Source organism: Agrobacterium sp. GW821-FHT14E08 (assembly GCF_058803865.1).
Genome location: NZ_JBXAPJ010000002.1, coordinates 621,904 through 676,163, shown reverse-complemented (window position 1 = coordinate 676,163; position 54,260 = coordinate 621,904). Strand labels below are relative to the sequence as shown.

Here is a 54,260-nt window from a genome sequence, read left to right as displayed (position 1 = left end):
GGACGTCCTTTATGCCCGCGCAAAGGCCAAGATGTGGGAGAAGGTCGAGCGGCTGCGGGAGTTGCCGGGGCTGCGCATATCCGATTTCGGCACTCGCCGCCGCCACAGCTTCCTGTGGCAGCGCTGGTGTGTCGAGGCGCTGAAGGAAGGCATCGGACCCGCCTTCACCGGCACCAGCAATGTTCTTCTCGCCATGGATTCCGATCTCGAAGCCGTTGGCACCAATGCGCATGAATTGCCCATGGTGGTTGCGGCGCTGGCGCAGACCGACGAGGAACTGGCCGCCGCTCCCTATCAGGTTCTGAAGGACTGGAACCGTCTTTACGGCGGCAACCTGCTGATCGTCTTGCCGGACGCCTTCGGCACGGCGGCGTTTCTGCGCAATGCACCGGAATGGGTAGCGGACTGGACGGGTTTCCGTCCCGACAGCGCGCCGCCGATCGAAGGCGGGGAAAAAATCATCGACTGGTGGCAGAAGATGGGCCGCGACCCACGCAAGAAGATGCTGATCTTCTCGGACGGGCTGGATGTCGACGCCATCATCGACACCTACAGGCATTTCGAAGGCCGGGTGCGCATGAGCTTTGGTTGGGGCACCAACCTCACGAATGATTTTGCCGGCTGCGCGCCCAAGACCATCGCCAGCCTCAAGCCGATCTCCATCGTCTGCAAGGTCAGCGACGCCAATGGCCGGCCGGCGGTGAAGCTTTCGGACAACCCGCAAAAGGCGACGGGCGAGCCGGCCGAAGTGGAACGTTATCTGAAGTTCTTCGGCGAAGAAGATCACAAGGAGCAGAAGGTCCTGGTGTGATTGAAACCGGGCGCTCCGCTTCACGAAGCGCCCGCAACTGTTCAGATCAATAGTGGAACAGGCTCACTTCGCAAACTGGTGGGCGATGTAGTGGAAGAGCGCTCTGATACCCTGCGCTTCGCCACCGATCGACGAGTGATGCCGCTCGCTGAGCGACCAGCCGTAAATATCGAAATGCGCCCAGCGTTTTGTATTGGTGACGAACCGCTTGAGAAACAGCGCGGCGGTGATCGATCCCGCCATGCCGCCTGAGGGCGCATTGGTAATATCGGCCGCGCGTGAGCGGATATCCTTGTCGTAGCCCATGTAGAGCGGCATGCGCCACAGGGGATCGTCGGTATCGATGCTGGCTTCGGCGATATCATGGGCCAGATCACTGTCATCGGTATAGAATGGCGGCAGATCCGGGCCGAGAGCGACGCGGGCGGCACCTGTCAGCGTTGCCATGTCGATCATCAGGTCCGGTGCATCCTCGTCGGCATAGGCCAGCGCATCCGCCAGAACGAGACGGCCTTCCGCATCCGTATTGTCGATCTGTACCGTCAGACCCTTGCGGCTTTTGTAGATATCGCCAGGACGGAAGGCATTGGAGGAGATGGAGTTTTCAACGGCGGGCACGAGGACGCGCAGATCGATCGGCAGCTTCGCATCCATGATCATCAGCGCGAGGCCAAGAACATTGGCAGCACCGCCCATGTCCTTCTTCATCAGGGCCATGGAAGCGGCAGGCTTGATATCCAGACCGCCGGTATCGAAGCAGACGCCCTTGCCGACGAGGGTCAGGCGCGGATTGCCCTTCTTGCCCCAGTTCATCTCAAGAAGGCGCGGCGCACTTTCGCTGGCGCGGCCAACGGCGTGAATCAGCGGGAAATTTTCCTTCAGCAGATCGTCACCGGTGGTAACGCTTACCTTCGCCTTGTAATGGGCGGCAAGCGCACGGAAAGCGATTTCAAGTTCGTCCGGTCCCATGTCGTTGGCCGGAACATTGATGAGATCGCGGGCAAGGAAGACGCCCGCCAGAATGCGCTTGATTTCGCCGTCTTCGGCATCCTGCGGAATGAGAAGTTTGGCCCCGCTGGTCTTCGTGGTCCTGTATTTGTCGAAGCGGTAGCTGCCAAGGCCGAAGCCGAGAGCCAGACGATTGGCCGTCAATGGCGCAGTCTCGATATGCCATTCACCTTCCGGCAGTTCGCGGGCGAGTTTGCCGGTGATGAAGGGGATTTCGGACGGATTGCCGCCAAGCCCGAGAAGGACGCCACCCAGCGAACCATCGGAGGAGGGAACGAGCAATACGGCGCCTGCCTCTGCCTTGAAGCCCGCTTTTTTCGCCCAGTCCAGAGCGACAGGATCGATGGCACCCTGTTCGATATGGGCTGGCGTGACGGCGAAAACCGGCAGGGTGCTGCCGGCTTTTGAGCTGAAAGGGGTCGGGCGTTCGATGAACTGATAGGGCGCCATGGTCTGCTTTCGTAACTGTCGAGAATCGGTGCGATTAACGCTCTGTTAGGGTTAACAGATTATTGCTTTAGCGAAAGTTGCGTCATGTGAGTCTGTCGTATGTCGGGCGCAAGATCGATAATTCTCGGGCGGGGGCGCTGCCATGACTGCTTTTTCTTTGGGTGAGACAGGCCGAACAGGGTTGCTGCGGAGTGTATGTATCGCAGCGCTTGTTTTAACCGTCTCCGGATGCGCAAGCACCAACAAGCCGGACCGCATGTCGACCGGCTCCATTCCCGCGGCCACACGCTCCTATGATCAGATGAACATGGACCAGCTGCGGCAGGCGGAAGAGAGCGCCGGCAAAGCCTATGAGCGCAGCCCCAAGGACAAATCCATCGGCATGAATTATGCCAATATGCTGATGATGACCGGCAAGAACACGCAGGCCCTTGCCGTGATGCAGCAGATTGCCATCGCCAACCCCGCCGACCGCGAGGTGCTTGCCGCCTATGGCAAGGCGCAGGCCGCTTCCGGTCAGCTCGAACAGGCCCTTTCGACCATCCAGAGAGCCCAGACGCCTGACCGTCCCGACTGGCGGCTCTATTCCGCCGAGGGCGCCGTGCTCGATCAGCTTGGTCGCTCCAACGAAGCGCGTGCCAGATACCGGCAGGCGCTCGACCTGAAGCCGAACGATCCGAGCGTGCTTTCAAACCTCGGCATGTCCTATGTTTTGTCGAGTGATCCCCGCACGGCCGAAACATATCTGCAATCCGCCATCGCACAGCCGGGTGCGGATAGCCGCGTCCGCCAGAACCTCGCGCTCGTCGTCGGTCTTCAGGGGCGTTTTGCCGAGGCCGAGCGCATTGCGGTTCAGGAACTTTCGCCGCAGCAGGCGCAGGCAAATCTGGGCTATCTGCGTGCGATGCTATCGCAGCAGAATTCCTGGCAGCAACTGGCGAAAAAAGACAATAAGCCAGCCGGTTGATCCGCTCTTATGTGCCTCAATCCGTGTGTTGGCAGACAACAGATCGCCGCTCAATTTATTGGGCGGCCTTTGTTTTTCAGAATGTGTCGAGAACCCGTATGATCGCCGGGCCGAGAATGACGGCGATAAGCACCGGCAGGAAAAATATGATCATCGGCACGGTCAATTTCGGCGGCAGAGCCGCGGCTTTCTTTTCGGCTTCGTTCATACGCTCGTCGCGGCCTTCCTGCGCCAGAACGCGCAGTGCCTGAGCCAGCGGCGTGCCGTATCGTTCCGCCTGGATAAGCGCCTGCACTACGCTTTTGACACCGTCCAGCTGTGTGCGCATGCCAAAATTTTCAAGTGCAATTCGCCTGTCCTGCAGGAAGGAAAGCTCGGCTGTCGTCAGCATCATTTCTTCCGCCAGTTCGGGAGATTGCTCGCCCATCTCTTCCGCGACACGGCGCATCGCGGCCTCCATCGATACACCGGATTCGATACAGATAAGCATCAAATCCAGCGCATCGGGCCAAGCGCGCCGGATCGAACCCTGCCGCTTTGACATTGCGTTGGAAACGTAGATATTCGGCGCGTAAAAACCGATGTAACCGAAGAGAAGAACAGCCATCAGCCTGACGACGAAAGCCTTGTCGGCAAGGTTTCCGAGAACGAAAACCCAGATGAAGGCTACGACAAGAAAAGCGAATGGCAGCAAGAACCGCGCGGCAAGAAAGGTGTTGAGTGCATTCTGTGAACGAAAACCTGCTGCACGCAGCTTGTTCATCGTATTCTTGTCGGCAAGCGCTTCCTGAAGGTTGAATTTTTCGACGATGCGGCGTGCGGACTGGTTGTTGTTGCCACGCAGGGAGGTCTTGCCGTCTCTGGTGCTGGTCGCGAGACGCTCGCGCTCGCGGCTGCGGATGAAATCGCGCTCTGACGATACGGCCTTCATGCGTTTGGCAAAGTCTTTCCGCTCGAAGAACGGCATGATGAGCGTGTAGAGGGTCGCAAAAACAGCAAGCGTCACCAAAATGGCGATGATCGTTTGCGGATTTGTCAGGCTTGCAAAAAGGTTTTCTGTCACCGCGCGCCCTCAAATATCGAAATTGATCATTTGGCGCATGATGAATATCCCGATAAGCATCCATATGCCGGATGCGCCGAGGATGATGTGCCCCCGCAGGTCGGAGAATAGAATCGACAGATAGTCGGGCGACGTGAAATGCACCAATAACATGACGATGAAAGGCAGCGCGCCGATGATGACTGCCGACGCTTTTGCCTCCATCGAAAGGGCATTTACCTTGGCGCGCATCTTCTTGCGGTCGCGCAAAACTTTGGAAAGGTTCGACAATGCTTCCGAAAGATTGCCGCCTGCCTGTGCCTGAATGTTGATGACGGTGCCAAAGAAGCTGACCTCGAAGAGCGGCATGGTCAGCATCATGCGCTCGATGGCCTGCGGAATGCTGATACCGACCTGCTGCGCATCGACCACGCGCTGGAACTCTGCTTTCACCGGTTCCTGACCATCTGATGCGATCAGTCGCACGGCGTCGTTCAGTGGCAGGCCGGATTTGATCGACCGGCACATGACATCCAGTGCATTCGGAAACTCCTCAAGGAACTTTTTCTGCCGGCGCTTGAGTAGAAACGCCAATACCCACCGCGGCAACCCAAGTGCCACGACCGCTCCCAAAAGCAGGGCGATGAGCAATGACAACCCGTAAAGAATGGACATAAGGCAAGCGAAGATCGCCGCGCCCAGGCTCAATAAATGGAATTGCCGGACCGAAATCTGCAGACCGGCCTGAACAAGCCTGTCGCGCAAGCTGACATTCTTTGCCTTTTTTGCTTTTTCATCCTGCTTTTTTTCCATGTCGCGCAGGCTGTCCTGCATGGACTTGCGACGCTTGCTGAGTTCTTGAACCCGGTCACGCGCGGCTTTGATACTCGTATGATCGGTTTCGGCCGCCTTTACCCTTTTGACGCGGTTTGTGGTTTTCTTCTCGACCTCTATCTGCTGGAAAAGGAAGGCGTAAGCCAGCGCTCCCGCCGAAATGGCGACAAGTACGGCCAGCAATACGATTGTGGGGTCCATGGCGTTCGCCTTCCCTTAGGATGTCTTTTCCATTTCATCGAGCGCGGCCGCCAGACGTTTTTCCTCACCGTAGTAACGCGCGCGATCCCAGAAATGGGGCTTGCTGATACCCGTGGATACGTGCTTGCCAATCAGCTTGCCGTTAGCGTCTTCGCCTTCGATTTCGTATCGCATCAGGTCCTGGGTCACGATGACGTCGCCTTCCATGCCGATCACTTCGGTGATCTGCGTTATCCGCCGTGAACCGTCGCGCAGGCGCGCGGCCTGAACGACGATGTCGATCGAGCCTGAAATGATTTCGCGGACGGTTTTCGCCGGCAAAGTGAAGCCGCCCATGGCGATCATCGATTCGATACGGCTGAGGCATTCGCGCGGCGTATTGGCGTGGAGCGTTCCCATCGAGCCGTCGTGACCGGTATTCATGGCCTGCAGAAGGTCGAATACTTCTGGTCCACGCACTTCGCCCACGATGATGCGTTCAGGACGCATACGAAGGCAGTTCTTGACCAGATCACGCATGGTGATCTCGCCTTCGCCTTCGATATTCGGCGGACGTGTTTCGAGCCTCACCACATGTGGCTGCTGAAGTTGCAGTTCGGCGGTGTCCTCGCAGGTGATGACACGTTCATCCCTGTCGATGAAGCTTGTCAGGCAGTTGAGAAGCGTGGTCTTGCCGGAGCCTGTGCCACCCGAGATGACGACATTGCAGCGGACGCGACCGATAATTTTGAGCAATGTCGCGCCTTCGGGTGTGATCGCCCCGAAGCGCACGAGCTGATCAAGTGTCAGCTTGTCCCTCTTGAATTTTCGGATGGTGAGCGCCGGACCGTCAATGGCGAGCGGCGGCGCGATGACGTTGACACGAGAGCCGTCCGGCAGGCGGGCGTCGCAGATCGGGCTCGATTCATCCACGCGCCGGCCAACCTGACTGACGATGCGCTGGCAGATGGAGAGCAGCTGACTGTTGTCACGAAAGCGAATGTCGGATTCGATGGTCTTGCCGCCAACTTCGATGAAAGTCTGGCCGGAACCATTGACCATGATATCGGCAATATCGTCGCGTGCGAGAAGCGGCTCCAGCGGTCCGTATCCAAGAACGTCGTTACAGATGTCTTCGAGCAGTTCTTCCTGCTCGGCGATGGACATCGCGAAACTCTTGATCGTGATGATGTCATTGACAATATCACGGATTTCCTCGCGCGCGCTCTCCGCATCGAGCTTGGCGAGCTGCGAAAGGTCGATCGTGTCGATGAGTGCGGAAAACACCTGGCTTTTGGTGTTGTAATAATCTTCCGTACGGGCACGTTTTTTCTGCGGCGACTGTGCGGCCGCCTGTGCCTGTCGTGTTGCTGGCGATTGGCCGGGCTCCAGAGTATCTATCGCCAGTGGCCGCGGTTCGGATACAGTAGACACCTGCTGCGCGACGGCAGGTGCAACAAAATCCGGCTTTGTGGTTCTGGCTGGGCCTTCAGGCCCCCGTTTTCCGAACATCGGCGTTTCCGTCTATAGGCGCGAAGAGAAGACCTATTTGCGCTTGAGAATATTCTTGAGTTTGTCCAGGCCGCCGCGCCTGCTTTTGCGCAGGACGGCACGGCCGGTAATGGTATGGGCGATCTGCGAGAAAGTTTCCGCGATCTGGGATTTCTCATCCATCTCGCTGATCATGCGCCCGCTATTGGCGGCATTTCCGAACAGCTGGGTATCGAACGGAATGATTGCGATCGGCTCGATTTCCAACGGATCGAGAAAATCCGCTGGAGAGATTTCCGGACGCTTCGGCATGCCGACCTGATTGAGAATGAGGTGGGGCAACTTGTCGTTAGGCCTCAGTTTTATCAGCGCGTCGAACAGGTTCTTCGTGTTGCGCAGATTTGCGAGGTCCGGAACGGCCGTGATCACGACCTCGTCGGCTTCCGCCAGCACTGCCCGCGTCCAGTCGCACCATTGGTGGGGAAGATCGAGAACCGCGACCGGCGCACTGCGCTGCAGAACCTCCAGGATCGGCAGAAAAGCCTGACGATCGAGATCATAGGTCCTGTCGAGGAGAGACGGTGCCGCCAGCAGTGACAGATGGTCGGAACATTTCGTCAGAAGACGGTCGAGAAACACCTCGTCCAGCCGTTCCGGCGAAAACACCGCTTCCGCCATGCCCTGGGCGGGATCCTGGTCGAAATCGATATTGGCCGTGCCATAGGCAAGATCCATGTCTGCCAGAATGGTCTCGGTGGAAAACAGGGTGGAGATTCCAAAAGCGCAATTGTGTGCGATCGTCGACGAGCCCACCCCGCCTTTGGCGCCGATGAAGGCGATGTTACGACCGAGCGGTTCGGCCTCCGGATCTACGAAGATCGTCGCAATCGAGGCCAATAGATCGGCCATGTTGATTGGGGCGACAAGATATTCTGAAATGCCGTTACGGATGAGATCGCGATAAAGCGTGATGTCGTTGTGCCGGCCGACGATGATGACACGGGTGGAGGGGTCGCAAACCTCGGCCAGAGGGGCTAGATCGTCCAGAAGAGAAGCCGGTGGACCTGCCGTTTCGAGAACGATCAGATTGGGAGTGGGCGAGGCCGAAAACATCGTCGCCGCCGCATTGATGTCACCTTTGGTCACCCGCAGGGTAACCTTGCTCATACGCCTGTCGCCGGACAACGCGTCCATGACACCCTGCATGCTGTCGCTGACGCAGAAAGCGTGAATGGATATACGCGGCAGCGGCCGCAGGCGATCCATATCCGCAGCCCGGACCGACTGCTGTGGCTCTGCTCCATCGCTTGATTTTATATCGTACTCTACCGCGCTCATCGTCTTTCCTGCCGTGACCATTGTTGGAATAGCATCAGTTCGACGCCGTATTCTTGCCTTGCCGATAATTGTCGATGACCACCGCACGACGCTCCGCATCGATCGGGCTCATGCCACGCGGACCAACGAGGTCCATGGGATTGGCCACCTGTGCCGCAAGATTGCTCTGGGAGGCGCACCCGAAATTGTACCAGTTCTTGTTGGCGAAAGTTTTATCCGAGAGGTCTTCGGGCCACTGGCCGCATTGCCCGGTCATGGCGGTGACCGCCACATAGCTCAAACGAATGGGGGCAGCGTCGCCGTTCGGAGATGCGGCGTAACGTGTCTCCACGATCTTGCCAGAGGACACGCCGGCGCCTGAAAGCGTCGAGCGGATTTGTTTCGCCATCCTTGAGGCTGCCGCCGAATTGGCTGATCCCGACGGTGTCTGGATATTGATGACGCCCGTCGACATCGACGCATAATTCTGCGCGAAACCGCGGACATTGTCCGCCATTGCCGTGGTCAGCCGGCTGTCGCCCGCCGAAACCGGAATATCCAGAGAATGTTCGGCTTCCGACAGGGTGATCGGATGGCGTGTACGGTAGTCGTCGGGGATGGCATTGGTCGTCAAGGGATCGCGTGCGCAGCCTTGCAACAACCCCGCAGCGAGCGCGATGATGGCGACGAGACCGGCGCGTCTACCGGACAGGTTAAGGGAAAAAGAGGAAGAGGTTTCCTGCATGATGTTTCCTGCCACCACCGGGCTTGTTCTGAAGAGGGGATTTAGCGCGCGTGCCGTCATTTGTAGATGAACCCCACTGAACCCTGATAAGGGGCCGCCTGAACCTGATCTTTCCGGCCATAGACCTTGTTGACACGGTTCATGAAATACATGGCGGCGTCATTTTCCGGGTTGAAGTTGTCGTCCGGCCGGGCGATCTGGTTGCGCGCGACAGGTCGCACCAGATAGGGCGTCGCGATGATGACCAGTTCCGTCTCGTTACGGAGAAAATCCTTGCTGCGGAAAAGCGTGCCGAAAATCGGGATTTTCGATATGCCCGGAAGTCCCGACATGGCCTGACGGATATTGTCCTGAACCAGACCGGCAATGACGATTGAGCCACCTGATGGAAGCTCGACCGTTGTGGAGGTCTCGCGCTTGCGAATAGACATGTAGGTGGTGCCCGGGATGTTACGGCCCGCATTTCCGGTCACAACATTGCCTTCATAGGTTGGTTCGGAAACATTGGTCTCGATTTTAAGGCTGATCCGCCCGGGCGACAGCACGACCGGCCTGAAGTTCAACGTGATGCCATAGTCAACCGTATCGGTCGTGCGCGTTATGGTCTGCTGGTTTGTGTCTTTGTCGATGGAGACTTCCTGGTCCGCGGGCAGACGGAAATCTCCCCCCACGTAGAATTTTGCCTGTTCGCCGGAGATGGCGGTGAGGCTGGGTTCGGCAAGGGTGCGCACGACGCCCGCCTGCTCCATGGCGTTGAGATAGCTAGCAAAGTTGAGCGAGCCGGAACCGATCGAACCACTGGCTATTCGCGAGGCAGTGCTAATTGCATTTCCAAGATTGGACGGATTTGAGAACTCGAAGCCGTTATTGCTTGTCGAGCTACTGATGGAGCCGTTGAAGCCGAGCTGCTTCAACACCTGCCGGCTGACTTCGGCGACGGTCACCTTCAGTGTCACCTGATCTTCGCCTTCGATCGTCAGCATATTGACGATTTGCGATACTTGACGGTTTTCAGCAAAAATCGCCGCATCTCCGCCGTTGTCACCACCGGTCAGCGATATATTGCGTGTGGTGGCTTCGCCGCCTTTCAGAAAGGCTTCGGCAAGCTGTACGGCGCGCGCTGAATCCTGTGGTGTGCGCACGCTACCGGTCAGAACGATGTTATCCGAAACGATTTCAACCTTGATGTCGGATTCGGGAATAAAGCGACGAATATTGGCTTCCAGCCCGACAATATCTCGCTCCACCTCGAGGTCGAGGCTGACAATTTCGCGACCACCCTCACCGAAAATGAAAATATTGGTCTGTCCTACGGCTTTGCCGAAGAGATAAATCCGTCTGGACGTGCGAGTGACGGCATCAGCGAGGCTCGGATCGGCAACAAGAATGTCATGGGCATCCTCCGGCAGGTCAATGACCAGCGCCTTGTTGAGGCCGAGTTTCAGGCGTTTACGAATTCCTGTGCCGCTTTCGGTGATCCGTACGATGCTGGCGCTTTGCGCCGCAGCCTCGCCGAGACGCAGGAATTCAGGCGAATGCCTTCCCGGAATGCCTGAAAAAGCCACGCAGAACGCAAGCCCGCCCACCACTGATGAACGCAGGTGTCTTTTTAAGTGTCTCGCCATGAACCCCCCGGTCATTGTGATGCTCCCTGATTGCCCTTGACGATCGAGCCGGATTTGATCACCTGAATTTCCGGCTGGCCGGAGCCGCCGTTGAGGAGATAGTCCGCTGAAAGCGTATCGTTTTCCTGTGCATCTGCGATCGAACGCAGAGCAAGCGTGAGGCGATCAGCCATCTGCTGCGCCACAGTGATGATCTTCGCCTGCTCAGGCGTCAGTTCCAGGGTTGCAGTCGCACCCACGACGGCGGAAATACCGTCTTCGCCCTCTTTAATCTGTTGGTCGATTGCCAGAACGCGGACATTGTTCAAGACGTTCTCGGTCAGGAAGTTGCCGTTATCGCCCTTGCGGACCATGATGACATCGACGCGGTCATTCGGCAGCACGAAGCCGCCCGCGCCGGTCGAGACGGAAATTTCCGTGGCCACGGCGCGTTTACCGGCCGGCAAAAGCGAAGACATAATGCGGGTGCTGGAGTCGACGACCTTTTCCGGACGCACCGGTTCGCCCTCGAACAGAGGTAGCCGCACGACGGCGCCCGTGAGTTCCGTGATCGCGTTCGGGCTTTTGGTTTCGGTTATGAAGCTATCAACGACATTACCCTGCGGCCAGGGCGTCCAGCGCATAGAACTGTCATTCAGGCGGCTACCGACGGGAAGATTGACCGAGGAAACGAGAACGTTGACCGTCGGCTCCTTCTGGATGATCGTTTCCGCTTTTTCAATGACCTCCTTGGTGCCGGAAATCTGCATGGCGACAAGACCTGCAAGGCCGGCAGCGACAAGGGCAACGGAGAGAATGACGATACGCGACGGTTTCATGCCCGATCCTTGAGGGAATCAAATTTTCTCCCCTCAGGATGGCGTGCGATTGGTATAATTATGGTTAATATTATGCTTGGATTTGTAGTTAACAGGCCTTTAACCTGGCTTCGCTCAAGAAAGACTGGCGATGGCTGCTTTTACAAGTGGTGCTTCACCATAGGTCAAAAGCCCAGCTATAGCGATGCCGATACCATAGGGGATTTTTTTTGCTACCAGGAGAGAATCCGGGAAAGGAATACCCACCGCCATTATTTCCTGCGATCGCGATCGCAAGAGCAGGATGCCCAGTGTTAACACACCGCCAATAAAAGTTACCGCTAGCAGAAACTCAGCGAGTGCGGCGTTGAAGCCGAACCACACAGCCGCAGCCGTGAGTAGCTTTGCGTCTCCACCGCCCATGACGTTGGCGGCAAACAGCGCAAAACAGGCGAAGAGGACAGCGGCGCCCGCCACGAGGCTCATTGCGAAAGTTTGCCAGTCCATGCCCGATAACGGTGCGACCACGATAAAAGACAATAGAAGTACAAGCGATATTCTATTGGGTATGGTCATGCTGAAGAGATCGTTCAGCGCGGCAAAGGCGAGGCACAGAGGCAATATCAGGAAAATTGCGGCTACGATCATGTGGTTAATTCCGTCAGGGATTTAGCATTTACGGTAGTGGCAAATGTTGGAACAACCATAGTGACAAACGGCTAAGGTGGCCGCTCGGTTCAGGAGCGGCCACCAGATTAAGCTAAATAGCTCTTACTTTGCCGCTTCGGTCGCAGCAGTCGTCATCTTCGTTCCGATGCTGGTGAAGAGCGCATTCAGACGGGTGCCAACGGTTGTGGCGCCGCCAATGATGGCAACGGAAAGCAGGGCGGCGATCAGGCCATATTCAATTGCCGTGGCGCCAGATTCGTCCTTGAGGAAACGAGCAAAAATCTTGGTCATGAGTATCTCCTAACTCTTGTTTGGTTCAGCACGCCGACAACTGTTTTCCGTTGTTCGGTTGGGTTCAAACTACAGCCGAGCAATTTCCAAGCGCTTAAAAAAAACGATTAATCCAAAGTAAACGTCGGGATGAGTTTCTTTTGGTAAATAAAGATAAAAAGTATTTCTTGTATTTTTATATTTCCTGAGAAACAAATATATGCCGCGACAAGTTGTTTTCCATTTCGGGAAAAGCGCTCTCTCAATGATACATATGTGTTCAGTTTTGACGCGAGATGGACGGGGTCGAAAATGACTTCAATTACACATGGTTACCGCCCGTATCGCACATTTTCGTCATTTAACGCTTCATTCACTAAAACCCCGCATCCTATGTGGCATCAGAGTGCGGGTAGTGAGCAGGGGCCAAACGAGTGTCATCCGGAAAACTGGCGAAAATTGTGGTCGGCGTGTCCGTCATTCTGGCAGGGGCGCTGCAACCCGTTTTTGCCCAGGAGGACATATTGCGTGTGTCGATGAATCACGCCCGTGTCCTTCGCCTCGATCGTCCCGTGAGCAAGGTTATCGTCGGCAACTCGAAGGTCGCCGATGCAACCGTTGCCGACGCCACCACGATCGTTCTTACCGGCCGTAGTTTCGGCACGACAAATCTCGTTCTTCTCGATGCGGAAGGCAATCCGATCGTGGATGAACGCATTCTCGTTTCCATCGATGAGGGCAACACGGTTCGCGTATTTCGCCAGACCGAGCGGACAGTGCTTTCCTGTACGCCCAATTGTGAGCAGCACTCGCAAAACAGTGGCGACAAAGACGCCCAGCCGTAACGGGTCTCGAACTGCCTCTAAAAGCTGAACTGGTCGCAGTCCCCAATCAGGGGATGGCAGGCATCGTGTCAAAAATAGCGGAGGTCTGGCGCTCGCTATGTGCAGCATTTTTTGCAGGGAAAATTGGTGCTGATCGTCAGCAAAACGAAAAACCGCAACATGTTCTCCGGCGTTTCGCAGGAGGACTATATGTTGCAGTTTTTTCGTTTAAGTATTTGATCTGGCTAAGATCAAAAATGGAATGGTGCCCAGAAGAGGACTCGAACCTCCACACCCTTTCGAGTACCAGCACCTGAAGCTGGCGCGTCTACCAATTCCGCCATCTGGGCGACGGAGAGCGATGTACGAGGGCAGCCGCCCGGTGTCAACAGACTTTTTGAACTTTTATGACGATCATTGATTTTAAAGGGAAAAAACTTGGTTGCGGGCTGTTGAAACATTTTGCCGCGTCAATTGTCGAGCCCTTCATGCTTCGTCCGGTCGACGTGACCGAGGTCGCGCTCCGGGTCGATGACATCGCGGATTCTCTGTTTGAGTTCTTTTGCGCCGGGAAAACCACCATCGCGTTTGCGCTCCCATATGGTTTCGCCGTCGACAGCGATCTCGAACTGGCCACCCGTTGAAGGAATAAGGCTGACTTCGCCGACATCGGAAGCGAAGGTCTGTAAAATTTCCTGGGCCATCCAGCCTGCACGAAGCAGCCAGTTGCATTGTGTGCAGTAGCGAATGCTGATTCGGGGTTTGGTCTCGGTCATCATCATGTCTCCTTCAACGCCCGGTCACGATAATGTCAACTATAATACTCATGTTTTTACCGGGCGCACGCTTGTTCTTATCATGCTGCTTTGCAAACAGATAAGCCATCGAAGGCTGAAACGTGGAGATCCTATGGCCCAGTTCGATAATAATCGTGAGCGTCTTTTCGTTCCGGCGGTCGCACCGCTCTATAACTCGACACATGACCTGGTGGAGACCATCCTGCGTGTCACGGCCGGGCTTCTGCTTGTCACCCATGGCTTCGGCAAGATCGTCAATCCTTTCGGGGCGGTCGGTATGGTGGAGAGCCTTGGTTTTTATCCCGGCATATTCTGGTCGCCGCTCTTGGCCGCCACGGAATTTTTCGGTGGCATTCTGGTGGCTATCGGTCTGTTCACGCGGCCGGCGTCATTTGCAGCCATGATCGTCCTTTTGGTAACTGTCTATTTCCACGGCATCGTAAAGGCGGAAGGCCTGGGCGGTGCGGAAAAGTCGATTCTCTGGGCGGCGATCTTCCTGTTCTTTGCCGTTCGCGGTGGTAACCGGCATTCCGCCGATGCGAGACTGTCACGGGAGTTCTGAGGCGGATCAGGCCGGGCTTATTGTCCCGTTGACGATATAGCGCCACTTGAAAAACCGGTTTTCTCATGGTGAAGGTGGGTTCACTCGGTTATTTGCGCCGATTGAACCCACTTTTGTCGAAAGAGGCCCCATGCGCGTTGCAATTATCGAAAACATGGCGGGCACGCCGCATGGCCAACTCGGTGTCGCTCTGCAAGAGGTAAAGGCAGATGTGCATGTCATCCACGCCTATGCGGGTGAGCCTCTTCCTGCCGGTGCGCATGATCATGATGCACTTATCGTTCTGGGCGGCGAGCAGAACGCCCTTGATGATACACTTTACCCCTATCTTCCGGAACTTGCGCTTCTGATGAAAGCCTTTGGCGATGCGAACAAGGCCGTGATGGGCGTCTGCCTTGGCAGCCAGTTGCTGGCGCGCGCCTATGGGGGAGAGAATATTCTGGCCGGGCCGCCCGAATTCGGCTGGGAAGACGTATCGCTCACGGAGGAGGGCATGTCCGATCCTCTATTGGCAGGGCTCAAAAAGACATTCTCCATTTTCCAGTGGCATTGCGATACATTCACCCTTCCGCCCGAGGCGACACGGCTTGCCACCAATGATGCGACGCGAAATCAGGCCTTTCGTATCGGCCGGGCCGCCTATGGCACGCAATTTCATTTCGAGGCATCGACCTCCGTGGTCGATGGATGGTGCCAGTCATTCCCGGCTTCCATCGAGAAAATGGCGCCCGGCTGGCTTGAAAATTACCGTGACCATCGGGGCCAGCGCGCAGAGGTGGCCGACGCGGCCGGTCTGGAAATTGCCCGTGCCTGGGTGGGCCTCATCTGACGGAGCAATTATCGGTTGCGAAAAGAACGGAGGCCGCTCAGAATTGCCGCCGTCCATCATCATTCGCAAACGGGGCGTAACGTCATGTATAAATTCGAAATCTATCAGGACAAGGCCGGGGAATATCGCTTTCGCTTCAAGGCATCCAACGGGGAAACGATGTTTTCATCCGAAGGATACAAGGCGAAGGCATCAGCCATTCACGCAATTGAGTCGATCAAGAAAAATTCTCCCGGCGCCAATACCGTCGATCTGACGACCATGACCGCCTGAACAGACCCGTTTCGTGAGACCTCGCTGCTTTCGGCCTGCCAGAATTGACGGGCGCATTGGCAGGTGCCGGCGTAAAGATAAGATTCAGTCTTTTTTGATAATCTTCCGTTAGCAATTGTATTTCGAGGTCTCCGGGCGGCGTCAGAGTGCCCCCGATTGTTTTGCGTACGGGTTCTCATGCGTTCATCGGCTGTGCCAGCACTTCTCTTCGGTTGCCTTCTGCTTGGTGGCTGTACGTCCAGTTCCGGGCCGGAAAGCCTGATGGCCGGTTTGCCCTCGAAGGAAACGACGAGTTCGGTCACTCCGTCCGCGCCGGTGCCGCAGGCGAGCGTCGGCACCCAGGCCATCGCCGCCCAGCCAAGGCAGGAGGTCCTAGCATGGGGTGGACCGGTGCCTGAAGAGCCAAGAGCCTTTTCCGCTGTCACACCCAAAGCACCCCTGTCGCAGAGTGCACCTGAAATCCGTTTGCCTGCCCCGTCTCAGGCCGGAATGGTGCGGCCGGCGGAGCGCCCCACGATCAACCAGATGGAGCGCCCGGTACAATTGGCCATGGCTGCAGCCCCGGCGGCCGGCGCTGGCGCCCAGATTCGCTCGCGCATCTTCCGCTCCAGCTTCAGCGATGCAAAACCCATCAATTTCGGCAGGGTCCAGCCGCGCCATTTCCAGGTCCATGGGGTGGATGTATCCCGCTGGCAGGCCAATATAAATTGGCCGCAACTGCGCACGCGCGGCGCCAATTTCGCATTCATCAAGGCGACGGATGGCGGCGATCATCTCGATCCGATGTTCCGCACCAACTGGCAGCGTTCAAAGGAAGCCGGCATCCGCCGTGGCGCCTATCACTTCTTCTATTGGTGCCGTTCTGCCAGCGAGCAGGCGGACTGGTTCATTCGCAATGTTCCGCGCGATCCCGATGCGCTGCCGCCTGTCATCGACGTGGAATATAACGGCGAATCGAGCTGCAAGATGCGCCATTCCCGCGAACGCGTTCTGGAAAAGATGCGCGTATTCATGGACAAGCTGGAGCGCCACTACGGGCAGCGGCCGATCATCTACACGGCCCCTGATTTCTATAAGGACAATCTGACCGGCGAGTTCCAGGATTATCCCTTCTGGCTTCGTGCCGTGGCGCAGCACCCGTCCGTTGTTTATCCGGGCCGCAAGTGGCTGTTCTGGCAATATTCCGGCTCCGGCCTGTCGCACGGCGTCGATGGCCGCATCGACCTCAACGTCTTCAACGGCAGCGAGGATGCCTGGCATCGCTGGGTGGACCGTCGCTCGAGCTGAGGACGACGGACGTCAGCGTGCGAATTTTCTGGCGCCTGCAACGCACAGCACCACCACAATCGTGATGCCGACCATTGCCGGGCTGACCTCCTCGTGCAGCAGGGTTGCCGCAAGCACCAGCCCGAAGAACGGCTGCAGCAATTGCAATTGGCCCACGGCGGCGATGCCGCCCAGCGCCAGCCCGCGATACCAGAAGATAAAGCCGATCAGCATGCTGAACAGCGAGACATAGGCAAGGCCGCCCCAGGCCTGCGGATCGATGCCGGCAAGGGTTTCCGGCCCTGTGAAAAAGCTGAGTGGCAGCATTACGGGCAGGGATAGAACCAGCGCCCAGGAGATAACCTGCCAGCCACCCAGTTTGCGGGAAAGGGCTGCACCTTCGGCGTAACCAAGCCCGCAGACGATAATTGCGCCCAGCATCAGAAGATCGCCGGCAAGAGAGCCCCCAATCCCGGCGGCAAGCGAATTCCACAATGAATAACCCGCCACGAGGGCGCTGCCCAAGCAGGAGAACAACCAGAAGACAGGGCGAGGTCGCTCGCCGCCGCGCAGCACGGCAAAAATCGCGGTTGCGAGCGGCAACAATCCGACGAAGACGATGGAGTGCGCCGATGTCACATGCCGCAGCGCCAATGCAGTCAAAAGCGGAAAACCCACCACCACGCCGAAGGACACGATGAAAAGCGATGTCAGATCATCGCGCACCGGGCGTTTTTGCTTGAACAGAAGAAGCAAAGCGAGCGCCAGAAGTCCGGCAATAGAGGCGCGGGCGACGGTCAGGAACACCGGGTCAAAACCCGTTACCGCGACGCGTGTGGCGGGCAGGGAGCCGCTGAATATCACCACCCCGATAAGGCCGCTCAGCCAGCCGCTTGTCGTCTTGTCCATGATTATCTCCTGTATCTCTTGCCTTCTTGATCCGGAACGGCTGGTGACAACAGCGACAATCATGTACAATTTCAAGAAACTGTTATGGTGGTCCAGGCGGTACGGCTGGAGGGAATTGTGGACGGGCAGGTTGTTGCGGGCACGCGCATAGAAAAGGTGATGGCAAGTGTGCGGCAACGCATCGCCTCGCGCAGCCTCGTCCCGGGGGGCAGATTGCCGTCTGTCAGGGCGCTGGCAAAGGCCATGCAGCTCTCCACCTCCACCGTTGTCGAGGCCTATGACCGACTTGTGGCGGATGGCACCATAAGCTCTCGCCCGGGCTCCGGTTTTTTTGTGGCAGGTCCGCTTGCGCCCCTGTCTCTGGCCGATATCGAACCGCAGCTGGACAGGGCCGTGGATCCGCTATGGGTGTCGCGGCAGGCGCTGGACGAGGGGGCGGCTCTTGCCAAGCCCGGTTGCGGCTGGCTTCCCGCATCATGGATGCCGCAAGAGGCGCTGAGGCGGGCGATGAGAGGGCTTGCCCGGGCAGATGCCGTGTTGCTGACGGACTATGCGAGCCCGATGGGGCTGTTACCCCTGCGCCAGCTTTTATCGCGCAGGCTTGCCGAACATGGCGTGCAGGCGGGCGTCAGCCAGATCATGCTCACCGATTCCGGCACGCAGGCGATCGATCTTCTGTGCCGTTTCCTGCTGCAGCCGGGAGATACGGTGATTGTCGACGATCCCTGTTATTTCAATTTCCACGCCCTTTTGCGGGCGCATCGGGTGAAGATCGTCGGGGTGCCCTATACACCGACGGGGCCGGATTTGCCGCTTTTCGAGCAGGCGCTGAAAGAACACGCGCCGCGTCTTTATATTACCAATTCGGCTATCCATAATCCGACAGGCGCCAGACTTTCCGCGGTTTCCGCCCATCGCCTGCTGATGCTGGCCGAACAGGCGGGGTTGACCATCATTGAAGACGATATTTTTGCCGATTTCGAAACGCAGGCGGCACCAAGGCTCGCCGCTTTCGATGGTCTGAACCGTGTGGTTCAGATCGGCAGTTTTTCGAAAACGCTGTCCGCATCCGTCCGGTGCGGTTTCATCGCGGCGCCTGTGGCATGGGTGGACGCCTTGACCGATCTCAAGATTGCCACCGCTTTTGGTGGGGCGCATTTTTCGGCGGCGCTGGTCCTGTCGCTTTTGATGGATGGCAGTTATCGCAAGCATGTCGAGGCTCTCAGGCGGCGTCTTGCCGCGGCGGTGCCGGAGGTATCGGCGCGTTTGAAGTCGATTGGATGCGTGCCCTGGATCGAGCCGCAGGCGGGCATGTTTTTGTGGTGCCGCCTGCCGGAAGGCGTCGATGCCGCCGATGTGGCGCGCCGGGCGCTTGCGCAGCAGGTGGTGCTGGCCCCCGGTAATGTTTTCAGCTCCTCGCAGAACGCATCCGGTTTCATGCGTTTCAACGTGTCGCAAATGGCCGATCCGCAGATTCTGGCAACATTGGCGCAAGCTCTTCGATAAGGGCGAACAGTGCCGTTTCCAGGCATGTTGCCACAAATCGGAACAAAATCCCGTGAACGCCGTTTTCTCCTCAGAATGAAGAGGAGGAATACCATGACATTCGATCCCAACAACCCGCGCCCGGACCGTGATCTTCGTCCGGAAGTGAATATCAGCAATGACCCGCGTGTCCGCACGTCTCCGTCCTGGATGCCGTGGTTGGCGATTATCGTTGTTGTTCTGGTCGGCGTCTTCGCCTGGTCGCAGATGAGTGGCCCAACAACGGATCCGGCAACGACATCCTCAACCACGCCGCCCGCAGTAACGGATCAGGCGCCGGCCCCCATGACCCCGACGACCCCGGCAACGCCGCCTGCCAACAACACGGCACCGGCCAGCCCGAACACCGGCGGTACGCAGACCCAGCCGTAACGGCTTTAATGATCTGATAAAACCGCCTGCCTATCGGCAGGCGGTTTTCGTTGCGATAAGGCTCAAAGCTGCTCCATGGCGGAGGGGTGATTGGAAAGCCTGGACCAGCGGGCGATCGATTCTTCGGCGAGCGCTGAAAGCGCAATACTTCCAAACCGGGAGAGAAGAATTGTCTCCGCCTCCCTCATGGCATCGACAAGCGCTGCATTGACGGCCTGCTCAATGACACAGTTCGGATTGTCGCCGGCCAGACCGATTGAGAAGAGTTCGGGAGTGCCAAGTGCCCGATAGATATCGAGCAGCGTGATTTCGCTGAGCGGCCGCGCCAGCACCCAGCCGCCGCCATGACCCTTTTCCGAGGACACGTAACCGTGCTCGCGCAGGCCCGCCATGGTTCTGCGCACCACCACCGGATTGGTCTGAAGCATGGCGGCGATGCTCTCGGAGGTCGCGGCGCCCTCATGTTTTTCCATATGGATCAGAATATGCAGCACCCGTGAAAGACGCGTGTCGTGTCTCATTGCTGAAGCCCGCCTGTTTTGCACGACGCTACCAGTTTTAGAATGACGTAACAATATAAGTTGCATGACTATTGACTCCAAAAATCACGTAACAATATAAGTATCGTGAAATCGAGCGAGCGCTTCCGGCTCGGCTTTGAAACGATAGGTGCATCATGAAATACGACGTCATCATCATTGGCGGCAGCTATGCCGGCCTCTCCGCCGCCTTGCAGCTTGGCCGCGCCAGAAAAAACATCCTGGTGGTGGATGCAGGCGAGCGAAGAAACCGCTTCGCCAGCCATTCCCACGGGTTTCTCGGACAGGATGGCAAGGCTCCGGGAGAAATCATCGCCGAGGCGCGCCATCAGATCGAGCGCTATCCGACGATAGATTGGTTACAGGGCAGGGTGACGAATGCCGCAGGGGTCTTTGACGATTTCGTCGTTGAGATCGATGGCGACCGTCGCGAGAGGGCGGCCCGCCTCATCCTTGCCATGGGCGTTACCGACAAATTGCCTGATATAGTTGGGCTGAAAGAGCGCTGGGGCAGCACTGTCTTCCACTGCCCCTATTGCCATGGGTACGAAGTGAACCAGGGAAAGATCGGTGTCATCGCGGCCTCGCCGCTCGCCATCCACCATGCGCTGATGCTGCCGGATTGGGGTGAGACGACCTTTTTTACCAATGGTGCCTTCGCACCTGATGCGGAACAGAATGCACTGTTGTCGGCGCGCCGGGTGCGAGTGGAAAAGGACCGCATCAAGGAAATCGCAGGACATGCCGATGTCGTTCTCGCGGACGGACGCAGCATCGCATTGGCCGGCCTTTTCACTCAACCGAGCTTGAAAATTCCCGCCGGCTGGATCGAAAAGCTCGGCTGCACGGTGGAAGAAGGCCCGATGGGCTCGAGCATCGTGACGGACGCTATGAAACAGACCACGGCCCGCGGCGTCTTCGCCTGCGGCGATGTGGCAAGGCCCGCCGGCTCGGTCGCCCTTTCTGTGGGTGATGGCGCCATGGCGGGCACTGCGGCTCACAGGTCGATCATGTTCCCGGAGTGATCAGTGAGAAACAAGGCTCAGCCAGCGCCCCGGAGGAATGCCGTAAGCATTTTTGAAGTGGCGGGTAAAATGCGCCTGATCCGCAAAGCCGCAGGCAAATGCCGTCTCCGCAAGACCCGCACCCGCCCGCATCATGTCCTTGCATTTTTGCAGCCGCCGCATGATGAGATAGCGGTGCGGGCTCGTGCCTAACAGGCAACGGAAGTGCCGAAAGAGGGTAAAGCGATCAAGCCCGCTTATTTGCTCCAGCTCTTCCGAACCCACTGCGGTGGCGCTGTTTTCAAGCAGATAGTCCCGGCAACGAAAAACGGCGATCCGGTCAGGCCGCTTGATGGTTGTCGCGCCTCCGTTTGAATGTTTCCAGAGCAAATCCGCCAGTCTCGATTGCCAGTCAATCAATAGCAGATTGTCCGGCTCCCCTTCGAGATTGGCGAGAGCCTCTGTCAGGCATTGCCGGAACTCATCGTCCTCGATGACCGGATTTTTTGCAAAGGGCAGTGAGCGCAAGCCGGTCGTCGCCTCGGTCGTTTTTTCCGGCGGAAGGTAGAGCATGCGGTAGCGCAGACCTTCATCGGTGCCCGCGCCGCCATCGTGAATTTCATCCGGATGAAGCACGATTACCTTTCCGGGCGTGCTGAAATGCGATGTGCCGCGATAGGAAAAAGTCTGGACGCCGGCAAGCGTGACACCCAGCGCATAGGTGTCATGGCGATGTGGCGCATAGGCATTACCATGAAAACGCGCTTCGATACGCTCGATGCCTTCGCTGGAAGGTGCCTGCACGATCCCCTCGAATCTGCACGAACGTTCAAGATCACTGACGCCCTGGGGCTTTATGATCGCTTCTCTCTCAAAACCACAGCCAGATTGAGTTCGCATGTTTGATACCAAGATCGCCATCATCCTTCGCGATGACCTTGCCGTGTGGCAAAAACTGAACGTCACCGCATTCCTTATGTCCGGTATTGTCGCCCAGACCGGAGAGATCATCGGAGAACCATACCGCGACGGGGCGGGCAACGTCTATAATCCCCTGTCCGTCCAGCCGGTTGTCGTCATGGCCGCGGATCAGGAGGCGCTGCGTAAAATCCATCAGCGATCCCTCGAACGCGATATTACGACGTCGCTCTATATCGAGGAAATGTTCTCCACCGGGCACGATGTCGCCAACCGCCAGGTATTCTTAGAGTTTTCTCCTGACAACGCCAGGGTGGTCGGCATGGCGCTGAGGGCGGATAAGAAGATCGTCGACAAGATCACCAAGGGCGCGAAGTTACACGCTTGAGAATCGTGTCGCCAAACAAAAAGGGAGGCCGAAAGCCTCCCTTGTAAAAAACAATGCGATGGAGCCGCTTATTCGTCGTTCATCTTCAGAGCGGCAATGAAGGCTTCCTGCGGAATTTCCACCTTGCCGAACTGGCGCATGCGCTTCTTGCCTTCCTTCTGCTTGTCCAGAAGCTTGCGTTTGCGCGTCGCGTCGCCGCCATAGCACTTCGCCGTCACGTCCTTGCGCAGCGCGCGTACGGTTTCGCGGGCGATGACCTTGCCGCCGATGGCCGCCTGGATCGGGATCTGGAACATGTGCGGCGGAATGAGTTCCTTCAGCTTTTCGCACATGCCGCGTCCGCGCCGGTCAGCCGCCGAGCGGTGCACCAGCATGGACAGCGCATCCACCGGATCGCCGTTGACGAGGATCGACATCTTGACGAGATCGCCTTCGCGATAGTCGATGATGTTGTAGTCGAACGAGGCGTAACCCTTGGAAATGGATTTCAGCCGGTCGTAGAAATCGAACACCACTTCGTTGAGCGGCAGCTCATAGGTGATCATCGCGCGGTTGCCGACATAGGTCAGCTCCGTCTGCAGGCCGCGCCGGTCCTGACAGAGTTTCAGGATGCCGCCGAGATATTCGTCTGGCGTCAGGATCGTCGCCTTGATCCATGGCTCGCGGATTTCCTTGATCTTCACAACGTCAGGCATGTCGGCCGGGTTGTGAAGTTCCTTCTCCGTGCCATCCGTCAGTGTCATTTCATAGACAACCGAAGGCGCCGTGGCGACGAGATCGAGATTGAACTCGCGCTCAAGGCGTTCCTGAATGATTTCGAGATGCAGCAGGCCGAGGAAGCCGCAGCGGAAACCGAAGCCGAGGGCGGCGGAGGATTCCATTTCGAAGGAGAAGGAGGCGTCGTTGAGGCGAAGTTTGCCCACCGCCGCGCGCAAATCTTCGAAGTCGGCGGCGTCGACCGGGAACAGGCCGCAGAACACCACGGGCTGCGCCGGCTTGAAGCCGGGCAGGGCCTGCGCCGTCGGGCGCTTGTCGTCGGTGATGGTATCGCCAACACGCGTATCAGCGACTTCCTTGATCGAGGCGGTGATGAAACCGATCTCGCCGGGGCCGAGGCTGTCGACATTGACCATCTTCGGGGTCAGCACGCCAACGCGCTCGATGCCGTATTTCGCGCCGGAGCCCATCATGCGGATCTGCTGGCCCTTGCTCAGCACACCGTCGATGACGCGCACGAGAACCATGACGCCGAGATAGGTGTCATACCAGCTGTCGACCAGCAGGGCTTTCAGCGGCCCGCTTTCGCCAACCTCGCTTGTCGGTGGCGGCAGGCGGTTGACGATGGCTTCCAGAACGTCGGGAATGCCAAGACCGGTCTTGGCCGAAATCATCACGGCGTCGGAAGCATCGATGCCGATCACTTCTTCGATCTGTTCCTTGATGCGGTCGGGCTCGGCCGCCGGCAGGTCGATCTTGTTGAGCACGGTGACCAGCTCGTGATCATTGTCGATCGCCTGATAGACGTTGGCGAGCGTCTGGGCTTCCACGCCCTGCGATGCGTCCACCACCAGCAGCGAACCTTCGCAGGCCGAAAGCGAGCGGGACACTTCATAAGCAAAGTCGACGTGGCCGGGGGTGTCGATGAGGTTCAGCACATAGGTCTCGCCGTTATTCGCCTTGTAGTGCAGGCGCACGGTCTGGGCCTTGATGGTGATGCCGCGCTCGCGCTCGATATCCATCGAATCGAGAACCTGTTCCGACATGTCGCGTTCGGCAAGGCCGCCCGTCGACTGGATCAACCGGTCGGCCAGCGTCGATTTGCCATGATCGATGTGGGCAACGATCGAGAAGTTGCGGATATGGTCCAGGGGCGTGCGGGTCGAATTTGTGCTCATGTCCCGCGCTATAGCAGGGGCTTGTCACACCGCAAAGCGGGAATTTGGTTAAAAGCCCTTTAAAATGGGCTTTTCAGATCGCAAATTGCTCCGGCCAGTCGCGGCGGGTGGCCACCTGTCCCTCGGTTCGGAGCCTTGCGACAGCGGCAAGATCGATATCGGCAATCAGAAGCGTGCTCTGTGTCACCGCATCGCTTTCGCTTTCCGCGACGATACCGGATGCGGGCATGCCGTAGTCGGACGGCACGTAAAGGGCGGCGCGGCCACGATTCTCATCGACGGCGGGAGACCATGGGGCTTCCCCCGCCGTGGGGGCGGAAAGAACGGCATATTGATTTTCCAGCGCCCGTGCCTGCGCGCCGATCCGCACCCTGTAAGCGCCCGCCAGCGTGTCGGTGCAGCTGGGGGCGAGAACGAGTTCGACGCCGAGTTCCGCCAGCCTGCGGCCCAGCATCGGAAACTCGTTGTCGTAACAGATGAGGATGCCGAGCCTGCCGATTGGCGTCTCGAAGGCTTTCAGGCCCTCGATGCCGGCATGAATGTTCCATTGCTCCCGCTCGAAACGGGTCATGATCTGCTTGTCCTGATAACCGATCAGCCCATCCGGGCCGAACAGCCATGCGCGGTTGCGGAACTTGCCGTCGGGGTCCTTCACCGGCGCGCTGCCCGGCTGGAAGAGGATTTGATGTTGCCGCGCCAGCTCCTCGCAAAGCTCCACCCAGGAGGGGATCAGTCGTTGAAGTTCTTCTATGGAACGATGCAGATCGGCTCGGATATCGGGCGGCAATTGTCCTGTCAGCGTCATCGCCGAATATTCCGGCAAAAGCAGCAGCTCGGCACCCTTTTCTTTCGCTTCTCGGACAATGGCGGAAAGATGTGCGGCGTAAGCCTCCCATGTCTCGATCAGTTCGATGGCATATTGGCTGGCGGCAACTCGGGTCATCTGTTTCCGTCTCCTGCAGCGATGTTCTTCATCCAGAAGGACAGGGGTTTCGGGCTCTCGGCGCTCTCGTCGAGGTCCTGCCATGTGAAGCTGGTGCGCAGTTCAGGGTGATGGCGATAGCCGCGCTTTTCCCAGAAGGCGTTCAGCGGAACGTAGTCCGCCGGCCGGCGTGGATGGTCTGCGGGCCGCTCCACCGCGCAGAAAGTGCACCGCTCGAAGCCGAGCCGTCTTGCATGCGCCTCTCGCTCCTCAAAGAAGCGCACGCCGACGCCAAGGCCGCGATAGCCGGGCAGCAGCACGCTTTCACCGAAGTAGAATATCCGGTCCGGATCGTAACCCGCTTTGACGAAGGGCGTCTTTACCTCTTCGGTCTCTGCCGCCATCGGCATGCCAGTCGACATGCCGACCACTTTGCCGTGATCGAGCGCCAGCACGAAAACCGCGCCGTCCGTATCGGCATAGGTCGCGAGATAGTTGCGCTCATAGTCCAGCGAGCCATCATAGAGATAGGGAAAGGCGCGAAATACTTCGATCCGCAGCCGCGCCAGGTCATCGAAATAGGGGGCGGCGTCGATGCCGGAAAGAGACTTGATTTCGACGGTCATGGGCATTTTCACTTTCGGTTGCACTGGTTATACCGTCATGGAAAACCCGCGCAAGCATTGAACGGAGAAGACGATGACCGCCACAGAGACCATCCGCGCTTACTACGATGCCTTCAACCGTCAGGACATGGATGCCTTTCTGGCGCTTCTTCACGATGAGGTGGTGCACGACATCAATCAGGGCGAGCGCCAGACCGGCAAGGCCGCCTTCGCCTCCTTCATGGACCACATGAACCGCTGCTATAAGGAAAATCTCACCGACATGGTCATCATGGCGAGCGACGACGGCAAGCGTGCTTCCGCGGAATTCATCGTGAACGGCGAATATCTCGCAACCGATGAAGGTTTGCCCGAAGCCGATGGCCAGAAATACGTCCTGCCAGCCGGTGCCTTCTTTGATCTCAAGGACGGGAAAGTTAGTCGAGTAACGAACTATTATAATCTGAACGACTGGATTGCCCAGGTTGGCGCCTGAGACACGCATTTTGCTGCCAAGTAACGGGCGGCAAACATGATGGAGTCAATTTCCACTATCATGGATATTGACTCCATCATATGAGAGTGCAATTCTCATATGATGGAAAACGAAGATCATATTCTTGAACGCTCTATCGGGGAGCGGATCAAAACATTGCGGGCTGAAAACGGCCTGACGCTGGACCGGCTTGCGTCCGAATCCGGCGTCAGTCGCGCCATGATCTCCCGGATCGAGCGTGGCGAGGCGAGCCCCACGGCCTCGCTGCTGGCCCGTATCTGCGCAGCCCTTGGCTTGTCGCTCTCCGGTTTCTTCGCCGAAAACGAAGAGGCTGTTTCCCCGCTCATGAAAAAGCGTGATCAGCAGCTCTGGAAAGATCCGGAGACCGGTTATGTCCGCCGCGCCATTTCCCCGCCGCGTGTGGGATCCGACGTCGACATCGTTGAAGTCGAATTTCCGCCCGGTGCGCGCGTGGGTTTCCCTCCGCATGCGGCAAGTCGGGGAATGACGCAATATGTCTGGCTTTTCGAAGGTGTGCTGGAAATGACGAGTGGCGGAGACGTTCACCGGCTGGAACCCGGCGATTGCCTTTTCATGCCGGTTGGCGAGGGGCATGTTTTCCACAATCCTACCGAAAAACCCGCCCGTTATGCCGTCGTGCTGGATCAAAGACAGCGCTGATTTTCCCGACAGGAGTTATCATGACCACCATCCGTGTATTGAACGGACAAGAGACCATCGATGTCTTGCCCGAACTCTGTGAGGTTCTGGCTGCCTGCGTGAACGGTGGCGCATCCGTCGGCTTCATGTTGCCCTTTTCCCCGCAGGATGCGCAGCCTTTCTGGCAGGCCGTTGCAGAGGCGGCAGGCGAGGGCAGCACCATTCATGTGGTGGCGGAAGTGGATGGCAGGGTGGTGGGCACCGTGCAGGTCGGCCTTGCCTCCAAACCCAACCAGCCGCATCGCGGCGATCTGATGAAGCTCCTCGTGCACCCGTCCGCGAGAGGCCTCGGGCTTGCCCGCAAACTCATGCAAAAGGTGGAAGAGGAGGCGGCAAAACGTGGTCGTACCCTTTTGGTGCTGGATACGGCCACGGGCAGCGATGCCGAGGCGATTTATCCTCGCCTCGGCTGGGAGCGGGTCGGCGTCATCCCCGATTACGCCCTGTTTCCGGATGGACGCTTTTGCGGCACGACCCTGTTTTACAAGCGGATCCGCTAGGCCTCTCAGTCTGCCGCCTTACTGACCCGGCTTCAGTGTACGGTTGAAGGCGGCAGCGATCATCGTCTCCAATTGCGCGTGAATATCCGCACGGTCCCGTGGTCCGGCCGGTTCGCAGATCGGATCGCGCTCGCCGACGGATTTGAGAAAGGCGTCGGCATCCGGTTTGCACAGCGGCAGGAAGCTGAAATGATTGGCCTCGTCCACCTGCTGATATGTTGCGCCGGGCACTTCGTCCGCGAGTTTATCCGCAAGCACGGCGGGCGGAATTTTGCCCTTGCTGCCGAGATTGATGAAGGTCAGCGGAATATCGATCTGCTTCAGGCTGTCAGGCTGAAAGGCGAGGGCCAGACCGGGATCGACCAGCACTGCGGAACGGATGCGGGGATCGCGGTTCTGCTGCTCGAAACGGGCCTTGTCGAGGGTTCTGAGATCGAGCTTCGGCACGTCGACCGCGTCGCCATTGAGATAACCCCGGCCACCGGCGAACCATTGGCAATCCATCATCGTGGAATAGTCTTCGCAATAGCGCGCATAGGCATCGAGATCGGCGCGCGCGCCCGAAATCTCCATCGCCGCACTGCCGCCGAGCGAAAAGCCGAGCACGCCGATCCTCTGCGTGTCGATCGCACTCGACCATTTGCCCTTTGCCGTTAGAACAGTGATAATCGTGGAGAGATCGTCCGTTCGCTCCCAGATTTTCGGCGTGTCGGCGGGTGTGGAATCGCCGCTGGTCGTGCCGGGGTGGTTGGCTCCCGCCACAATGAAACCTTCGCTCGCAAGTCTTGCGGCTATCCACGCCATGCCGGACACTCGTGAACCCGAGCCGTGGGACAGAAGCACAAGCGGCAGGCGCCCCGGTTTCACGGCGCCATCCTTGACCATTGGCGTGCCCTGAAAAATCCGGTCATCGCCGGAAAGCGTCTGCGTGCCCTTTTCGTCGGATGGGTACCAGATTGTGACGGCAAGGTCCTTGCCGCGTGCTGGCGAATGGATGGTGGTTTCGCTGACGCCGACAGCCTCGCCTGCAAGAACAGGCTGGGTGACGAGAGCGGAAAACAGGATGGTCGTGATGGTGGTGACAGGGCGCATGAAAACCTCGTGCGGTTGGAAAGAACGGGGTTCAATCTGCGCCGCCACATATTTTTTGCGTCCTTGATCGTGTTAAAGGTCGTCCCGAAACGCGATCTGGTCCATGAATTGGCGATATAAGCCGTTGTTCCGGGGATATTCATTCGTGCTGTTCATTCCGCTGCCTTTCGTCGTGGCGCTTCTGCTGGTTGTCATGTTCATCGTTTTCTTTCGAGGTGGAGACGATGTGCGAACCAATCGGGCCTTTCTGACGCTGATCGCGCTTTGTGCACTGCAATCCGTCCTTGTCGGCCTGCGCTGGGGGTATGGCGTCAGCGAAACGCGTTATGTTTTGCCGGTCCTCGCCGCCTGCCTGCCGCCGCTCGTCTACATCGCTTTTCGCGGGCTGATGAGAGTGGCGGCTGAGAGCAGGATAGCGATGCTTGCCAACCTCGTCCTGTCGCCTTTGCTCGTCGTCATCATGGAATTCACCTTGCCGATGGCGATTGATCTTGCGCTGATCGTCATCTTTGTCGGCCACGCCATTGCCCTGCTTCTTCTTGGCAGAAAGGGCCCGGATGGGCTGGACGAGGCGCAATTTGCCAGCGTCACCTCGGCGCACCGGGCGCTTATTATCGCTGCCATCGCTCTTTGTGTTTCTGCCCTGTTCGATCTTCTGGTGTTTTTCGATTTCGAATGGGCGCATGGGCAGAATGTTGCAGCGCTGGTCAGCAATGCCAATCTTTTCGGCCTGCTGCTGATTGGCCTCATGGCCGCGCTGGCCGGCAGGAGCAAGGCGCCGCAAACAGCCATAGAACCTGTCGCGGAATTGTCAGCGTCGGCGGAGCCATCGGAACAGGATTGGGATATCGTTGCAAGGGTTGATAGGCTGATGGAGACACAGGCGCTTTACCGTGATGAGAACCTCAACCTGTCGCGGCTTGCAAGACGCCTCGGCCTGCCGAGCCGGCAGATATCCGGCGCGATCAACCGCTCACTCGGCGTCAATGTCTCGCAATATGTCAACCAGTTGCGCATCCGCGAAGCCTGCCGGCTTTTGGAGGAGACGGAGCAATCGGTGACGACGATCATGCTGTCCTCCGGCTTCCAGACCAAGTCCAACTTCAACCGCGAATTTCGCCGCGTCACCGGCATGAGCCCGGTCGACTGGCGGGAGCGTGAAGTGTGGAAGCTGGTCTCGTCAAACAAAACAGCCACCCGGCAGATGCCGGATGACCGTTTGAAGATCGTCGGGAAATGATGGGGATCAGAGCGTGCCGTTGCGCTGCTGGATCATCATGTAGGTGTCATAGGTATATTCGGCGATCTGCGCCCAGAGATAGGCGTCCTTCTTGAAGGCCTGCTGGCTCTCGTAGATCTTCTTGAAGTTTTCGTTCTTGGCAGAAATCTCCGCATAGGTGTCCTGCGCCGCCTTATGGCAGACATCGAGGATTTCCTGGCTGAAGGGGCGCAGGATGGCGCCCTGCGCCACGAGTTCCTTCAGCGCCTTCGGATTGCGCGCATCGTAACGCTCCAGCATGCTGGCGCTGCCGGCGGCGCAGGCGTCTTTCAGGATGCGCTTGTAGTTCTCCGGCAACTCATTGAACTTCTGCAGGTTCACGAAGGCATGCACGGCCGGGCCGCCTTCCCACCATGCCGGGTAGTAGTAATATTTCGCGACCTTGTAGAAGCCGAGCTTCTGGTCGTCATAGGGGCCGACGAATTCGGTGGCGTCAATCGTGCCCTTTTCCAGAGCCGCATAGACATCGCCGCCGGCGATCTGCTGCGGTGTCACGCCGACCTTCTGCATCACCTGGCCGGTCAGGCCGGCAATGCGCATCTTCAGGCCCTTGAGGTCATCGATGGTGTTGATTTCCTTGCGGAACCAGCCACCCATCTGGGCACCGGTATTGCCGAGCAGGATCGAGTAGATATTGTGCTGCGCCAAGAACTCATTGAGCAACTCGTTGCCGCCGGCCTGATTGAACCAGGCATTCGTCTGACGCGCATTGAGGCCGAAGGGAACCGAGGTTCCGAGCGCGAAGGTCGGATCCTTGCCAACGTAATAATAGGCGCAGGTATGCGCCATTTCGACGGTCCCGGCCGTCACCGCATCTGCCGCCTGAAGCGCCGGCACGATTTCGCCGCCGGCGAAATGCTGAATGACAAAGTTTCCGCCAGAGGCTTCCTTGACATGATCGGCAACCATCTGGCCGGCGCCAAAAAGAATGTCGAGGCCCTTGGTGAAGGACGATGTCATGCGCCAGGTGATCTTGGGGTTTTCCTGCGCAATAGCCGGAGCGGCCAGTGCCGTTGCGGTAACACCGGCGCCAAGAGCGCCTGCCTTGCGGATAAATGATCTGCGATCCATGTCGATAAGCCCTGCTATGTCTGCATATTACAGGCGAACCGCACGGTACGCCTCCCGCTGGCTACTAAACATTTATCCTTGTTGCCATCAAGGGGAATGTTTCAAACTTGCGCGCTCTTCTGCGACGCTTGCCGATTGTTGCTTTGGCACCCTATCACGCCCTTCTTGTGACCATGCCTCAGATGTGTTTATGGCTGCGCGCGATTTAATGCGGGGTCATCCAGCGCGGGGTTGTAAAATAACGAAAGCGTCAGGCTTCTGGCGATGCGTTCGGCTGTTTGCATGAACCAGTCATGGGCCTGTCTGCTCGGCGCGATATCGTCGAGCGTGGTCGAAAATAGCGCGAGCCATTGGGGGAAAAGTTCGGCAGTCATATCTTTTACGCCCAGGTGGGCCTGCACGGGCTTGCCGCCGTAACCGCCATTCTTGAAGGCGACTGCCGACCAGAACTGTTTCATCCTGGCCATGTGTTCCGGCCAGCGTCCGGCAAGCCGCGCGTCAAAGACTGGCCCGAGCGTCGGGTGTTGCAGAACGCGAGCGTAGAATGTCTCCACCAGCAGATCAACGAAACCGGCATCGACGCCGATCTCTGCCATGGCTTTTTCCGCCCTGTGCTGAATTTCCGCGCTGTGGGCGGCTCTGGCCGTAACGTCATTCTGCATGGTGTTTCCTTTTTTGCGAATTTACCCCGCTGCGATGTGGCCTGCAATGCGACCCTTTGCCTTATTAGAATTATTCTAAGAAGGCTTGATCCCGGTGCGATGCGGATGTATTTAGAATTATTCTAAAAAGGTTTTCAGCCATGTTTCGCAGTCTTTTTTCCCTGTCCAAACGTCCCTTTTCCTCTCTCGGCGAGCAGGAAATCCTCGCGCTCGCCATTTCCTCAGAAGAAGACGATTCCCGTATCTATCGCTCCTATGCCGATCATCTGCGTGCACAATATCCGCAGTCCGCAAAAGTCTTCGATGATATGGCCGAGGTCGAGCAGCAGCATCGAAACGTGCTGATCGACATGCATCGCCGCCGCTTCGGAGAAACCATCCCACTGATCCGCCGCGAACATGTGCGTGGTTTTTATGAGCGCACCCCGGACTGGCTGGTGAAGAACCTGTCGCTCGAAAAAATCCGCGCCCAGGCCGAATTGATGGAAGCCCAGGCGATCCGCTTCTACGATGAGGCTCTCAAGCGCACCAGCGATGCCTCGACGCGCAAGCTCCTCGGCGATCTGGCCGAGGCGGAGCGGGGTCACGAAGACATCGCGCAGATGCTGGAAGAAAAACACCTCGATGAAAACGGCAAGACCGAAGAGGCGGAAACCGCAAAACGGCAATTTCTTCTAACCTATATTCAGCCGGGCCTTGCGGGGCTTATGGATGGCTCCGTCTCGACGCTCGCGCCGATTTTCGCGGCAGCCTTTGCCACGCAGGATACCTGGCAGACCTTCCTTATCGGCCTCTCGGCCTCTGTCGGTGCGGGCATCTCCATGGGCTTTACCGAGGCCGCCCATGATGACGGCAAGCTTTCTGGCCGCGGTTCTCCGGTAAAGCGGGGCCTGGCCTCAGGCATTATGACGGCCATCGGTGGTCTCGGCCACGCATTGCCCTATCTCATTCCGCATTTCTGGACGGCAACGGCAATTGCTGCCGTCGTCGTTTTCGTGGAACTCTGGGCCATCGCCTTTATTCAGAACCGCTTCATGGAAACGCCGTTCCTGCGGGCAGTGTTTCAGGTGGTGCTTGGCGGCTCGCTGGTACTCGCGGCCGGTATCATCATCGGCAACGGGTGAGAGCTGGAAAGGCTGCGAGAATAATGACCGAGGCTTGTCGGATAACGGCCTCGCCTAAAACGCGACGTCATTCTCGGGCTTGACCCGAGAATCCATAAGCCACTGAAATTGTGGATCCTCGGGTCAAGCCCGAGGATGACGGAGGCAAGGTTCTCCAGCCGATCAGCGCAATGCGCCAACCAGAACGTCGCGGCCATCCTCGATGGAGACCCAGCGGCCCGTATTGAAGGACGCCTGCCGCTTCAGATAGGTATAGTTGGTGTCGGTCCAGAGCTTCACGTCGTCGGTGAGATTGTCGAGAATGTAGTCACCGTCGGTCGTCCTGAGCGTCAGCACGGCATGGCCTTCGCCGTCCGGTTTGCGCACAACGGTGATCAGCAGGTCGGCGACGGAGAAACCGCGCTCGATGAGCTTCTTGCGCTTCAGCAGCACGAAGTCTTCACAGTCGCCGGCGGTCGTCGGATATTCCCAGACCTCGTCCTTGCCGTAGATTTCCTGATCGGTCATCGCGACGACGGTGGCATTGACGGAGGTGTTGATTTCACGAACAACACCCCAGCCATAGTCCGTGACGCGCGGCGGCGGCGTCATCTTGCTGCGAATATTGCACTCGTCCGCATATTTCTGACAGAATTCATAATGACCGATCGGCTGGGATGTAATTCCGCCCGTCACCATGGAAGGGCTTCCCTTGGTTTCCGCCATGGCGGAAGCAGCAGTCATTAGCCCGGCGGCAACTGCAGACAGCAGCGCACGCGCCAGCGGTGCGTTCATCATGAAACCCGTCCCTTAAATTCTTAACGAAAAGTTAAGAGGGATAGGGGGTTTGAGTCAATCGCTAGCAAACGGCGGTGCGCAAGACTCGTTGAATATGGTTAAGAGCGTTGCGCAAATGCCTATATTGCAAGGGCTTTGACGGCGGCGAGCATCCTGTCGATATCCTGCGGACGGGAGAGCCGGTGGTCACCGTCACGGATCAGGGTCAGGACAACATCATCGGCGGGAAGATGTTCCATAAGCTTCAGCGCATGCTGATAGGGAACATCGGGATCGCGCATGCCCTGCAGGATGTGAACGGGGCAGCCGGTGGTGATGATGCCCTTGAGGACCCGGTTCTGCTTCCCGTCTTCCATGAGCGCACGGGTGAAGATGTTGGGCTCGGGGCTGTATTCCGAATGTTCCTCGAAATAGCCCTTTTCCTCAAGCGAGGTCTTTTCCGCATCCGAAAGGCTGGGCTCTATCAGTTCCACGGTGAAATCGGGCGCAGGCGCAATGAGGACCAGCCCCGCGACGGATGGCGCGCCGCCACTTTTGCGCAACTCCTCAACCATGCGCAGCGCAATCCATCCGCCCATTGAAGAGCCGATGAGGATGACACGCGATGGCGCCTTCGCCCGCACCACGGCAAGCGCCTCTTCCAGCCATCTTGAGATCGTGCCCTTCTTGAAATCGCCGCCGGAAGCGCCGTGGCCGGAATAATCGAGCCGCAAACAGGAAAGGCCGTTTTCCGCCGCAAAGCGATCGAGTTCCACCGCCTTGGTTCCGGTCATGTCTGAACGATAGCCGCCCAGCCAGACAAGCATGGGTGTGTTCCCGCCCGAAGCCGCCGGGCGATGGAGAAAGGCGATGTTGCGGGCATCGTCGCCCACCCCTACGTGCAGGAATTCAGCGGCTTGTTCGGTCATGTATATGCAATTCTCCTGATTTTCGTGCAATATCGGCGGCGTATTTGCAAAAACCGTGGCAACAGGTGATCTTTTCGGGCAGATATGCTATTGACTTCGCCACGGCAATAACGACATTTCCGCCGCTTGTACCAAACAAGCTGTTTTTTGCTGACGTGATCCAGAAACAGATCAGGAGAATACGACCATTCGCAGACCTTTCAAAGCCGATGCCCCCGTCAAGGAGGGCCCGCGCTCCAACCGGGAAATTCGGGTTCCCAGAGTTCAGCTTATTGATGAAGAGGGCCAGAACCTCGGTAGCATGCCGACGGATCAGGCTTTGAAGATGGCGGAGGAGGCTGGTCTCGATCTCGTTGAGATTTCGCCGAACGCTGAACCGCCGGTATGCAAGATCCTCGATCTCGGCAAGCTGAAATATTCGACCCAGAAGAAGGCGGCCGAGGCGCGCAAGAAACAGAAGATCGTTGAGGTCAAGGAAATCAAGATGCGCCCCAACATCGACACGCATGACTATGACGTGAAGATGAAGGCGATGAACCGGTTCTTTGACGAAGGCGACAAGGTGAAGGTAACGCTGAAGTTCCGTGGCCGCGAAATGGCCCACCAGGAACTTGGCATGAAGCTTCTCCTTCAGGTGAAGGAAGACACCCAGGCAATTGCCAAGGTTGAAGCCGAGCCGAAGCTGGAAGGCCGTCAGATGATGATGGTTCTCGCCCCGAAATAATCTTTTTACGCCGCCACAGCGCCGGCGCGTATCCACCGCAAGGGGAAATTCTCATTCCCCGTTGCGCTTTTAGCCGACTGCGGTTATAAGCGCGCGTCCGAACGGTCCGGCAGGGCATGCCGAGGCCGTTCCTGAATAGCTTGAAATAGGCCTCGTCTGCCTGTTTCGATACAAAAAACGGAGTAGCAAAATGCCCAAGATGAAGACGAAGTCCGCTGCAAAGAAGCGGTTCAAGATCACCGCTACCGGCAAGGTTGTTGCAGCCGCCGCCGGTAAGCGCCACGGCATGATCAAGCGTACCAACAAGTTCATTCGCGACGCGCGTGGAACCATGGTTCTCGCCGAAGCTGACGGCAAGAAGGTCGTCAAGAACTACCTGCCGAACGGTCTCTGAGACTTTTCCGCACTTTTGGACACTTTAAGGAGATCATGACATGGCACGCGTAAAACGTGGCGTAACTTCCCGCGCCAAGCACACCAAGACACTCAAGGCAGCCAAGGGCTTCTACGGCCGCCGCAAGAACACCATCCGCGCAGCAAAGGCTGCCGTGGATCGTTCCAAGCAGTACGCTTACCGCGACCGCAAGGTCAACAAGCGCAACTTCCGCGCTCTGTGGATCCAGCGTATCAACGCTGCTGTTCGCGAATTCGGCCTGACCTACGGCCGCTTCATCGACGGTCTGAACAAGGCTGGCATCGAAGTCGACCGCAAGGTTCTGTCCGACATGGCTATCCATGAGCCGGCAGCATTCGGCGCGCTCGTTGAAGCAGCGAAGAAGGCTCTTGAGTACCTCAAGGATGCTGGTACGACCAACGAGTTTGAAACCGCTGTAAAGTAATTACGGCGCGGACAATCTGTTGTTCATTTGAAACCCGCGCCGGTCCTCCGGCGCGGGTTTTCGATTTTTTGGAATTCACGGCAGTTTCGGCAAAGGCGTAGAGCGTTTTGTGCCGGGGTTGCCAGAAGGGTGGGGCATCCGGCCTTCGGTCGGCATGTTCCATTGGGGGGGCAAGAATGCTGGTTGCCGCAAGTGAGGCGGAAAAGGCGAAGGGTTTCCACGTCCATCTCGAAGATGGCGATATCGCAGCCTTGATGCGGGTTTTGCTTAAAAGCGAGCGCCGCGTGCAGAAACTCGAGCTTTCCACAACGACCGTCTGGATAAAACGCCAGGGCACGGAAACGCCGTCCTGGTGGATCAAACTGCAGACTTTTCTTGCAAAGCTGCTTCCCTATACCTTTATGCGTCCTTCGCCGCCGCTTGATGGCGCCGGTCTGATGCGCCGCGAACTCGAAACGCTGGAGGCCTTCAAGGCCCGTGGTTTCCCCGTGCCCCCGGTCATCTATTCCTCGCTGACGGCCGTTGTGCTTGGCGATGTCGGCCCCACCATAATGGAGCGCATGGATGCGATAAAGGCCACGACACCGGTGGAGCACGATGCGTTGCTTGTAAAATCCGCCGAGGCGCTTGGCGAGCTGCATGCGGCGCGTCTTTGCCATGGGCGGCCGCATGTGCGTGATTTCTTCCTCCAGGACGGGCGCATCGGTTTCATGGACTTCGAAGAACGCCCGCAGGACGTCATGCCGCTTGAGACGGCGCAGGCCCGCGATATCTGGCTGCTGTTTTTACAGGTCGCGACCCGCGCCTGCGATGCGCCGAAAACCTGCGACGCGGCCTTCGCCCGCTGGCGCGAAAACGCCCCGCCCCGGGCGCTGGAAGAATTGTGCCGTCTGACCGGCATTCTGGGGCGTTTTTTACCGGTTGCCCGGTTGATCGGGCGCGTGCGGATGGGTAGTGATCTGCGACGCTTTATCATGGCGACCGACTATCTGATGAATGCTGTGAACCCCGAAGCCGCTGTTAAAAAGACCGGCAAGGCAGGAAAAGATGACTGAACTTGATACCTTGAAATCGCAACTGATGTCGGAGATCGCCACCGCTGCCGATGAACCGGCCATCGAAGCCGTGCGTGTTTCCGCGCTTGGCAAGAAGGGCTCGGTTTCGGAGCTTCTGAAGACGCTTGGCAGCATGACGCCGGAAGAGCGCCAGACCCGCGGCGCCGCCATCAACCAGCTCAAGACCGAAATCACCGATCTCATCGGCGAGCGCAAGAACGCGCTGAAAGACGCCGCCATCACTGCCCGGCTGAAAGCGGAAACGGTCGATGTCAGCCTGCCGGTTCGCCAGTCCCCGGCCGAGCGCGGCCGTATTCATCCGATCAGTCAGATCGTCGATGAAATCACCGCCATCTTTGCGGATATGGGTTTCTCGATCGCCGAAGGTCCTGACATCGAAACCGATTATTACAACTTCACGGCGCTGAATTTCCCTGAAGGCCATCCGGCCCGCGAAATGCACGACACCTTCTTCTTCCAGCCGGATGAAAAGGGCGAGCGCAAGGTGCTGCGCACCCACACCTCGCCGGTGCAGATCCGCACCATGGAAAGCCAGAAGCCGCCGATCCGCATCGTCATTCCCGGCAAGACCTACCGTCAGGATTCCGACGCTACCCACTCGCCGATGTTCCATCAGGTCGAGGGTCTGGTGATCGACAAAAAGGCGCATGTCGGCAATCTGCGCTGGATTCTGGAAGAATTCTGCAAGACCTTCTTCGAGGTGGACAGCGTCGTCATGCGCTTCCGCCCGTCCTTCTTCCCCTTCACGGAGCCGAGCTTTGAGGTGGATATCCAGTGTGATCGTTCCGGCCCCATCGTCAAGTTCGGTGAAGGCAAGGACTGGATGGAAATCCTTGGCTGCGGCATGGTGCACCCAAATGTGCTGCGTGCCGGCGGGCTGGACCCGGATGAATATCAGGGCTTTGCCTGGGGCATGGGCCTCGACCGTATCGCCATGCTGAAATACGGCATGCCGGACCTGCGCGATTTCTTCAACGCCGATGTCCGCTGGATGAACCACTACGGCTTCCGCCCGCTCGACATGCCGACGCTGTTCGGCGGTCTGAGCGTTTAATCCGGTTAGCCAAGGAGCAAAGACATGAAATTTACTCTTTCCTGGCTGAAAGAGCATCTCGATACCGATGCGACGCTGGACGAGATTTGCGAGCGGCTGACGGCAATTGGTCTTGAGGTCGAGGATGTTGACGACAAGGCGGCCTACAAGCCTTTCGTCATCGCCAAGGTGCTCTCCGCCGAGAAGCACCCGGAAGCTGACCGCCTGAAGGTTCTCTCCGTCGACGCCGGCGACGGCAAGCCGGTGCAGATCGTCTGCGGCGCGCCGAATGCACGCGCGGGCCTCGTCGGTGCGCTCGCTCGGCCCGGCATGTATGTTCCGGGCATCGATGTCACGCTGGCCATTGGCAAGATACGCGGTGTCGAAAGCCATGGCATGATGTGCTCCGAAAAGGAGCTGAACATTTCCGACGATCACGACGGCATCATCGACCTGCCGGAAGATGCGCCGGTCGGCACCTCCTTCGCCACCTATGCCGGGCTCGACGATCCGGTCATCGAAATCAACCTGACCCCGAACCGCCCGGATTGCACCTCGATCTACGGTATTGCCCGCGATCTCGCTGCTTCCGGTCTGGGCAAGCTGAAAACGAGACCCGCGCCGTCCTTCAAGATCGAAGGCGCAACCCCGGTCGACGTGAAGCTTGAGCTGGACGATGCGGCGCTCTGCCCCGGCTTTTCGCTGCGCGTCGTGCGCGGCGTCAAAAACGGCCCCAGCCCGAAATGGATGCAGCAGCGCCTGCTGGCAATCGGCCTGCGTCCCATCAATGCGCTTGTCGACATCACCAACTACATGACCTTCGATCAGGGCCGGCCGATGCACGTCTTCGACGCCGCCAAGGTCAAGGGTGATCTGACGGTTCGCCGCGCAAAAGAGGGCGAGACGATCCTCGCGCTCGACCAGCGTGAATATAAGCTCGGCCCGAACAATGTCGTCATCGCCGACGAGAAAGGCCTCGAATCCATCGGCGGCGTCATGGGTGGCGAACATTCCGGCTGCGATGAAAACACCGTCGACGTGCTGATCGAGTCCGCACTCTGGGATCCGATCAACATCGCCAAGACCGGCCGTTCGCTCGGTATCATCACCGATGCGCGTTATCGTTTCGAACGCGGTGTCGATCCGGACTATATGGTTCCGGGTCTGGAACGCACCACCGAACTGGTCCTCGAACTGTGCGGCGGCGTCGCCGGCGAAGCCCAGGTTGTCGGTTACAAGGGTCATCAGCCGAAGGTCGTGGATTTCCCGCTGGCGGAAGTGAAGCGTCTGACGGGTCTGGAAGTCTCGGCGGAAGAGAGCCTCGCCATTCTCAAAGGCCTCGGTTTCAGCGTCGAGGGAACGGGCGAGCGCGTCTCCGTTACCGTGCCGTCGTGGCGTCCGGATGTTGATGGCAAGGCCGATCTGGTGGAAGAGGTCATGCGCATCCACGGCGTCGATAATATCAAGCCGGAGCCGCTGGAAAGCTTCGGCGCCGTCAACGGCCGTATCCTGACCACGCTGCAGATTCGTACCCGCACCGCGCGCCGTGCGCTGGCAAGCCGCGGCATGCTCGAGGCCGTCACCTGGTCCTTCATCCCGGAAGCGCAGGCGAAACTCTTCGGTGGCGGTTCGCCGGCCCTGAAGCTCGCAAACCCGATTGCGGCGGATATGTCGGACATGCGGCCTTCGCTGCTGCCCGGCCTTCTAACCGCCGCGCAGCGCAATGCCGATAAAGGCTATGGCGATGTTGCAATCTTCGAGGTCTCCGGCACCTATGAGGGCGATACGCCTGATGGGCAGCGCCGCGTTGCCGGCGGTGTTCGCCGCGGCACGGCCTCGCTCGCAGGCAGCGGCCGCATGTGGTCCAATGCTTTGAAGGGTGGTGGCAAGCCTGTTGATGTCTATGACGCCAAGGCCGATGCGCTCTCGGTGCTGGAAGCCTGCGGCCTGCCCATGGCCAATGTGCAGATCGAAGCCGGCGGCCCCGGCTGGTATCACCCCGGCCGCTCCGGCACCATCAAGATGGGTCCGAAGGTCGTGCTCGGCTATTTCGGCGAGTTCCATCCGAAGACGCTGTCCGAACTGGATGTCTCCGGCGCCTATAGTGGTTTCGAGATTTATCTCGACGCCATGCAGGAGCCGAAGAAGAAAGCGACCCGCACCAAGCCTGCGCTTGAGCTTTCGCCCTTCCAGGCGGTGAAGCGCGACTTCGCCTTCGTGGTCGACAAGTCGGTAGAGGCGGGCGCCATCATCAAGGCTGCGACCAGCGCTGACCGCAAGCTGATTACCGGCGTCAATGTCTTCGATATTTTCGAGGGAGCATCGCTCGGTGAAAACCGCAAGTCGGTCGCCATCGAAGTGCAGATCCAGCCGGTCGACAAGACGCTGACGGACGAGGATTTCGAGGCGCTGACGGCCAAGATCGTCGGCAATGTCGAGAAATCCACGGGCGGCGTTCTGCGCGCCTGAAAACGGGTGACGGAATGAAAAAAGCCGCGGCAACTGCCGCGGCTTTTTGTTTTTAACGATTGGCCATCCGTGACATCTGTTCTGGATAACGTGCGCCGGCGACTTTTGTCGGCGAAAGCAGCGCGCCGAGGCTGGCGGCTTCTTCTGCTGTCAGAGATACCTCCGCTGCGGCAACGTTCTTCTCCAGATTGGCGATTTTTGTCGTGCCGGGAATAGGAACGATGAAGTCGCCCTGCGCCAGAACCCAGGCCAGCGCCAGTTGTCCGGCGGTCACGCCCTTCTCAGTCGCCATGTCCTCCAGAAGCTTGATGAGCGCCAGATTGGCGTCGAAGTTTTCGCTCTGGAAGCGCGGCAGGCCGCGGCGGAAATCGTCGGATGCAAGGCCGTCGAGCGTCTTCAGCGCGCCCGTCAAGGCACCACGCCCGAGCGGGCTGAAGGGGACGAAGCCGATGCCAAGCTCACGGCAGGTTTCCAGCACGCCGTTTTCCTCCACGTCGCGGGTCCACAGCGAATATTCGCTCTGTATGGCCGCGATCGGATGAACGGCGTGCGCTTTGCGAAGTGTCTCGGCGCTTGCTTCCGACAGGCCGAGATGCTTTACCTTGCCCTGCCGGACCAGTTCGGCCATGGCGCCTACCGTGTCTTCGATCGGAACATTTGGATCGACGCGATGCTGGTAGAACAGGTCGATCTCATCGACGCCGAGGCGTTTGAGAGAGGCTTCGGCGACGGCGCGCACATTTTCCGGGCGGCTGTCGGTGCCCACCATCATCTGGCCAGCGGGTTTGCTGCTGTCGATTTTAAAGCCGAACTTGGTGGCGATGACCACCTTGTCGCGATAGGGCTTCAAACCCTTGCCGACAAGAATCTCGTTATTGTAGGGCCCGTAAACCTCCGCCGTATCGAAAAAGGTGACGCCGAGTTCGACGGCGCGGTGCAACGTTGCAATTGCGCTGCTCTCATCGCCGGTCGGGCTATAAGCATGGGTCATGCCCATGCAGCCGAGGCCGAGCGCCGAAACGGAAAGATTGTTTCCAAGGGTTCTTTTTTTCATCTGTTCGTCCTTCCAAAGGAACCGCCCGTCATCAGGGCGTGATGAGAAAATAGCGTCTCGTGGCGGCAAAAATAATCGCTGCAAATCCGCTTGGGTTGTTCTATCATTTAGAACAATGAACCGTGTGCAACTCTCCCAGCTGGCCGTTCTCGCCGCGGTTGCCGAAGGCCGCAGCTTTCGCAAGGCCGCCGCCGAACTTGCCATTGCCCCTTCCGCCGTCAGCCATGCGGTGTCGTCGCTGGAGGCAAGCCTTGGCCTGCGGCTGCTTCATCGTACCACCCGCAGCGTTTCACCGACAGAGGAAGGCAAACGGCTGCTCGAGACGCTTGGCCCGGCGCTTGCCGATATAGACACGGTCATCGAGACACTTGCCGAACAGGGTGGGAGGCCGGCCGGCCCCCTGCGCATCACCTTGCCACGGCTTGCTGCCGAGGACCTCATCGTGCCCCGGCTGGGCGAGTTCCTGCGGCTCTATCCCGATATTTCACTCGAAATTTCAACGGATGATCGCTTCGAAGATATCGTCGCGAAGGGTTTTGATGCGGGCCTGCGGCTCGGCGAGCACCTCGAGGCGGATATGATTGCGGTGAAAGCCAGCGGCGCATGGCGCGGTGCGATTGTTGGCGCGCCCTCCTACTTCACAGAAAATCCACCGCCAATTGACCCAAGGGATCTCATCCGGCATCGCTGCATCCGCCGGCGTTTCGCCAGCGGCCTCATCTATCGCTGGGAACTGGAGAAGAATGGCAAACCATTAGTGGTTGATGTGCAAGGGCCGCTGATCCTGTCGGACCAGAGCCTCATTCGCCGGGCAGCGATTGACGGCGCAGGGCTGGCCTTCGTTTTCGAGCAGCGTGTCGAGGACGATATCAGGGAGGGAAGGCTGATCCGCGTGCTGGACGACTGGTGCGCGCCCTTCGATGGCTTCTATATCTATTATCCCTCGCGCCGGCAGATGCGGCCGGCGCTGAGGGCTTTTGTGGATTTCTTCCGTTTCCGGGGCGATCAGAACTTGATGCGATAGCGGATATGGTCGTCGCTTTTCACGTAGCTGTCATAAAGCTTCTGGGCGCGGTGGTTGTCCTCGCCGGTGTGCCAGTACAGCCGTGACCAGCCCTTGTCCTTGCAGATGGTGACAAGATCATCCATCAGCGCCCGGCCCGTTCCCTTGCCGCGGATTTCGCCATCGACGAACAGATCTTCCAGATAGCAGTCGGGCGTCTTCACCCAGGTGGAATCATGGAAGTGGTGAATGGCGAAACCGGCCATGCGGTCGCCGAGCAGAGCCACCCGCATGGAGACGCGGGATGCGGGGTCAAGGATACGCGCCCAGGTATGGTCGGTGACGTCATCGGCAAGATCGACATCATAAAAGGCGAGATAGTCGTTCCACAGGCGTAGCCATTCCGCCCGGTCAGAAGGCTGCGCATCGCGAATGGTGAGCTCCATGTTACGCGCCCGCCTTGTCGAGCAGCGTCATCATCTCATCCGTCAGCTTTAAGTCGACGGCGCGTTTGAAGCTTTCAAGCTGGGACAGGCTGGTGGCGCTGGCGATCGGCGCGGTTATCGCCTTCTTTCGCAACAGCCAGGCCAAGGCGATATCCGCAAGCTTCGCGCCGGTTTCCACTGCCACCGCATCCATGGCGCCGAGGACGGCAAGGCCGCGCGTATTGACATATTCGCCTACACGGTAGCTGCGGGCGACGCCTTCGGTATCGGCCTTGGCACGATATTTCCCGGTCAGGAAACCGGCGGCGAGGCTGTAATAATTGATGACGCCGATCTCTTCCTTCTGGCAAAGTTCAGCAAGCGGGCCTTCGAAATCCGCGCGGTTATAGAGATTATATTCCGGCTGCAGCACGTCATAACGGGGAAGATTGTTCTTCGCAGCCGTGTCCAGCGCGTCCTGAAGCTGGCTTGCCGAATAGTTGGAGCAGCCGATGGCGCGGATTTTTCCCTGTTCCTTCAGCTTTGCGAAGGCGGTGAGTGTTTCCTCCAGCGGCACCTCCGCATCCGGCTTATGGGTGAGGTAAAGGTCGATATAGTCGGTTTGCAGCCGCTTCAGCGAGGCATCGACAGCTTCTGCGATCCATTTGGCGCTGAGGCCGGTCTTCTGGCCGCGATTGTCAAAACCGACCTTGGTGACGATTACCGCATCTTCGCGCTTCACGCTCGACTGCTTCAGCCATTTGCCGATGATGGTTTCGGACTCGCCGCCCTCATGGCCATCCACCCATGCGGAATAGACATCCGCCGTGTCGATGGCGTTGAAACCCGCATCGAAAAAGGCATCGAGCAGGGCAAAGGAAGTCTTCTCGTCCGCTGTCCAGCCGAACACGTTGCCGCCGAAGACGATCGGGGCGATGGAGAGGCCGGTGCGGCCAAGGCTTCGTTTTTCCACGGGGAGTGCTCCTGTTGCTGTCGTTGTGGCAAGGTTAGCAACTGCTCATCCGCATAACCATTCAATTCCTTTGATGGCATTCATCAGGCAACGGGAGAAAGCTGGCGAGGTCAGGCCTGAAAGCCGCGATAGTGGCTGGGCGGAAGGCGATTATGCTGTTGCCACACGCGCCGCAAATGCCGGGCGGAGGCAAAGCCCGCCCGCTCGGCGATGGCTTCCATATCGAGACGGCTGTTGGCGAGAATGTCGCGCGCGAGATTGACCCGCATCAGGTTGACGTAGTCGATGACGCTGATGCCGGTATGCTCGCGAAACAGACGCGATAAATGCCGTTCACTCAGCGCGGCGATATCCGCCAGCCGTTCCAGCGACCAGTCGCCTGCCGGTTCCGCCATCACCCGGTCCTGAACCCGGTGAATGGCAGGGTGGATGTGGTTGCGGCCGGTGAGCCAGGGGGAAATCTGCGGGTCGTTGCCGCTGCGCCTGAGATAAACGACCATGGTTTTGGCAATACGCGCCGCGACCGCCGGGGAGGTGAGCCGGGAAACCACATGCAGCATGAGGTCGATGCCGGTCGAAATGCCGGCACTTGAGAAACGGTTGCCATCCTCGACGAAAAGGCGGTTCTCCGCCACCTGGGATAAAGGTGCGATGCGGCGCAGCGCTTCGACGCAATCCGCATGCGTCGTGCAGCTCCGCCCGTCGAAAAGTCCGGCCTCCCCCGCCAGCAGCGCGCCGGAGCAGATGGAAACGACCGTGGTGTCGGCGCGTACCGTGTGACGCAGCCACGTCGCCAGCGCCTGCCGTTCCCGGCGCGTTTCCGGCTCGTAATCGAAGCGCGAGGTACTACCGGAAATCAGCAGGAACGCATTTTCCGGAAGGGTCGCGGGCAGGGCTTCCAGCCCGCAAAGCCCAAGACCGATGGAGGATTGCTGCTGGTCATGCGCTGCGATGTAGCGGCAATCGAAATGGATATCCTTCTGTTCCCCGTTGGCATAACGGATAACTTCCAGCGGGCCCGCAATGTCGAGCAGCAGCGCGTGCGGCGGCACAAGCGTATAAAACGGAATGATGCGTGTGCCGCCTTTGTCCATCAGGCGGCCTTTTTAACGGTCGCAAGCGCGTCGTCGACGGTAGCGATGCGTGCGAAGCGGCCCGCCAGCACCAGTTCGGTCCGTTTGCGGATATCGTCCGCGCTGAACACGGTGCCAGAGGCATGTGTCATCGGAAAGGTAAGCGTCGCCTCGGTAACGTAGTCGACGCTATAGCCGAGGTCAGAAGCGTGCCGCGTTGTCGTTTCGCAGCATTGTTCGGTGCGAATGCCGGAGACGATAAGCCGGTTGATGCCCTTCTGCGTCAGCCAGATTTCGAGGCCGGTGCCGGCAAAAGCGGAGTGACGGTTCTTGTGGAAGGTGACATCAGGGCTGATCCGCACACCTTCCAGCGCGCGGATGTAACCGCTTTCCTTTGCAAAGGCCCGGTCACCATCGACATGGAAGATCTGCACGACGGGTATTCCCGCAGCCTTGGCACCGTCAATCAGCGCCTGCTGTTTTTCCAGATAGGCAGCCAGTTCGCTTTCCTCGAAATAGGGCGCGTGCCGGAAGGATTCCTGAACGTCGATGACAAGAAGGGCTGTCTGAGAAGAGGACATTTTATGGTTCTCCATTGGGTTCATGCTTAGCATAATTCACCTTCAAAAGAACGGATGAAAGCAGGAAAACCGACAAAGGCAGGACAGATTCGGCCATCGTTCTTGCAGGGTCTGTAACGCGTGGCTTGCCAGGCTGTTCGACAATGATAAGTTTCAGAGAGATTGCAGAATGGGAGAACGGGATGCTGCGCTTCGGAATAATGTCTACGGCAAAAATCGCTCAGGATCATGTCATCCCGGCGATACAGGATGCCCAGAACTGCGTGGTCAGTGCCATCGCCAGCCGCGATCACGCAAAGGCCCGTGCGGTCGCGGAGCGCTTTTCCGTACCCCACGCCTTCGGCTCCTATGAGGAGATGCTGGCATCGGATGTAATAGACGCTGTTTATATTCCGCTTCCCACTGCGCAACATGCGGAATGGACCATAAAAGCCGCTGATGCCGGCAAACATGTTCTTTGCGAAAAGCCGATTGCCCTGAAAGCCGGGGAGATAGACGCCCTCATCGCCGCGCGTGACCGCAATGGCGTCGTCGTATCGGAGGCCTTCATGGTCACTTATTCCCCGGTATGGGCCAAGGTGAAGGAGTTGCTGGCCTCCGGCGCGATCGGAACGCTGAAACATGTGCAGGGCGCTTTCAGCTATTTCAATCGCGATCCCGGCAATATGCGCAATATTCCTGAACTCGGCGGCGGCGCGCTGCCGGATATCGGCGTCTACCCGACGATCGTGACCCGTTTTGCCACCGGCGCCGAGCCGAAGCGCGTGCAGGCGAGCGTCGAGCGCGACAGGGAATTCGGTACGGATATCTATTCCAGCGTCAGGGCCGATTTCGGTGGTTTCGAGCTGAGCTTTTATCTAGCAACCCAGCTTGCTGCCCGGCAACTGATGGTCTTCCACGGCACGGATGGGTATATTGAGGTCAAATCCCCCTTCAACGCCAATCGCTGGGGTGCGGAAGAGATCGAACTGACCAATCAGGCCCATAACCAGTCGCAAATCTTCCGGTTTCAGGACAGCCGTCAATACAAGCTGGAGGCGGAAGCTTTTGCCCGTGCAGCGAAAGGCGAGGGGGAAGTCGTTACGCTGGAAAACTCGAGGAAGAACCAGCTTTTCATCGATGCCATTTATCGGGCGGCCGAAAAGGATGGCTGGGAGCCGGTCTAATCCCGATCCAGCCGCTGCCTTCGAAGCCGCCTGTAGCCGTAAAGAGCCAACGCCAGTGCGGCGAGTGCCGAAAAGGCAAGCGGGATAAGAGGCTGCACCAGCGGGTTGCGCCATTGCAGCAGGGAAAACAGCCCGACGCTCACGATGCGGGAGGTGAGTGTGACGGCTTTTGCCAGAAATCCGCTCACCTCGCCGGACGCATCGCGCCTCGAGCGGCCCATCTGCCAGCTTGCCGCAAGGCCTGCCGCAGCGCCGGGCAGGCGGGCGGCAAGCGGCTCGATACCGACGTAAAAAATCAGCAGACAGGTGACGGCAAGGTCAACGGCCAGTCCGTAAATCTCGCTCAGTGCAAAGCGGGAAAACCTCAAAGCCGTCAGCTTTTAGAGGGTCGGCTGAGTGGAGCGCGGGCGTTGCAGCACCAGCAGGCCGATGACGACACCCACAACGCCGAAATTGTAACCGGCGAGCGCAAGCAGCAGCGACATCAGCGGCACGGCCGTGGAAGAAAGCGCCATTGCCACACCATAGGCGCCGATAATCATCATGCAGATGAAAATAATGCTGAAAACCGAACGCAACGCAACTGCTGTGACGCCGAGTATTGTGGCGGTAAGAAAAATCATGATGCCGCCTCCTCTTTGGTTGCCGGGCCTTGGGAGAAAACCTAGCGTCTTCACCCCTAACGAACCCTTGTTTTCTCCTCCATTCCCTCTTTTCCTAACTCGTTAGTTGAGGATATGGTTACATCACCGTTAAAAATGGGCAGACCGGTGCCAGCATTTCCGAATCGACGGGTTTTGGTTACAAACGGGCATGAGCGATATCTTTTCCCACGCCGCATTGAGCAATCTTGCCGAATTCTCGGTGTCCGAACTGTCGGGTTCCATCAAACGAACGGTGGAGACGGCTTTCGATCAAGTACGGGTGCGCGGTGAGATTTCCGGTTATCGCGGTCCCCACTCATCGGGACACGCCTATTTCTCGCTGAAGGACGATCGCGCCCGCATTGATGCGGTGATCTGGAAAGGCACGTTTTCGCGGCTGAAATTCCGTCCGGAAGAGGGCATGGAAGTCATCGCCACCGGCAAGGTCACCACCTTTCCCGGCTCGTCGAAATATCAGATCGTCATCGAAAGCCTCGAGCCGGCCGGCGCCGGGGCGCTGATGGCGCTGCTCGAAGATCGCCGCAGACGTCTGGCGGCGGAGGGGCTGTTCGATCCGGAACGCAAGCGCCGTCTGCCCTTCATGCCGCATGTCATCGGTGTCGTTACCTCGCCCACCGGCGCGGTCATTCGCGATATTCTGCACCGCATTTCGGATCGTTTTCCGGTCCACGTCGTCGTCTGGCCGGTCAAGGTGCAGGGCGAAGGTTCGGGCGAGGAAGTGGCGAACGCCATTCGCGGCTTCAATGCACTTCAACCCGGTGGGGAAATTGCGCGGCCCGACGTGCTGATCGTCGCGCGTGGCGGCGGCAGTCTGGAGGATCTCTGGAGCTTCAACGACGAAATCGTCGTGCGCGCCGCAGCCGAGAGCGAAATCCCGCTGATTTCCGCCGTAGGGCATGAGACCGATACGACATTGATCGACTATGCCGCCGATGTCCGTGCGCCGACACCGACGGGAGCCGCCGAAATGGCCGTGCCGGTGCGGGCCGAACTGGAAGCGCAGCTTTCCGGCCTCGCCGCACGCCTTTCAGGTTCGGTCTCGCGCCAGATGGACAATCGCCGCCAGGGCTTGCGGGCACTGGTACGGGCGCTGCCTTCACTGGACCAGCTTCTGGCCTTGCCGCGTCGCCGCTTCGATGAGGCTGCAGGCGGCCTTGGTCGCGGGCTTGAAATAACGACGCTCAACAAGCGCCGCACTTTTGAGCGTTCTGCGTCGGGTCTGAGGCCTGAAACCCTGCTGAACGGTCTCAAGCACCATAGACAGCGGATTAACGAGCGCATGCATCGCGCTGAGACTCTGGTGGAGCGCCGCCTGTTGCAAGGGAAAGGCCGTGTCGATGCCTTCGATTCCTCGCTGCGTTCGCTTCCCGCCCGCCTGCTTGGCCAGCTGGAGCGGCAGAAGGAGCGGGTCATCACTGCAGCGCGCCGGGCCGATACCGCCGTGCTGCATCGTATGGCGCAGAACCGCTCGGGCCTTGCCGCGCATAGTCGCGTTTTGGAATCGCTGTCCTACAAGAACGTGTTGAAACGCGGCTATGCCGTTATCCGCGACGAGGAAAACCGGCCGTTGACCCGCGCCGCCGCCATTGCTTCCGGCGCTGTGGTGTCGATGGAGTTTGCCGATGGCCGGGTTTCCGCCATCACGACGGGAGAGGGCATACCGTCTACGGAAGCTGTCACCACGCAAAAAAAGAAGCCGGCAAAACCGGCTTCCTCTGGTCCGAGCGATCAGGGTGACTTGTTCTGATCAGATCGACGCCGCATCCGAGAAACGGCGGCTGACCGTGAAGCTCTTTTCGATATCGGGATGCAGCTCCATGCCGAGGCCGGCACCCGGCGGCACGGTGATCATGCCGTTTTTCACTTCCGGCAATGCCGTGACGAGATCGCGATACCAGGTTTTGTAGAAGGCGCGCACGCTTTCCTGCACCAGTGCATTCGGCGCGTTGAGCGACAGGTGCGTGGAGGCGCAGAGGACCACCGGGCCGGTGCAATCATGCGGCGCGACGGGCAGATGCCAGGCTTCCGCCATCGAGGCGATCTTGCGCGCCTCGGAGAGCCCGCCGCACCAGCTGATGTCAAGCATCACCACGCCGGCAGCGCCCGTTTCCAGCAGATCGCGGAAAGCCCAGCGGGAACCCAGCGTTTCCGATGCGGAAATAGGAGCCGGCGAAACGGCGGCATACCGCGTCAGGCTGGAAAGGCTGTCCATCTTGATCGGGTCTTCATGCCAGAAGGTCTGGTAGGGGGTGAGCGCCTTGGCGATCTGCATGGCGGGCAGAAGCTGCCACATGGAGTGAAACTCCACCATGATGTCCATCTTGTCGCCCACCGCCTTGCGGATTTTCTCAAATGGCTCAAGCGCGCTTTTCAGATCCGGCATAGAGATATATTGCCCGCGCGTCTTTTCCGCCGCCGCATCGAAAGGCCAGATCTTCATGGCCGTGATACCGTCTTCCAGAAGAGAATGGGCAAGCTCGTCGGCCCGGTGCAGGAAGCCGTTCAGGTCGTCATAGTCCTTGCCGCCGGAGAGGCCATAATTGGCCGTCTGCTGGCCGGTCGCCTTCTTGATATATTCCGTGCCCGCGCAGGTATTGTAGGTACGGATTTCCTTACGGCTGAAACCGCCGAGCAATTGGGCGATAGGCTGGTTGGTTGCCTTGCCGAAAATATCCCACAGCGCGATATCGAAGGCCGAATTGCCGCGCACTTCCGCGCCCGATGAACGGAAGCCGAGATAGCCGACGAGGTCCTGCGCCAGAAGGTCGATCTGCAGCGGATCGCGGCCGATCACGCGGGGTGCGATATATTCATGCACATAGGTTTCCACCGTCTCGGCGCCGTAGAAGGTTTCGCCAAGCCCGGTGATGCCTTCGTCGGTGTGGACCAGAACCCAGAGCAGGTTTGCCCGTTCCGCCACGCGGACGGTCTCGAGTTTCGTAATTTTCATGAAGTGTCTCCTCCAGAGGCAGGTCGTGTTCCGTCTGGAACTGCGTTGAAAAAATCAGGCGATGCCGGCTGCCAGAAGCGCATGCACGCTTTCATCGAAATGCCGCGCCATCAGCGTTGAGGCCGTTTGCGGGTCGCCGGCCGCAATGGCCTGTCCGATGGCGACGTGAAGTTCACCTGCGGCATGGCGCTGCGCGTCGGATGTGCGGCTCTTCCAGCCTATCGGCCAGGTCTGGCGCGTCACATTCTGGAAGGCACCGAGAATGAGTTCGAAAACCGGGTTCTTGGAGGCTCTGGCAACGGCAAGGTGAAAGGCAAGGTCGTGTTCCATCACCTTGTCATTGTCGCCGAAATCCCGCTCCATATTATTGGCGTGGTCGAGAATGGTGAGCGCTTCAGCATCCGTTCTCCGCAGTGCCGCGAGCGTCACGGTTCTGACTTCGATAGTGCGGCGCACGTCATAAATCTGCTGGATGTTGATCTGCTCGGTGTGAATGCCGTGTTCGAACATCAGCGACATCGCACCATGATCCAGCGTCGCCACCGTGGCTCGCTTGCCGGCGCTGACATCGATCAGCCGCATGGCCGACAGCGACCGGAATGCCTCGCGAACGACGGTGCGCGAAACGCCAAGCTGCTGCGACAGCGAAAGTTCGCTCGGCAGTTTCGCACCGGGGGCAAGTTCATTTTCCCGGATGTGACGGGTTATCGCGCCGATCGTGCTGCTGACGAGACCGGTTTCATGGGAGATGGCGTTATACATTTTTCCTCCAACCTGTAGTACAGGTTTATGGAAAATTGCTTACAGGATTTTTTTCAAGGAAACAAGCGCGATTGCGGCCCAGAACGCAGTGCAAGCCTATTCTTCGAAGTCCCGCAAAAACCGTTTCAAAAGCCGGTTCAGCGTTGTTCGTTCCTCTTCGCTGAGAGTGGCGACCAGCCGTTGCTGGTTTTCGACATGGGCGCTGACGGCGTCCTCGACAATGGCAAGGCCGCGTTCCGTCAATGATATCAGCACACTGCGCCGGTCCTGTGGGTTGTGGATGCGCTCCACCAGCCCGGCTTTTTCCAGCTGGTCGATCCGGTTGGTCATGGTGCCGGAACTCACCATTGTCATCGCCAGCAAGTCGCCCGGGGAGAGCTGGTATGGCGAGCCTGCGCGCCGCAATGTCGCCAGTACATCAAAAGCAGACGATGAAAGGCCGTGTTTCAGCAGCACCGCCTCCACCTCACGGCCGAGATGTGTGGTGAGCCGGTTCAAGCGCCCGAGCAGCCCCATCGGGCCGACATCGAGGTCCGGTCTTTCCCTGCGCCATTGCGCCAGAATGTGATCGACGTGATCAAGCGGTTCTTTGCTCATGACAAAGGCATAGCAATTGATATCTTGACGTCAAGATAAAATCGGCTAGATTGCATTTATCTTGATATAGAGATTCTTGAAATGAAGAAAAATACCGCCTATGCAGCCGACGTGCTGGTAACTGCACTTGCCCCCGCCATCTGGGGAAGCACCTATTTCGTCACGACCGAATTTTTGCCGCAGGGATATCCATTCCATGTTGCCATGCTGCGCGCATTACCGGCCGGTATCCTGCTGCTGCTCCTCGTCCGAAAGCTCCCGCAGGGCGTCTGGTGGCCGCGCAGCTTCGTTCTCGGCTCGCTGAATTTCTCATTTTTCTGGGCGATGCTTTTCGTTTCTGCCTACCGGCTACCCGGTGGAGTCGCGGCGACTGTAGGCGCGGTTCAGCCCCTGATCGTGATTGGTCTCTCCCGGTTGTTTCTCACCACGCCGGTTCGACCGCTCGCCATCGCCGCCGGCCTTTTGGGCATTGCCGGTGTCGCGCTTCTGGTATTGGCGCCGGGCGCTGCGCTCGATGGTGTCGGCGTGGCTGCGGGTCTTGCCGGTGCCGTATCCATGGCCTTTGGAACCGTGCTGACCCGCAAATGGCGGCCGCCGGTTTCGAACCTCACCTTCACCGCCTGGCAATTGACGGCGGGTGGCATTCTGCTCCTGCCGGTAGCATATTTCCTGGAACCGGCCCTGCCTGCACCGACCACGGCCAATATTCTCGGCATGGCCTATCTGGGTCTCATCGGTGCTGCCTTGACCTATTTTCTGTGGTTTCGCGGCCTTGCCCGCATCGAACCCTCGGCTGCCGCATCGCTCGGTTTTCTAAGTCCGGTCGTTGCAACCCTGCTCGGCTGGCTGGCGCTTGGCCAAAGCCTCACGCCAGCGCAGATCGTCGGGTTCGTCGCGGTGCTCTTCAGCATCTGGCTCAGTCAGCGCAGCCAGTTGCCGAGATAGACTTTTATCAGGCCCATTCGCCCTTGCGCATAACGGGAACCGTGGAGCCGTCCGGCTTCACGCCATCGATATCCACCTTGTCAGAACCGATCATCCAGTCGATGTGGATAAGGCTGGAATTGCCGCCCTGCGCCTTGATCTGATCCTGCGACAGCGAAGCGCCATCGAGGAAGCATTTCGAATAGCATTGTCCGAGCGCAATGTGGCAGGAGGCATTTTCGTCGAACAGCGTGTTGTAAAACAGGATGCCGCTTGCCGAGATCGGCGAGGAATGCGGCACAAGCGCCACTTCACCCAGGCGGCGAGCACCCTCATCGGTATCCAGCACCTTGTTCAGTACGGCTTCGCCCTTCGAAGCCTTGGCCTCCACGATGCGGCCGGCCTCGAACTTCACCTGAATATTGTCGATCAGCGTTCCCTGATGCGACAGCGGCTTGGTGCTGGACACGTAACCATCCACGCGCAGCGCATGCGGCGTGGTGAACACTTCTTCCGTCGGGATGTTCGGGTTGCAGGTCACGCCGTTCTTGGCGGCGGAAGCGCCGCCGTGCCATTCATGGCCATCCGCCAGGCCGATTTTCACATCCGTGCCAGGGCCGGTGAAATGCAGCGATGCGAAGCGTTCGCCGTTCAGCCATGCCGAACGTTTGGCGAGATTGGCGTTATGCTCCGCCCATGCCGCGACCGGATCGGCCAGATCCACCCGCGAGGCGGCGAAGATGGCGTCGGCAAGTCTGCGCACCGCTTCGTCCTCCGTCACATCAGGAAAGACCTGCTTTGCCCAGGAGGGGTTGGGATAGGAAATGATGTTCCAGTTGATATCGAAATTGGAAATCTTCTCCAGCGCCGGCTTGTAGGCGGTAGAGTTGGCCTTGTTGGCACGCGCCACCTTGGCGGGGTCCTGCTCGGCCAGCAGCATCGGGTTGTCGCCTGCAATCGCCAGCCGCGCCGCGCCATTGGCGTAGGCCTTCGCCATGCCTTCATAAAGCCAGCCTGAAGCCCGGTCGAAATTGGTGTCACTGGCGTGGCGATAACGGGAAAGCGTGGTTTCCTCGTCGGAATAGAAGGTGGTGACCAGCCCACCGCCGGCAAGATAAGCGTGTTTTGTCAAAAGCCGAACCAGCGGCAGGGCTGCAAGCGGAGCAGTGATCACCAGATCCTGATCCTTCTGCAATTGCAGGCCGACTTTGACGGCGACTTCGGCCAGTTTTTCAAGTTTGACGGGATCGATGGGAGAAACGGTCATGATCTGCCTTCGCATATTTCAATTGAGGCGCCGACCATAGCCCATTCCTTTCGAAAGCCAAATGCTTTCAAAAGCTGGATTGAAACCTCAGTCGGCCACCAGTGGCGCAATGATGGCCTTTAGTGCTGTCTGGGCGTCGCGGGGTGAAAGCCGCACCTGCAAGCCTCGCTGTCCGCCATTCATGTAAACATAATCA

General features: G+C 58.5%; 60 protein-coding genes and 1 tRNA gene (2 of these 61 only partly in view). 26 read left to right on the top strand and 35 right to left on the bottom strand.

Features of this window, described 5'->3' with window-relative positions; genetic code table 11:
- Positions 1–811, top strand: the 3' portion of a protein-coding gene (pncB, locus tag AC1ROR_RS12035; protein ID WP_035219476.1) for a nicotinate phosphoribosyltransferase. Its footprint begins 494 nt before the window's first position; 811 of the gene's 1,305 nt are visible here — the last part of the coding sequence; the start codon falls outside the window, past its left edge; it ends in the stop codon at positions 809–811.
- 63 nt (positions 812–874) lie between these two features.
- Here pncB and AC1ROR_RS12030 read toward each other — a convergent pair whose 3' ends face one another.
- The gene (locus AC1ROR_RS12030) at positions 875–2,269 is read right to left on the bottom strand and encodes a leucyl aminopeptidase family protein (protein WP_035219472.1); all 1,395 of its coding nucleotides are present in this window, start codon (positions 2,267–2,269) and stop codon (positions 875–877) included.
- A gap of 256 nt (positions 2,270–2,525) precedes the next feature.
- Here AC1ROR_RS12030 and AC1ROR_RS12025 point away from each other — a divergent pair, with 256 nt between their 5' ends.
- Positions 2,526–3,236: a tetratricopeptide repeat protein gene (locus tag AC1ROR_RS12025; protein ID WP_162180483.1), complete on the top strand. Its 711-nt coding sequence runs from the start codon at positions 2,526–2,528 to the stop codon at positions 3,234–3,236.
- Between the two features lie 76 nt (positions 3,237–3,312).
- Here AC1ROR_RS12025 and AC1ROR_RS12020 read toward each other — a convergent pair whose 3' ends face one another.
- From AC1ROR_RS12020 to AC1ROR_RS11980, 9 genes are all read right to left on the bottom strand, one after another.
- A complete protein-coding gene (locus AC1ROR_RS12020) occupies positions 3,313–4,299 on the bottom strand; it encodes a type II secretion system F family protein (RefSeq protein ID WP_498589509.1) in 987 nt (328 codons plus the stop codon).
- 9 nt (positions 4,300–4,308) lie between these two features.
- Positions 4,309–5,313 (bottom strand): type II secretion system F family protein, encoded by a 1,005-nt coding sequence (locus AC1ROR_RS12015; protein ID WP_498589507.1) that lies wholly within the window; start codon positions 5,311–5,313, stop codon positions 4,309–4,311.
- Positions 5,314–5,328: 15 nt separating this feature from the next.
- Positions 5,329–6,804 carry a TadA family conjugal transfer-associated ATPase gene (locus AC1ROR_RS12010; protein ID WP_035219463.1) on the bottom strand — a complete coding sequence of 492 codons (1,476 nt, stop codon included), beginning with the start codon at positions 6,802–6,804 and terminating at the stop codon, positions 5,329–5,331.
- 33 nt (positions 6,805–6,837) lie between these two features.
- Positions 6,838–8,121 (bottom strand): CpaE/TadZ family protein, encoded by a 1,284-nt coding sequence (locus AC1ROR_RS12005; protein WP_035219460.1) that lies wholly within the window; start codon positions 8,119–8,121, stop codon positions 6,838–6,840.
- Positions 8,122–8,155: 34 nt separating this feature from the next.
- The gene (locus tag AC1ROR_RS12000) at positions 8,156–8,845 is read right to left on the bottom strand and encodes a CpaD family pilus assembly protein (RefSeq protein ID WP_498589505.1); all 690 of its coding nucleotides are present in this window, start codon (positions 8,843–8,845) and stop codon (positions 8,156–8,158) included.
- A 56-nt stretch (positions 8,846–8,901) separates the two neighbouring features.
- On the bottom strand, positions 8,902–10,485 hold the full coding sequence (locus AC1ROR_RS11995; RefSeq protein WP_498589504.1) for a type II and III secretion system protein family protein: 1,584 nt from the start codon (positions 10,483–10,485) through the stop codon (positions 8,902–8,904).
- Positions 10,482–11,288: a Flp pilus assembly protein CpaB gene (gene cpaB / locus AC1ROR_RS11990; protein ID WP_035219447.1), complete on the bottom strand. Its 807-nt coding sequence runs from the start codon at positions 11,286–11,288 to the stop codon at positions 10,482–10,484. The genes AC1ROR_RS11995 and cpaB overlap by 4 nt, the downstream gene beginning before the upstream one ends.
- 114 nt (positions 11,289–11,402) lie before the next feature.
- The gene (locus AC1ROR_RS11985) at positions 11,403–11,915 is read right to left on the bottom strand and encodes an A24 family peptidase (RefSeq protein ID WP_498589503.1); all 513 of its coding nucleotides are present in this window, start codon (positions 11,913–11,915) and stop codon (positions 11,403–11,405) included.
- A gap of 123 nt (positions 11,916–12,038) precedes the next feature.
- Positions 12,039–12,227: a Flp family type IVb pilin gene (locus tag AC1ROR_RS11980; RefSeq protein ID WP_035219443.1), complete on the bottom strand. Its 189-nt coding sequence runs from the start codon at positions 12,225–12,227 to the stop codon at positions 12,039–12,041.
- 413 nt (positions 12,228–12,640) lie between these two features.
- Between AC1ROR_RS11980 and AC1ROR_RS11975 the strand changes: the two genes are divergently transcribed.
- The gene (locus AC1ROR_RS11975; protein WP_167377365.1) at positions 12,641–13,051 is read left to right on the top strand and encodes a pilus assembly protein N-terminal domain-containing protein; all 411 of its coding nucleotides are present in this window, start codon (positions 12,641–12,643) and stop codon (positions 13,049–13,051) included.
- 242 nt (positions 13,052–13,293) lie between these two features.
- On the opposite strand, the gene AC1ROR_RS11970 is transcribed toward AC1ROR_RS11975, so the two are convergent.
- Together AC1ROR_RS11970 and AC1ROR_RS11965 are read right to left on the bottom strand one after the other, a co-directional pair.
- Positions 13,294–13,380, bottom strand: a tRNA-Leu gene (locus tag AC1ROR_RS11970).
- Positions 13,381–13,500: 120 nt separating this feature from the next.
- Entirely contained in the window at positions 13,501–13,806 is a 306-nt protein-coding gene (locus AC1ROR_RS11965) for an Rdx family protein (protein ID WP_080836405.1), read from the bottom strand.
- A gap of 133 nt (positions 13,807–13,939) precedes the next feature.
- Here AC1ROR_RS11965 and AC1ROR_RS11960 point away from each other — a divergent pair, with 133 nt between their 5' ends.
- The 4 genes from AC1ROR_RS11960 to AC1ROR_RS11945 all read left to right on the top strand — a co-directional run bounded on the left by AC1ROR_RS11960 (position 13,940) and on the right by AC1ROR_RS11945 (position 16,778).
- Positions 13,940–14,389, top strand: a complete 450-nt coding sequence (locus AC1ROR_RS11960) for a DoxX family protein (protein ID WP_035219419.1) — start codon at positions 13,940–13,942, stop codon at positions 14,387–14,389.
- Between the two features lie 130 nt (positions 14,390–14,519).
- On the top strand, positions 14,520–15,218 hold the full coding sequence (locus AC1ROR_RS11955) for a type 1 glutamine amidotransferase (RefSeq protein ID WP_191856541.1): 699 nt from the start codon (positions 14,520–14,522) through the stop codon (positions 15,216–15,218).
- An 84-nt stretch (positions 15,219–15,302) separates the two neighbouring features.
- Positions 15,303–15,491 (top strand): YegP family protein, encoded by a 189-nt coding sequence (locus AC1ROR_RS11950; RefSeq protein WP_035219412.1) that lies wholly within the window; start codon positions 15,303–15,305, stop codon positions 15,489–15,491.
- A gap of 177 nt (positions 15,492–15,668) precedes the next feature.
- Positions 15,669–16,778: a glycoside hydrolase family 25 protein gene (locus AC1ROR_RS11945; protein WP_080833133.1), complete on the top strand. Its 1,110-nt coding sequence runs from the start codon at positions 15,669–15,671 to the stop codon at positions 16,776–16,778.
- 12 nt (positions 16,779–16,790) lie between these two features.
- Here AC1ROR_RS11945 and AC1ROR_RS11940 read toward each other — a convergent pair whose 3' ends face one another.
- Entirely contained in the window at positions 16,791–17,666 is an 876-nt protein-coding gene (locus AC1ROR_RS11940) for a DMT family transporter (RefSeq protein ID WP_080833135.1), read from the bottom strand.
- 117 nt (positions 17,667–17,783) lie between these two features.
- On the opposite strand from AC1ROR_RS11940, the gene AC1ROR_RS11935 reads away from it, so the two are divergent.
- Both AC1ROR_RS11935 and AC1ROR_RS11930 read left to right on the top strand, forming a co-directional pair.
- On the top strand, positions 17,784–19,172 hold the full coding sequence (locus tag AC1ROR_RS11935) for an aminotransferase-like domain-containing protein (protein WP_167377367.1): 1,389 nt from the start codon (positions 17,784–17,786) through the stop codon (positions 19,170–19,172).
- Between the two features lie 93 nt (positions 19,173–19,265).
- Positions 19,266–19,583 carry a hypothetical protein gene (locus tag AC1ROR_RS11930; protein WP_035219405.1) on the top strand — a complete coding sequence of 106 codons (318 nt, stop codon included), beginning with the start codon at positions 19,266–19,268 and terminating at the stop codon, positions 19,581–19,583.
- A gap of 62 nt (positions 19,584–19,645) precedes the next feature.
- Here AC1ROR_RS11930 and AC1ROR_RS11925 read toward each other — a convergent pair whose 3' ends face one another.
- Positions 19,646–20,104, bottom strand: coding sequence for an Rrf2 family transcriptional regulator (locus tag AC1ROR_RS11925; protein WP_498589502.1), 459 nt, complete (start codon positions 20,102–20,104; stop codon positions 19,646–19,648).
- Between the two features lie 155 nt (positions 20,105–20,259).
- Here AC1ROR_RS11925 and AC1ROR_RS11920 point away from each other — a divergent pair, with 155 nt between their 5' ends.
- The gene (locus AC1ROR_RS11920) at positions 20,260–21,147 is read left to right on the top strand and encodes an NAD(P)/FAD-dependent oxidoreductase (protein WP_498589501.1); all 888 of its coding nucleotides are present in this window, start codon (positions 20,260–20,262) and stop codon (positions 21,145–21,147) included.
- Here the strand turns inward: AC1ROR_RS11920 and AC1ROR_RS11915 are convergent, their stop codons facing one another.
- Entirely contained in the window at positions 21,148–21,930 is a 783-nt protein-coding gene (locus AC1ROR_RS11915) for an AraC family transcriptional regulator (protein WP_498589601.1), read from the bottom strand.
- A gap of 94 nt (positions 21,931–22,024) precedes the next feature.
- Here AC1ROR_RS11915 and AC1ROR_RS11910 point away from each other — a divergent pair, with 94 nt between their 5' ends.
- Positions 22,025–22,432 (top strand): DUF2000 family protein, encoded by a 408-nt coding sequence (locus AC1ROR_RS11910; RefSeq protein WP_142174744.1) that lies wholly within the window; start codon positions 22,025–22,027, stop codon positions 22,430–22,432.
- Between the two features lie 68 nt (positions 22,433–22,500).
- On the opposite strand, the gene lepA is transcribed toward AC1ROR_RS11910, so the two are convergent.
- The 3 genes from lepA to AC1ROR_RS11895 form a co-directional block, all read right to left on the bottom strand.
- On the bottom strand, positions 22,501–24,339 hold the full coding sequence (gene lepA, locus AC1ROR_RS11905) for a translation elongation factor 4 (protein WP_191856559.1): 1,839 nt from the start codon (positions 24,337–24,339) through the stop codon (positions 22,501–22,503).
- Between the two features lie 61 nt (positions 24,340–24,400).
- Positions 24,401–25,270 carry a carbon-nitrogen hydrolase family protein gene (locus AC1ROR_RS11900; RefSeq protein ID WP_080833152.1) on the bottom strand — a complete coding sequence of 290 codons (870 nt, stop codon included), beginning with the start codon at positions 25,268–25,270 and terminating at the stop codon, positions 24,401–24,403.
- Positions 25,267–25,875 (bottom strand): GNAT family N-acetyltransferase, encoded by a 609-nt coding sequence (locus tag AC1ROR_RS11895; protein WP_167377368.1) that lies wholly within the window; start codon positions 25,873–25,875, stop codon positions 25,267–25,269. The genes AC1ROR_RS11900 and AC1ROR_RS11895 overlap by 4 nt, the downstream gene beginning before the upstream one ends.
- Positions 25,876–25,948: 73 nt before the next feature.
- Between AC1ROR_RS11895 and AC1ROR_RS11890 the strand changes: the two genes are divergently transcribed.
- From AC1ROR_RS11890 to AC1ROR_RS11880, 3 genes are all read left to right on the top strand, one after another.
- Positions 25,949–26,350, top strand: a complete 402-nt coding sequence (locus tag AC1ROR_RS11890) for a ketosteroid isomerase-related protein (protein ID WP_035219388.1) — start codon at positions 25,949–25,951, stop codon at positions 26,348–26,350.
- Between the two features lie 99 nt (positions 26,351–26,449).
- A complete protein-coding gene (locus AC1ROR_RS11885) occupies positions 26,450–27,031 on the top strand; it encodes a helix-turn-helix domain-containing protein (protein ID WP_080855819.1) in 582 nt (193 codons plus the stop codon).
- A gap of 20 nt (positions 27,032–27,051) precedes the next feature.
- Complete coding sequence (locus tag AC1ROR_RS11880; RefSeq protein ID WP_498589500.1) at positions 27,052–27,570, top strand: GNAT family N-acetyltransferase; 519 nt, start codon at positions 27,052–27,054, stop codon at positions 27,568–27,570.
- A gap of 18 nt (positions 27,571–27,588) precedes the next feature.
- Here AC1ROR_RS11880 and AC1ROR_RS11875 read toward each other — a convergent pair whose 3' ends face one another.
- The gene (locus tag AC1ROR_RS11875; protein ID WP_498589499.1) at positions 27,589–28,662 is read right to left on the bottom strand and encodes an alpha/beta hydrolase family protein; all 1,074 of its coding nucleotides are present in this window, start codon (positions 28,660–28,662) and stop codon (positions 27,589–27,591) included.
- A 145-nt stretch (positions 28,663–28,807) separates the two neighbouring features.
- Between AC1ROR_RS11875 and AC1ROR_RS11870 the strand changes: the two genes are divergently transcribed.
- Positions 28,808–29,902: a helix-turn-helix domain-containing protein gene (locus AC1ROR_RS11870; protein ID WP_498589498.1), complete on the top strand. Its 1,095-nt coding sequence runs from the start codon at positions 28,808–28,810 to the stop codon at positions 29,900–29,902.
- Positions 29,903–29,908: 6 nt separating this feature from the next.
- Here the strand turns inward: AC1ROR_RS11870 and AC1ROR_RS11865 are convergent, their stop codons facing one another.
- Together AC1ROR_RS11865 and AC1ROR_RS11860 are read right to left on the bottom strand one after the other, a co-directional pair.
- Positions 29,909–31,012, bottom strand: a complete 1,104-nt coding sequence (locus AC1ROR_RS11865) for a TRAP transporter substrate-binding protein (protein ID WP_065114627.1) — start codon at positions 31,010–31,012, stop codon at positions 29,909–29,911.
- Between the two features lie 188 nt (positions 31,013–31,200).
- Positions 31,201–31,674, bottom strand: coding sequence for a group III truncated hemoglobin (locus tag AC1ROR_RS11860; protein ID WP_498589497.1), 474 nt, complete (start codon positions 31,672–31,674; stop codon positions 31,201–31,203).
- A 140-nt stretch (positions 31,675–31,814) separates the two neighbouring features.
- On the opposite strand from AC1ROR_RS11860, the gene mbfA reads away from it, so the two are divergent.
- On the top strand, positions 31,815–32,798 hold the full coding sequence (gene mbfA, locus AC1ROR_RS11855; RefSeq protein WP_020808468.1) for an iron exporter MbfA: 984 nt from the start codon (positions 31,815–31,817) through the stop codon (positions 32,796–32,798).
- A 162-nt stretch (positions 32,799–32,960) separates the two neighbouring features.
- On the opposite strand, the gene AC1ROR_RS11850 is transcribed toward mbfA, so the two are convergent.
- Complete coding sequence (locus AC1ROR_RS11850; protein ID WP_035219376.1) at positions 32,961–33,575, bottom strand: transglutaminase-like cysteine peptidase; 615 nt, start codon at positions 33,573–33,575, stop codon at positions 32,961–32,963.
- Positions 33,576–33,694: 119 nt separating this feature from the next.
- Positions 33,695–34,483 carry an alpha/beta hydrolase gene (locus tag AC1ROR_RS11845; protein ID WP_498589496.1) on the bottom strand — a complete coding sequence of 263 codons (789 nt, stop codon included), beginning with the start codon at positions 34,481–34,483 and terminating at the stop codon, positions 33,695–33,697.
- A gap of 187 nt (positions 34,484–34,670) precedes the next feature.
- Here AC1ROR_RS11845 and infC point away from each other — a divergent pair, with 187 nt between their 5' ends.
- The 6 genes from infC to pheT all read left to right on the top strand — a co-directional run bounded on the left by infC (position 34,671) and on the right by pheT (position 40,624).
- Positions 34,671–35,207, top strand: coding sequence for a translation initiation factor IF-3 (gene infC, locus AC1ROR_RS11840; RefSeq protein ID WP_077224822.1), 537 nt, complete (start codon positions 34,671–34,673; stop codon positions 35,205–35,207).
- 190 nt (positions 35,208–35,397) lie between these two features.
- Positions 35,398–35,601, top strand: coding sequence for a 50S ribosomal protein L35 (rpmI, locus tag AC1ROR_RS11835; protein WP_003493355.1), 204 nt, complete (start codon positions 35,398–35,400; stop codon positions 35,599–35,601).
- A gap of 40 nt (positions 35,602–35,641) precedes the next feature.
- Positions 35,642–36,046 carry a 50S ribosomal protein L20 gene (rplT, locus tag AC1ROR_RS11830; protein ID WP_003507464.1) on the top strand — a complete coding sequence of 135 codons (405 nt, stop codon included), beginning with the start codon at positions 35,642–35,644 and terminating at the stop codon, positions 36,044–36,046.
- Positions 36,047–36,222: 176 nt separating this feature from the next.
- Positions 36,223–37,101, top strand: a complete 879-nt coding sequence (locus AC1ROR_RS11825) for a phosphotransferase (protein WP_035219374.1) — start codon at positions 36,223–36,225, stop codon at positions 37,099–37,101.
- Entirely contained in the window at positions 37,094–38,176 is a 1,083-nt protein-coding gene (gene pheS, locus AC1ROR_RS11820; RefSeq protein WP_080833170.1) for a phenylalanine--tRNA ligase subunit alpha, read from the top strand. Before AC1ROR_RS11825 ends, pheS begins: the two co-directional genes overlap by 8 nt.
- A gap of 24 nt (positions 38,177–38,200) precedes the next feature.
- Positions 38,201–40,624: a phenylalanine--tRNA ligase subunit beta gene (pheT, locus tag AC1ROR_RS11815; RefSeq protein ID WP_498589494.1), complete on the top strand. Its 2,424-nt coding sequence runs from the start codon at positions 38,201–38,203 to the stop codon at positions 40,622–40,624.
- A 52-nt stretch (positions 40,625–40,676) separates the two neighbouring features.
- Here the strand turns inward: pheT and AC1ROR_RS11810 are convergent, their stop codons facing one another.
- The gene (locus AC1ROR_RS11810; protein ID WP_498589493.1) at positions 40,677–41,678 is read right to left on the bottom strand and encodes an aldo/keto reductase; all 1,002 of its coding nucleotides are present in this window, start codon (positions 41,676–41,678) and stop codon (positions 40,677–40,679) included.
- Positions 41,679–41,793: 115 nt separating this feature from the next.
- Here AC1ROR_RS11810 and AC1ROR_RS11805 point away from each other — a divergent pair, with 115 nt between their 5' ends.
- The gene (locus tag AC1ROR_RS11805; protein WP_498589492.1) at positions 41,794–42,702 is read left to right on the top strand and encodes a LysR family transcriptional regulator; all 909 of its coding nucleotides are present in this window, start codon (positions 41,794–41,796) and stop codon (positions 42,700–42,702) included.
- On the opposite strand, the gene AC1ROR_RS11800 is transcribed toward AC1ROR_RS11805, so the two are convergent.
- The 4 genes from AC1ROR_RS11800 to AC1ROR_RS11785 all read right to left on the bottom strand — a co-directional run bounded on the left by AC1ROR_RS11800 (position 42,684) and on the right by AC1ROR_RS11785 (position 45,733).
- Entirely contained in the window at positions 42,684–43,127 is a 444-nt protein-coding gene (locus tag AC1ROR_RS11800; RefSeq protein WP_498589491.1) for a GNAT family N-acetyltransferase, read from the bottom strand. The two genes, AC1ROR_RS11805 and AC1ROR_RS11800, sit on opposite strands and share 19 nt — an antisense overlap.
- A 1-nt stretch (position 43,128) precedes the next feature.
- Complete coding sequence (locus AC1ROR_RS11795) at positions 43,129–44,079, bottom strand: aldo/keto reductase (RefSeq protein ID WP_498589489.1); 951 nt, start codon at positions 44,077–44,079, stop codon at positions 43,129–43,131.
- 110 nt (positions 44,080–44,189) lie between these two features.
- Positions 44,190–45,173 (bottom strand): GlxA family transcriptional regulator, encoded by a 984-nt coding sequence (locus AC1ROR_RS11790; RefSeq protein WP_498589488.1) that lies wholly within the window; start codon positions 45,171–45,173, stop codon positions 44,190–44,192.
- Entirely contained in the window at positions 45,173–45,733 is a 561-nt protein-coding gene (locus AC1ROR_RS11785) for an isochorismatase family protein (protein WP_498589486.1), read from the bottom strand. Before AC1ROR_RS11785 ends, AC1ROR_RS11790 begins: the two co-directional genes overlap by 1 nt.
- A gap of 182 nt (positions 45,734–45,915) precedes the next feature.
- Here AC1ROR_RS11785 and AC1ROR_RS11780 point away from each other — a divergent pair, with 182 nt between their 5' ends.
- Positions 45,916–46,899, top strand: coding sequence for a Gfo/Idh/MocA family protein (locus tag AC1ROR_RS11780; protein ID WP_498589485.1), 984 nt, complete (start codon positions 45,916–45,918; stop codon positions 46,897–46,899).
- On the opposite strand, the gene AC1ROR_RS11775 is transcribed toward AC1ROR_RS11780, so the two are convergent.
- Both AC1ROR_RS11775 and AC1ROR_RS11770 read right to left on the bottom strand, forming a co-directional pair.
- Positions 46,896–47,267, bottom strand: a complete 372-nt coding sequence (locus tag AC1ROR_RS11775) for a hypothetical protein (protein WP_080833185.1) — start codon at positions 47,265–47,267, stop codon at positions 46,896–46,898. The two genes, AC1ROR_RS11780 and AC1ROR_RS11775, sit on opposite strands and share 4 nt — an antisense overlap.
- A 12-nt stretch (positions 47,268–47,279) precedes the next feature.
- The gene (locus AC1ROR_RS11770; RefSeq protein WP_035219354.1) at positions 47,280–47,522 is read right to left on the bottom strand and encodes a hypothetical protein; all 243 of its coding nucleotides are present in this window, start codon (positions 47,520–47,522) and stop codon (positions 47,280–47,282) included.
- A gap of 190 nt (positions 47,523–47,712) precedes the next feature.
- Here AC1ROR_RS11770 and xseA point away from each other — a divergent pair, with 190 nt between their 5' ends.
- A complete protein-coding gene (gene xseA / locus AC1ROR_RS11765; RefSeq protein WP_498589484.1) occupies positions 47,713–49,311 on the top strand; it encodes an exodeoxyribonuclease VII large subunit in 1,599 nt (532 codons plus the stop codon).
- Here the strand turns inward: xseA and AC1ROR_RS11760 are convergent, their stop codons facing one another.
- From AC1ROR_RS11760 to AC1ROR_RS11750, 3 genes are all read right to left on the bottom strand, one after another.
- Positions 49,312–50,514, bottom strand: a complete 1,203-nt coding sequence (locus AC1ROR_RS11760; RefSeq protein ID WP_035219350.1) for a mandelate racemase/muconate lactonizing enzyme family protein — start codon at positions 50,512–50,514, stop codon at positions 49,312–49,314.
- Between the two features lie 54 nt (positions 50,515–50,568).
- Complete coding sequence (locus tag AC1ROR_RS11755) at positions 50,569–51,276, bottom strand: FadR/GntR family transcriptional regulator (RefSeq protein ID WP_035219349.1); 708 nt, start codon at positions 51,274–51,276, stop codon at positions 50,569–50,571.
- A 96-nt stretch (positions 51,277–51,372) separates the two neighbouring features.
- Positions 51,373–51,873, bottom strand: a complete 501-nt coding sequence (locus AC1ROR_RS11750) for a MarR family winged helix-turn-helix transcriptional regulator (protein WP_498589483.1) — start codon at positions 51,871–51,873, stop codon at positions 51,373–51,375.
- Between the two features lie 81 nt (positions 51,874–51,954).
- Here AC1ROR_RS11750 and pecM point away from each other — a divergent pair, with 81 nt between their 5' ends.
- Complete coding sequence (gene pecM, locus AC1ROR_RS11745; RefSeq protein WP_498589482.1) at positions 51,955–52,818, top strand: 4-hydroxybenzaldehyde efflux transporter PecM; 864 nt, start codon at positions 51,955–51,957, stop codon at positions 52,816–52,818.
- Between the two features lie 7 nt (positions 52,819–52,825).
- On the opposite strand, the gene AC1ROR_RS11740 is transcribed toward pecM, so the two are convergent.
- A complete protein-coding gene (locus AC1ROR_RS11740; protein WP_498589481.1) occupies positions 52,826–54,064 on the bottom strand; it encodes an aminopeptidase in 1,239 nt (412 codons plus the stop codon).
- Between the two features lie 87 nt (positions 54,065–54,151).
- A protein-coding gene (gene ybaK / locus AC1ROR_RS11735; protein ID WP_498589480.1) for a Cys-tRNA(Pro) deacylase crosses the window boundary here: on the bottom strand, positions 54,152–54,260 show its end. 368 nt of this gene lie beyond the right edge of the window; 109 of the gene's 477 nt are visible here — the last part of the coding sequence; its start codon lies off the right edge, out of view — the gene reads right to left on this strand; the stop codon is at positions 54,152–54,154.

Coding starts and splice junctions, on each gene's coding strand:
- AC1ROR_RS11875 (WP_498589499.1), bottom strand. CDS start 28,662: ATGCGCCCTGTCACCACCATCACGACCATCCTGTTTTCCGCTCTCGTC.
- AC1ROR_RS11780 (WP_498589485.1), top strand. CDS start 45,916: ATGCTGCGCTTCGGAATAATGTCTACGGCAAAAATCGCTCAGGATCAT.
- AC1ROR_RS12025 (WP_162180483.1), top strand. CDS start 2,526: ATGTCGACCGGCTCCATTCCCGCGGCCACACGCTCCTATGATCAGATG.
- AC1ROR_RS11770 (WP_035219354.1), bottom strand. CDS start 47,522: ATGATTTTTCTTACCGCCACAATACTCGGCGTCACAGCAGTTGCGTTG.
- AC1ROR_RS12015 (WP_498589507.1), bottom strand. CDS start 5,313: ATGGACCCCACAATCGTATTGCTGGCCGTACTTGTCGCCATTTCGGCG.
- AC1ROR_RS11845 (WP_498589496.1), bottom strand. CDS start 34,483: ATGACCGAACAAGCCGCTGAATTCCTGCACGTAGGGGTGGGCGACGAT.
- AC1ROR_RS11880 (WP_498589500.1), top strand. CDS start 27,052: ATGACCACCATCCGTGTATTGAACGGACAAGAGACCATCGATGTCTTG.
- rpmI (WP_003493355.1), top strand. CDS start 35,398: ATGCCCAAGATGAAGACGAAGTCCGCTGCAAAGAAGCGGTTCAAGATC.
- pheT (WP_498589494.1), top strand. CDS start 38,201: ATGAAATTTACTCTTTCCTGGCTGAAAGAGCATCTCGATACCGATGCG.
- AC1ROR_RS11920 (WP_498589501.1), top strand. CDS start 20,260: ATGAAATACGACGTCATCATCATTGGCGGCAGCTATGCCGGCCTCTCC.
- AC1ROR_RS11960 (WP_035219419.1), top strand. CDS start 13,940: ATGGCCCAGTTCGATAATAATCGTGAGCGTCTTTTCGTTCCGGCGGTC.
- AC1ROR_RS11950 (WP_035219412.1), top strand. CDS start 15,303: ATGTATAAATTCGAAATCTATCAGGACAAGGCCGGGGAATATCGCTTT.
- AC1ROR_RS11885 (WP_080855819.1), top strand. CDS start 26,450: ATGATGGAAAACGAAGATCATATTCTTGAACGCTCTATCGGGGAGCGG.
- AC1ROR_RS11825 (WP_035219374.1), top strand. CDS start 36,223: ATGCTGGTTGCCGCAAGTGAGGCGGAAAAGGCGAAGGGTTTCCACGTC.
- cpaB (WP_035219447.1), bottom strand. CDS start 11,288: ATGAAACCGTCGCGTATCGTCATTCTCTCCGTTGCCCTTGTCGCTGCC.
- AC1ROR_RS11955 (WP_191856541.1), top strand. CDS start 14,520: ATGCGCGTTGCAATTATCGAAAACATGGCGGGCACGCCGCATGGCCAA.
- AC1ROR_RS11750 (WP_498589483.1), bottom strand. CDS start 51,873: ATGAGCAAAGAACCGCTTGATCACGTCGATCACATTCTGGCGCAATGG.
- AC1ROR_RS11930 (WP_035219405.1), top strand. CDS start 19,266: ATGACATTCGATCCCAACAACCCGCGCCCGGACCGTGATCTTCGTCCG.
- AC1ROR_RS11850 (WP_035219376.1), bottom strand. CDS start 33,575: ATGATGAACGCACCGCTGGCGCGTGCGCTGCTGTCTGCAGTTGCCGCC.
- AC1ROR_RS11785 (WP_498589486.1), bottom strand. CDS start 45,733: ATGTCCTCTTCTCAGACAGCCCTTCTTGTCATCGACGTTCAGGAATCC.
- AC1ROR_RS12000 (WP_498589505.1), bottom strand. CDS start 8,845: ATGCAGGAAACCTCTTCCTCTTTTTCCCTTAACCTGTCCGGTAGACGC.
- AC1ROR_RS12005 (WP_035219460.1), bottom strand. CDS start 8,121: ATGAGCGCGGTAGAGTACGATATAAAATCAAGCGATGGAGCAGAGCCA.
- AC1ROR_RS11895 (WP_167377368.1), bottom strand. CDS start 25,875: ATGACCGTCGAAATCAAGTCTCTTTCCGGCATCGACGCCGCCCCCTAT.
- AC1ROR_RS11945 (WP_080833133.1), top strand. CDS start 15,669: ATGCGTTCATCGGCTGTGCCAGCACTTCTCTTCGGTTGCCTTCTGCTT.
- AC1ROR_RS11965 (WP_080836405.1), bottom strand. CDS start 13,806: ATGACCGAGACCAAACCCCGAATCAGCATTCGCTACTGCACACAATGC.
- AC1ROR_RS11985 (WP_498589503.1), bottom strand. CDS start 11,915: ATGATCGTAGCCGCAATTTTCCTGATATTGCCTCTGTGCCTCGCCTTT.
- AC1ROR_RS11810 (WP_498589493.1), bottom strand. CDS start 41,678: ATGAAAAAAAGAACCCTTGGAAACAATCTTTCCGTTTCGGCGCTCGGC.
- AC1ROR_RS11980 (WP_035219443.1), bottom strand. CDS start 12,227: ATGACCAAGATTTTTGCTCGTTTCCTCAAGGACGAATCTGGCGCCACG.
- AC1ROR_RS11890 (WP_035219388.1), top strand. CDS start 25,949: ATGACCGCCACAGAGACCATCCGCGCTTACTACGATGCCTTCAACCGT.
- AC1ROR_RS11860 (WP_498589497.1), bottom strand. CDS start 31,674: ATGCAGAATGACGTTACGGCCAGAGCCGCCCACAGCGCGGAAATTCAG.
- AC1ROR_RS11805 (WP_498589492.1), top strand. CDS start 41,794: ATGAACCGTGTGCAACTCTCCCAGCTGGCCGTTCTCGCCGCGGTTGCC.
- xseA (WP_498589484.1), top strand. CDS start 47,713: ATGAGCGATATCTTTTCCCACGCCGCATTGAGCAATCTTGCCGAATTC.
- AC1ROR_RS12010 (WP_035219463.1), bottom strand. CDS start 6,804: ATGTTCGGAAAACGGGGGCCTGAAGGCCCAGCCAGAACCACAAAGCCG.
- pheS (WP_080833170.1), top strand. CDS start 37,094: ATGACTGAACTTGATACCTTGAAATCGCAACTGATGTCGGAGATCGCC.
- AC1ROR_RS11900 (WP_080833152.1), bottom strand. CDS start 25,270: ATGACCCGAGTTGCCGCCAGCCAATATGCCATCGAACTGATCGAGACA.
- mbfA (WP_020808468.1), top strand. CDS start 31,815: ATGTTTCGCAGTCTTTTTTCCCTGTCCAAACGTCCCTTTTCCTCTCTC.
- AC1ROR_RS12030 (WP_035219472.1), bottom strand. CDS start 2,269: ATGGCGCCCTATCAGTTCATCGAACGCCCGACCCCTTTCAGCTCAAAA.
- AC1ROR_RS11940 (WP_080833135.1), bottom strand. CDS start 17,666: ATGGACAAGACGACAAGCGGCTGGCTGAGCGGCCTTATCGGGGTGGTG.
- rplT (WP_003507464.1), top strand. CDS start 35,642: ATGGCACGCGTAAAACGTGGCGTAACTTCCCGCGCCAAGCACACCAAG.
- AC1ROR_RS11790 (WP_498589488.1), bottom strand. CDS start 45,173: ATGGACAAAGGCGGCACACGCATCATTCCGTTTTATACGCTTGTGCCG.
- AC1ROR_RS11740 (WP_498589481.1), bottom strand. CDS start 54,064: ATGACCGTTTCTCCCATCGATCCCGTCAAACTTGAAAAACTGGCCGAA.
- AC1ROR_RS11865 (WP_065114627.1), bottom strand. CDS start 31,012: ATGGATCGCAGATCATTTATCCGCAAGGCAGGCGCTCTTGGCGCCGGT.
- AC1ROR_RS11925 (WP_498589502.1), bottom strand. CDS start 20,104: ATGAGACACGACACGCGTCTTTCACGGGTGCTGCATATTCTGATCCAT.
- AC1ROR_RS11910 (WP_142174744.1), top strand. CDS start 22,025: ATGTTTGATACCAAGATCGCCATCATCCTTCGCGATGACCTTGCCGTG.
- AC1ROR_RS11755 (WP_035219349.1), bottom strand. CDS start 51,276: ATGTATAACGCCATCTCCCATGAAACCGGTCTCGTCAGCAGCACGATC.
- AC1ROR_RS11800 (WP_498589491.1), bottom strand. CDS start 43,127: ATGGAGCTCACCATTCGCGATGCGCAGCCTTCTGACCGGGCGGAATGG.
- pecM (WP_498589482.1), top strand. CDS start 51,955: ATGAAGAAAAATACCGCCTATGCAGCCGACGTGCTGGTAACTGCACTT.
- AC1ROR_RS11760 (WP_035219350.1), bottom strand. CDS start 50,514: ATGAAAATTACGAAACTCGAGACCGTCCGCGTGGCGGAACGGGCAAAC.
- AC1ROR_RS11995 (WP_498589504.1), bottom strand. CDS start 10,485: ATGACCGGGGGGTTCATGGCGAGACACTTAAAAAGACACCTGCGTTCA.